The 56508-nt window shown below is 69.7% G+C and carries 55 protein-coding genes, 1 pseudogene and 1 riboswitch (2 of these 57 cut by a window edge); of the genes and pseudogenes, 19 read left to right on the top strand and 37 right to left on the bottom strand.

Translation table 11 applies throughout. The features are described 5' to 3' along the window. On the bottom strand, positions 1-639 hold the 5' portion of the coding sequence (locus tag LY40_RS12800) for an acyl-CoA desaturase (RefSeq protein WP_183781950.1). Its footprint begins 315 nt before the window's first position; 639 of the gene's 954 nt are visible here — the first part of the coding sequence; it begins with the start codon at positions 637-639; the stop codon falls past the left edge of the window. A 479-nt stretch (positions 640-1118) separates the two neighbouring features. On the opposite strand from LY40_RS12800, the gene LY40_RS12795 reads away from it, so the two are divergent. Beyond that, entirely contained in the window at positions 1119-1484 is a 366-nt protein-coding gene (locus LY40_RS12795; protein WP_183781948.1) for a hypothetical protein, read from the top strand. Beyond that, positions 1477-1908: a hypothetical protein gene (locus tag LY40_RS12790; protein ID WP_258936985.1), complete on the top strand. Its 432-nt coding sequence runs from the start codon at positions 1477-1479 to the stop codon at positions 1906-1908. Before LY40_RS12795 ends, LY40_RS12790 begins: the two co-directional genes overlap by 8 nt. Positions 1909-1981: 73 nt before the next feature. Here LY40_RS12790 and LY40_RS12785 read toward each other — a convergent pair whose 3' ends face one another. The 6 genes from LY40_RS12785 to LY40_RS12760 all read right to left on the bottom strand — a co-directional run bounded on the left by LY40_RS12785 (position 1982) and on the right by LY40_RS12760 (position 5324). Then, entirely contained in the window at positions 1982-2188 is a 207-nt protein-coding gene (locus LY40_RS12785) for a hypothetical protein (protein ID WP_258936984.1), read from the bottom strand. Positions 2189-2282: 94 nt separating this feature from the next. Beyond that, positions 2283-2633 (bottom strand): hypothetical protein, encoded by a 351-nt coding sequence (locus LY40_RS12780; protein ID WP_183781942.1) that lies wholly within the window; start codon positions 2631-2633, stop codon positions 2283-2285. A 187-nt stretch (positions 2634-2820) separates the two neighbouring features. Continuing rightward, positions 2821-3726, bottom strand: coding sequence for a M56 family metallopeptidase (locus tag LY40_RS12775; RefSeq protein ID WP_183781939.1), 906 nt, complete (start codon positions 3724-3726; stop codon positions 2821-2823). Further along, positions 3723-4085 (bottom strand): BlaI/MecI/CopY family transcriptional regulator, encoded by a 363-nt coding sequence (locus LY40_RS12770; RefSeq protein WP_258936983.1) that lies wholly within the window; start codon positions 4083-4085, stop codon positions 3723-3725. Before LY40_RS12770 ends, LY40_RS12775 begins: the two co-directional genes overlap by 4 nt. A 121-nt stretch (positions 4086-4206) precedes the next feature. Continuing rightward, complete coding sequence (locus tag LY40_RS12765) at positions 4207-4794, bottom strand: HtaA domain-containing protein (protein ID WP_258936982.1); 588 nt, start codon at positions 4792-4794, stop codon at positions 4207-4209. A 278-nt stretch (positions 4795-5072) separates the two neighbouring features. Beyond that, a complete protein-coding gene (locus LY40_RS12760) occupies positions 5073-5324 on the bottom strand; it encodes a metallothionein (protein ID WP_183781934.1) in 252 nt (83 codons plus the stop codon). Between the two features lie 106 nt (positions 5325-5430). Here LY40_RS12760 and LY40_RS12755 point away from each other — a divergent pair, with 106 nt between their 5' ends. Further along, positions 5431-6042: a DinB family protein gene (locus LY40_RS12755; RefSeq protein ID WP_258936981.1), complete on the top strand. Its 612-nt coding sequence runs from the start codon at positions 5431-5433 to the stop codon at positions 6040-6042. Between the two features lie 432 nt (positions 6043-6474). Here LY40_RS12755 and LY40_RS26385 read toward each other — a convergent pair whose 3' ends face one another. Further along, a complete protein-coding gene (locus LY40_RS26385) occupies positions 6475-7944 on the bottom strand; it encodes an NBR1-Ig-like domain-containing protein (RefSeq protein WP_258936980.1) in 1470 nt (489 codons plus the stop codon). Positions 7945-8255: 311 nt separating this feature from the next. On the opposite strand from LY40_RS26385, the gene LY40_RS12745 reads away from it, so the two are divergent. The 3 genes from LY40_RS12745 to LY40_RS12735 all read left to right on the top strand — a co-directional run bounded on the left by LY40_RS12745 (position 8256) and on the right by LY40_RS12735 (position 11057). After that, the gene (locus LY40_RS12745) at positions 8256-9140 is read left to right on the top strand and encodes a peptidoglycan-binding domain-containing protein (RefSeq protein ID WP_258936979.1); all 885 of its coding nucleotides are present in this window, start codon (positions 8256-8258) and stop codon (positions 9138-9140) included. 179 nt (positions 9141-9319) lie between these two features. Continuing rightward, positions 9320-10183, top strand: a complete 864-nt coding sequence (locus tag LY40_RS12740) for a M23 family metallopeptidase (protein ID WP_307876799.1) — start codon at positions 9320-9322, stop codon at positions 10181-10183. A gap of 28 nt (positions 10184-10211) precedes the next feature. Then, positions 10212-11057: a peptidoglycan-binding domain-containing protein gene (locus LY40_RS12735; RefSeq protein WP_183781925.1), complete on the top strand. Its 846-nt coding sequence runs from the start codon at positions 10212-10214 to the stop codon at positions 11055-11057. Between the two features lie 337 nt (positions 11058-11394). On the opposite strand, the gene LY40_RS12730 is transcribed toward LY40_RS12735, so the two are convergent. The 5 genes from LY40_RS12730 to LY40_RS12710 all read right to left on the bottom strand — a co-directional run bounded on the left by LY40_RS12730 (position 11395) and on the right by LY40_RS12710 (position 15844). Further along, complete coding sequence (locus tag LY40_RS12730) at positions 11395-13779, bottom strand: ATP-binding cassette domain-containing protein (protein WP_258936978.1); 2385 nt, start codon at positions 13777-13779, stop codon at positions 11395-11397. Between the two features lie 44 nt (positions 13780-13823). Next, on the bottom strand, positions 13824-14270 hold the full coding sequence (locus LY40_RS12725) for a nitroreductase family deazaflavin-dependent oxidoreductase (RefSeq protein ID WP_258936977.1): 447 nt from the start codon (positions 14268-14270) through the stop codon (positions 13824-13826). A 7-nt stretch (positions 14271-14277) separates the two neighbouring features. Next, entirely contained in the window at positions 14278-14697 is a 420-nt protein-coding gene (locus LY40_RS12720; protein WP_258936976.1) for a VOC family protein, read from the bottom strand. A gap of 9 nt (positions 14698-14706) precedes the next feature. Further along, a complete protein-coding gene (locus tag LY40_RS12715; protein ID WP_258936975.1) occupies positions 14707-15144 on the bottom strand; it encodes a helix-turn-helix transcriptional regulator in 438 nt (145 codons plus the stop codon). A 196-nt stretch (positions 15145-15340) separates the two neighbouring features. Then, positions 15341-15844: a cytidine/deoxycytidylate deaminase family protein gene (locus tag LY40_RS12710; protein ID WP_258936974.1), complete on the bottom strand. Its 504-nt coding sequence runs from the start codon at positions 15842-15844 to the stop codon at positions 15341-15343. 274 nt (positions 15845-16118) lie between these two features. On the opposite strand from LY40_RS12710, the gene LY40_RS12705 reads away from it, so the two are divergent. Beyond that, positions 16119-16538: a YciI family protein gene (locus LY40_RS12705; RefSeq protein ID WP_183781906.1), complete on the top strand. Its 420-nt coding sequence runs from the start codon at positions 16119-16121 to the stop codon at positions 16536-16538. Next, positions 16535-17767, top strand: coding sequence for an RNA polymerase sigma factor (locus LY40_RS12700; RefSeq protein ID WP_183781903.1), 1233 nt, complete (start codon positions 16535-16537; stop codon positions 17765-17767). The genes LY40_RS12705 and LY40_RS12700 overlap by 4 nt, the downstream gene beginning before the upstream one ends. A gap of 245 nt (positions 17768-18012) precedes the next feature. Here LY40_RS12700 and LY40_RS12695 read toward each other — a convergent pair whose 3' ends face one another. Continuing rightward, positions 18013-18612, bottom strand: coding sequence for a hypothetical protein (locus tag LY40_RS12695; protein ID WP_258936973.1), 600 nt, complete (start codon positions 18610-18612; stop codon positions 18013-18015). Positions 18613-19591: 979 nt separating this feature from the next. Then, a complete protein-coding gene (locus LY40_RS12690; protein WP_183781897.1) occupies positions 19592-20767 on the bottom strand; it encodes a low temperature requirement protein A in 1176 nt (391 codons plus the stop codon). A 207-nt stretch (positions 20768-20974) separates the two neighbouring features. Here LY40_RS12690 and LY40_RS12685 point away from each other — a divergent pair, with 207 nt between their 5' ends. Continuing rightward, on the top strand, positions 20975-22039 hold the full coding sequence (locus tag LY40_RS12685) for a thermonuclease family protein (protein WP_258936972.1): 1065 nt from the start codon (positions 20975-20977) through the stop codon (positions 22037-22039). A 249-nt stretch (positions 22040-22288) separates the two neighbouring features. On the opposite strand, the gene xylB is transcribed toward LY40_RS12685, so the two are convergent. From xylB to LY40_RS12655, 6 genes are all read right to left on the bottom strand, one after another. Then, the gene (gene xylB, locus LY40_RS12680) at positions 22289-23689 is read right to left on the bottom strand and encodes a xylulokinase (RefSeq protein ID WP_258936971.1); all 1401 of its coding nucleotides are present in this window, start codon (positions 23687-23689) and stop codon (positions 22289-22291) included. A gap of 89 nt (positions 23690-23778) precedes the next feature. Continuing rightward, complete coding sequence (locus LY40_RS12675) at positions 23779-24855, bottom strand: ABC transporter ATP-binding protein (RefSeq protein WP_183781888.1); 1077 nt, start codon at positions 24853-24855, stop codon at positions 23779-23781. 11 nt (positions 24856-24866) lie between these two features. Further along, positions 24867-25691: a carbohydrate ABC transporter permease gene (locus tag LY40_RS12670; protein ID WP_183781885.1), complete on the bottom strand. Its 825-nt coding sequence runs from the start codon at positions 25689-25691 to the stop codon at positions 24867-24869. 1 nt (position 25692) lies between these two features. Continuing rightward, positions 25693-26625 (bottom strand): carbohydrate ABC transporter permease, encoded by a 933-nt coding sequence (locus LY40_RS12665; RefSeq protein ID WP_258936970.1) that lies wholly within the window; start codon positions 26623-26625, stop codon positions 25693-25695. 31 nt (positions 26626-26656) lie between these two features. Further along, complete coding sequence (locus tag LY40_RS12660; RefSeq protein WP_258936969.1) at positions 26657-28027, bottom strand: ABC transporter substrate-binding protein; 1371 nt, start codon at positions 28025-28027, stop codon at positions 26657-26659. Continuing rightward, entirely contained in the window at positions 28020-29024 is a 1005-nt protein-coding gene (locus LY40_RS12655; protein WP_183781877.1) for a zinc-dependent alcohol dehydrogenase family protein, read from the bottom strand. Before LY40_RS12655 ends, LY40_RS12660 begins: the two co-directional genes overlap by 8 nt. A gap of 251 nt (positions 29025-29275) precedes the next feature. On the opposite strand from LY40_RS12655, the gene LY40_RS12650 reads away from it, so the two are divergent. Continuing rightward, on the top strand, positions 29276-30250 hold the full coding sequence (locus tag LY40_RS12650; protein WP_258936968.1) for a sugar-binding transcriptional regulator: 975 nt from the start codon (positions 29276-29278) through the stop codon (positions 30248-30250). Positions 30251-30310: 60 nt separating this feature from the next. Here the strand turns inward: LY40_RS12650 and LY40_RS12645 are convergent, their stop codons facing one another. Further along, positions 30311-31333 (bottom strand): hypothetical protein, encoded by a 1023-nt coding sequence (locus LY40_RS12645; protein WP_258936967.1) that lies wholly within the window; start codon positions 31331-31333, stop codon positions 30311-30313. A 214-nt stretch (positions 31334-31547) separates the two neighbouring features. Here LY40_RS12645 and LY40_RS12640 point away from each other — a divergent pair, with 214 nt between their 5' ends. Then, positions 31548-32105 carry a pyridoxamine 5'-phosphate oxidase family protein gene (locus LY40_RS12640; protein WP_258936966.1) on the top strand — a complete coding sequence of 186 codons (558 nt, stop codon included), beginning with the start codon at positions 31548-31550 and terminating at the stop codon, positions 32103-32105. 212 nt (positions 32106-32317) lie between these two features. After that, positions 32318-32704: a hypothetical protein gene (locus LY40_RS12635; protein WP_183781864.1), complete on the top strand. Its 387-nt coding sequence runs from the start codon at positions 32318-32320 to the stop codon at positions 32702-32704. A gap of 401 nt (positions 32705-33105) precedes the next feature. Here the strand turns inward: LY40_RS12635 and LY40_RS12630 are convergent, their stop codons facing one another. The 5 genes from LY40_RS12630 to LY40_RS12610 all read right to left on the bottom strand — a co-directional run bounded on the left by LY40_RS12630 (position 33106) and on the right by LY40_RS12610 (position 36542). Then, positions 33106-33411, bottom strand: coding sequence for a DUF1416 domain-containing protein (locus tag LY40_RS12630; protein ID WP_183781861.1), 306 nt, complete (start codon positions 33409-33411; stop codon positions 33106-33108). Between the two features lies 1 nt (position 33412). Then, positions 33413-34258, bottom strand: a complete 846-nt coding sequence (locus LY40_RS12625) for a sulfurtransferase (protein WP_183781858.1) — start codon at positions 34256-34258, stop codon at positions 33413-33415. A 115-nt stretch (positions 34259-34373) separates the two neighbouring features. Beyond that, positions 34374-34811 (bottom strand): DUF4395 domain-containing protein, encoded by a 438-nt coding sequence (locus LY40_RS12620; protein WP_183781855.1) that lies wholly within the window; start codon positions 34809-34811, stop codon positions 34374-34376. Positions 34812-35032: 221 nt separating this feature from the next. Continuing rightward, complete coding sequence (locus LY40_RS12615; RefSeq protein WP_258936965.1) at positions 35033-35584, bottom strand: thioredoxin family protein; 552 nt, start codon at positions 35582-35584, stop codon at positions 35033-35035. Between the two features lie 52 nt (positions 35585-35636). Next, the gene (locus LY40_RS12610) at positions 35637-36542 is read right to left on the bottom strand and encodes an LmeA family phospholipid-binding protein (RefSeq protein ID WP_258936964.1); all 906 of its coding nucleotides are present in this window, start codon (positions 36540-36542) and stop codon (positions 35637-35639) included. A gap of 341 nt (positions 36543-36883) precedes the next feature. On the opposite strand from LY40_RS12610, the gene LY40_RS12605 reads away from it, so the two are divergent. The 5 genes from LY40_RS12605 to LY40_RS12585 all read left to right on the top strand — a co-directional run bounded on the left by LY40_RS12605 (position 36884) and on the right by LY40_RS12585 (position 41958). Continuing rightward, positions 36884-37654 (top strand): winged helix-turn-helix transcriptional regulator, encoded by a 771-nt coding sequence (locus tag LY40_RS12605; protein WP_258936963.1) that lies wholly within the window; start codon positions 36884-36886, stop codon positions 37652-37654. Between the two features lie 130 nt (positions 37655-37784). Then, positions 37785-38699: a mycothiol synthase gene (gene mshD / locus LY40_RS12600; protein ID WP_258936962.1), complete on the top strand. Its 915-nt coding sequence runs from the start codon at positions 37785-37787 to the stop codon at positions 38697-38699. A 60-nt stretch (positions 38700-38759) separates the two neighbouring features. Continuing rightward, positions 38760-38929: riboswitch (cobalamin riboswitch) on the top strand. A 77-nt stretch (positions 38930-39006) separates the two neighbouring features. Next, entirely contained in the window at positions 39007-40050 is a 1044-nt protein-coding gene (locus LY40_RS12595; protein ID WP_258936961.1) for an ABC transporter substrate-binding protein, read from the top strand. Positions 40051-40124: 74 nt separating this feature from the next. Then, positions 40125-41120 carry a FecCD family ABC transporter permease gene (locus LY40_RS12590; RefSeq protein WP_221213156.1) on the top strand — a complete coding sequence of 332 codons (996 nt, stop codon included), beginning with the start codon at positions 40125-40127 and terminating at the stop codon, positions 41118-41120. A 55-nt stretch (positions 41121-41175) separates the two neighbouring features. Beyond that, entirely contained in the window at positions 41176-41958 is a 783-nt protein-coding gene (locus LY40_RS12585; protein WP_183781838.1) for an ABC transporter ATP-binding protein, read from the top strand. A gap of 78 nt (positions 41959-42036) precedes the next feature. Here the strand turns inward: LY40_RS12585 and LY40_RS12580 are convergent, their stop codons facing one another. Further along, positions 42037-42852 (bottom strand): SDR family NAD(P)-dependent oxidoreductase, encoded by an 816-nt coding sequence (locus tag LY40_RS12580; RefSeq protein WP_258936960.1) that lies wholly within the window; start codon positions 42850-42852, stop codon positions 42037-42039. A gap of 122 nt (positions 42853-42974) precedes the next feature. Here LY40_RS12580 and LY40_RS12575 point away from each other — a divergent pair, with 122 nt between their 5' ends. Continuing rightward, positions 42975-43565 carry a TetR/AcrR family transcriptional regulator gene (locus LY40_RS12575; RefSeq protein WP_183781832.1) on the top strand — a complete coding sequence of 197 codons (591 nt, stop codon included), beginning with the start codon at positions 42975-42977 and terminating at the stop codon, positions 43563-43565. Between the two features lie 257 nt (positions 43566-43822). Here LY40_RS12575 and pstB read toward each other — a convergent pair whose 3' ends face one another. From pstB to dusB, 9 genes are all read right to left on the bottom strand, one after another. After that, positions 43823-44602 (bottom strand): phosphate ABC transporter ATP-binding protein PstB, encoded by a 780-nt coding sequence (pstB, locus tag LY40_RS12570; protein ID WP_183781829.1) that lies wholly within the window; start codon positions 44600-44602, stop codon positions 43823-43825. A gap of 26 nt (positions 44603-44628) precedes the next feature. Beyond that, positions 44629-45714, bottom strand: a complete 1086-nt coding sequence (gene pstA, locus LY40_RS12565; protein ID WP_183781826.1) for a phosphate ABC transporter permease PstA — start codon at positions 45712-45714, stop codon at positions 44629-44631. Continuing rightward, on the bottom strand, positions 45714-46664 hold the full coding sequence (gene pstC / locus LY40_RS12560; protein ID WP_258936959.1) for a phosphate ABC transporter permease subunit PstC: 951 nt from the start codon (positions 46662-46664) through the stop codon (positions 45714-45716). The genes pstA and pstC overlap by 1 nt, the downstream gene beginning before the upstream one ends. Before the next feature lie 181 nt (positions 46665-46845). Continuing rightward, positions 46846-47934 (bottom strand): phosphate ABC transporter substrate-binding protein PstS, encoded by a 1089-nt coding sequence (gene pstS / locus LY40_RS12555; RefSeq protein WP_258936958.1) that lies wholly within the window; start codon positions 47932-47934, stop codon positions 46846-46848. 249 nt (positions 47935-48183) lie between these two features. After that, a complete protein-coding gene (gene phoU / locus LY40_RS12550; protein WP_183781819.1) occupies positions 48184-48846 on the bottom strand; it encodes a phosphate signaling complex protein PhoU in 663 nt (220 codons plus the stop codon). A 130-nt stretch (positions 48847-48976) separates the two neighbouring features. Then, positions 48977-50509 carry an LCP family protein gene (locus LY40_RS12545; protein ID WP_258936957.1) on the bottom strand — a complete coding sequence of 511 codons (1533 nt, stop codon included), beginning with the start codon at positions 50507-50509 and terminating at the stop codon, positions 48977-48979. 2500 nt (positions 50510-53009) lie between these two features. Beyond that, positions 53010-53726 carry a GGDEF domain-containing protein gene (locus LY40_RS12540; RefSeq protein WP_258936956.1) on the bottom strand — a complete coding sequence of 239 codons (717 nt, stop codon included), beginning with the start codon at positions 53724-53726 and terminating at the stop codon, positions 53010-53012. A gap of 172 nt (positions 53727-53898) precedes the next feature. After that, positions 53899-54543 (bottom strand): winged helix-turn-helix transcriptional regulator, encoded by a 645-nt coding sequence (locus LY40_RS12535; RefSeq protein ID WP_183781810.1) that lies wholly within the window; start codon positions 54541-54543, stop codon positions 53899-53901. Between the two features lie 418 nt (positions 54544-54961). Then, complete coding sequence (gene dusB / locus LY40_RS12530; protein ID WP_258936955.1) at positions 54962-56101, bottom strand: tRNA dihydrouridine synthase DusB; 1140 nt, start codon at positions 56099-56101, stop codon at positions 54962-54964. Positions 56102-56249: 148 nt separating this feature from the next. Between dusB and LY40_RS12525 the strand changes: the two are divergent. Next, positions 56250-56508 (top strand): annotated as a pseudogene (locus LY40_RS12525) (winged helix-turn-helix transcriptional regulator); it runs 66 nt beyond the window's last position.

Genomic DNA, 56508 nt, shown 5'->3' with positions numbered 1-56508 from the left:
GGCGGTCACACCGCCCCACACCGACCAGGTGATGAGCCCGCCGAGCAGCGCGGGCAACAGGAAGCTCGCGAGCACCCACACCGGGAAGAGCCGGTCGACCGTGCGAATGTCCCGGTCGCCTGCGAGATCGGGCGCGAACCGTTCGACGTTCGTGACCTCGCGGTCGAACAGCCACCCCATGTGCGCGTGCCAGAAGCCCTTCGCCAGGGCGGCCGGCGACGTGCCGTACCGCCACGGGGAATGCGGATCACCCGCGCGGTCGGAGAACGCGTGGTGCCTGCGGTGGTCCGCCACCCACGTCGTGACCTGCCCTTGCGCCGACATGCTTCCCGCGATCGCCATCGCGATGCGCAGCGGCCTCGCGGCCTTGTAGGAGCCGTGGGTGAACAACCGGTGGTATCCCGCCGTCACGCCGAGCCCGCTGATGACGAAGAACGCCGCACCGATCGCGATGTCGATCCAGCTCAGGCCCCATCCCCAGGCGAAGGGCACGGCCGCGGCGATCGCCACCAGCGGCGCGATGACGAACACCTTCACGGTGACGTGTTCGGGCAGGGACGTGCGACCGGATGTGATCGGCTTCGGCCGGCGCGCACCGGCCGCTTCGTGGGTTTCCGCATCGGTGGAAACGGGGGACATCGACACCTCGTGTTGGTTGTTGCTGTATTGGCAGTGGTGGTCACCCGCGCGGACTCGGTCGCCTGCACGAGCGGAACCTGCGAACGCGCCGGAACCCGACCGAACGTCGGTCCGGTGGCCGGCTCCGCACACGGCTGTGCCCGGAGCCGCGGTTCGCGGCAGAAGATGTACGTAGGACTGGACGGATTCGATGAGCGAGCCGACCCCCACTCGGCTGCGATGACAGGCCCGCGCTCGCGGGCGATGCGCCGGGCTGGGGGCTCCGATCTATCGGGGGCGTGGCTGACGGGTGCCCGGCCGTCTGCCATCCGACGCTACCGGAGGAATCCGCCCGTGACCATGACGGCGAATCCGGATCACGGTGCCACGGCCGGGCGATGCGGCGCCGACGTCCCGGGAGGGCGGCGCCGACCCGGCCACGGGGCCGCCGCCCGCACCGGGGTCGTAGACTACGAGCGGTAGTAACCGTGGGAGGTCCGGTGATCACTGGCTATGCGATCGCGGTGTCCGCCTGCGCGGCGGGCGTCGCGATATGGGCGTTCGTCCTCGTGGTGCTGCACCGCGAACCCGAGAAGCCGCTGCTCATGGGTGTCGGCGCACTCGAAGCGCTGCTCGCTGTCCAGGTCGTGATCTCGGTCGTCATGCTGATCGGCGGCGGCGAACCGGGCAGCCTGCTCACGTTCCTGGCCTACCTGGTCGGTTCGCTGCTCGTGTTGCCGCTGGGCACCGTGTGGGCGCTCGCCGAGCGCACGCGTTCCAGCACCGCGATTCTCGGCGTCCTGTGCCTGACCGTCCCGGTCCTGCTGCTACGCATGGTCGAGGTGTGGGGCGGGGCCAGTGCCTGAACAGCCCGCGACCCCACAGCGCACGCCCGCCGACCGGCCGGCGACAGCGAGCGGGCCCGGCCGTGTCCTGATCGTCGTGTACGCGATCTTCGCCGTGGCCGCGACGTCCCGCGCCGGTGTGCAGATCGCCACCCGATTCGACGAGGCCCCGGTGCCGTATTCCCTGTCGGCGTTCGCGGCGGTGGTCTACCTGCTCGCGACGTTCGCGCTCGCCCGCACCGGAACCATGTGGTGGCGCGTGGCCCTCGCCTCGTGCTCGGTCGAGATGACGGGCGTGCTGGTCGTCGGCACGCTGAGCGTGTTCGACAGCGCCGCCTTCCCGGACGCCACGGTGTGGTCGAACTTCGGCATGGGCTACCTGTTCATACCGCTGGTGCTACCAGTGATCGGCCTGCTCTGGTTGCGTCGGACCCGCCCGGCCTGACACTGCGTCGCGAAGCCTGCCCGGCTCGCTCCGCGCTCCGGTACCGAGCGAGCCGCGGGCGGGCCGCTGTGGATCAGACCTCGGGGTCGCCGGTCTCGTCGTCCTTGCCGGACTTCCCGGTCGCCGACACCGCGGTGGCCATTCCCATGCCGAGCGCCACCCCGATACCCACGCCCACGCCGACGTTGTCGAACACGGTCAGGCCGAGTGCGATCCCCATCGCCATGCCGACCGGCAACCACGTCCCGACCGACTTGCCGTCGAACGCCTTGTCACTCATGCGGCGACAGCTCCGCTCCGGCGTGGGGACGCGGGTCGGCGCTCGGGCCTGTGGTCACGGGACATACCGGAACCCTAGCGACGCGACCGGTGGCTCACGCCCACATCGCGGCGATCGCGACGTTGAGCAGAGTCGCAGCGGTGAGGCCGTAGAAGACGTTCTTTCCGACGTCGGGGCGGCGCCACGTGATGTGAGCCAGCACGAGCACCACCACGGCGACGCCCAGCTTGACGCCGATCTTCATGTGGTTGGCCTCGCCGCCGACGAGGCCCGCCGACGCGATACCCGCGAGCGCCAGCCCCGTGACGACCTGGGCACTCGCGCCCCACAGCATGATCTTGCCACCCGGTTCGGGGGAGCCGACCCACCGCACGACGATGCCGCTGACGAGATAGGCCATGCCGAGCAGGTGCGTCACGACGAGAAGGTTGTAGACGATGTCCATGCACGGAATCTACTACATGTCGTAGTGAACCGGCCGCGGGTACGGGGGAACAGCGGTGAGCGAGTACGAAGATGCCGGAGTGCGTGCGCGAGAAGTACGAACGGAAGATTCGGGACTTCCCGCCCGCCGGCCCGACCACCGCCCCTCAAGGACACGCTCACGCGTGTTCAGGGGCGCTGAACGCGGCCTACAGCGGGACGGCGAACAGCGAAAGCGACGTCACGAGCGCCGCCACGGCGACCGCACACGCCAGCGGCCACGCCAGCGGCAGCCTGCCCTCGTCCGGATTGCGGAGCCTGCGAATGCGGGCCGACACCGGCGCGTCGGCCACCGCGAGCGCACCCGCGGGCGTACCTCCGCCGTTGCCGTTCGCTCGGAACCGCTCCAGCGCGCTCGCCAGGGGCTCGCGACCACGCGAACGCGCCGCACGGTCGTCGGCGCACATCTCGACGAGCAGCTCGATCGTCGAACACACCCTGCTCAGCAACCCGTTCCCTGGCAGCAGCCGGCGCAGCGCCTGGAACGGAGCAACAACCAGGTGATGACGCTCGCGCGCGTGCGCACGCTCGTGCGCGAGCACCGCGTCGAGTTCGTCATCGGTGAGCAGCCGCCGTGCGCCCGCGCTGACGACGATGTGCGGGGTCCGGCCGGGCAGGCAGTACGCCACGACGACGGGGTGGTCGACGACGAGTGCGTCCCTGCCCTGCTCCTCGGATTCCTGCGTCGCGACGAGCTGCAGCAGCAGCCGGTGCCGCGCCCGCGCGCGAGCCGTGCTGCGCAGGCACAACAACTGGTTGACGATCAGCCAGCCGCCGACGGCGAGGCCGAGCCCGACCGCACCGAGATGCCAGAGGTCGAGCTCCTGGAACCGCCACGGCAGGTCGACGAGCGCGGGCAGCAGTCCCCGCCCGAACGGTTCGAGGCCGAACGAGAGCAGTGCACCGACGACCGAGACGATCAGTGCCAGCGAGCTGAGCTGCCACAGCACCAGCGCGGCCCGTGGGTGCGAGTGGGTCCAACGTCCGCGCAGCAGCCAGAGCGACACGAGCACGGCCGCTGTGCCCGCTGCGACGTGATGCGCGGCGAGGCTCATGGCGATTCGCCCTGTTCCAGGGCCTTCCGCAGCGCGTCGGCCTCGTCGTTGGTCACCGACTGGGCGAAGCGCACCAGCGCGGAATCACGGTCGCCGGTCATCTCCAGCGCCTCCAGCATCAGTTCCGCGACGTACTCCTCGCGGCTCGCCGCGGGTGCGTACAGCCACGCCCTGCCCGATCGCTTCCTGCGCACGACTCCCTTCGCCGCCAGCCGGGTCAGCACGGTCATGACGGTGGTGTACGCCAGGCCGCGGTCGGCCAGTTCCTCGTGGACGGCACGCACAGTGGCGGGTTCGGCCCGCGCCCAGAGCACCTCCATCACCGCGCGCTCCAGTTCACCCAGCTTCGCCACGTCCACCCTTTCTCCGTGCGTCCACCGGAAATTCAACCACGACCGGCTCAGCTGCGGGGCGGGCTTGTGACCCGTTCGGCGCGGAGACGATCGGTGGGCAGACATGTCGATGCTGGTCACGGGTGGTTCATTCCACGGGAACGGCGAAGGTGACGGGGTCGAGCGGCTGGCCTGCCGGATATTGCTCGTTGAACAGCTCGACGCCCTGTTCGGTGAGCCTCGCGGGCACGTCCGACCACATCCGCAGGCCCTCTCCGGTGACGGACTCGGCGGGTTCGAGCGTGGCGAGCGGCATGCGCATCGAGGTGTCGGGCCAGTGCTCGACGTCGACGACCGTGAGCACCGCCCCGGCGGAGGTGAACTCGACCCACGGGTCCTTCAACATCACGAACAGCAGCCCGGCGTGGCCGACGAGCCGCACGTCGCCCCGGAACCGGAGTACGTCGTCCCCGGTCGACGCCGCTGCGGCGGAACCGGCGGGCTGCGGAGCCGGCGCGTCCGGCCGCGCTGCGGCAGACCCCACCGACGCACCGCCCGGGGACGCGGGATCACCGACCGCCGCCGCAGCGGGTTCGGCGGGTTCGAAGTGGAAGAAGCTGCCGTCGACGACGGAGCCGCCGTCCTTGGCGCCGCAGCCGCCGTCCCGGAGCCGGGACACGTAGGCCACGAAGCTGCGTTTCAGACCCCAGGTCAACCCCGGCTGCGGAACACCCACGCGACCTCCTCGTCACTCCGGTTCGCGAACCCGGGCCACTCCGCCGGCGTCACCCGAGGGTGACCGGGGCAGCGCGCTTCCCGGGACGTTCACGAATCGGGCGCGACGGTACGTGATCCCACCGCCGGGTGACCAGCATTCGCCAGCACCTTCCCGCGGTGTGGGCGGTCGGGGTGCGGCAGCGCGCTCGTCCGCCCTCCGGACGGCAGCGCCGGCCGGAGGGCACGGCACCGACGGCGACCCACCGCCGGCGTTGTCCGCGCGGCTCTGGGAACCGCTCACGCGGTGCCGACGGCGTCCTGCAGTTCCGCACCTGCCCCGGTCGCCGTGCGTGCGCAGTGGGCGCAGCAGAAGAACCGGCCGTCGACCGACGCTCCGTGGCCGATCACCCGGCAGCCGCAGTGTTCGCACACGGGCGCGAGGCGGTGGATCGCGCACTCGAACGAGTCGAAGACGTGCACGCCGCCACCCTGGGTTCGGATCTCGAAGGCCAGCTCGTAGTCGTTGCCGCAAACCTCGCAGGCGGCCATGATCGCTCCTTCCGTCGCCGGTCCGTACGGGCACGCATAGGCGTTCCCGCATACGTCGCGCGAAAACCCTTCGCCGCCTCGTCCGGGCGCATCTACGCTCTGCCCGGTGAACGACCGGCGCGTGGGCGGCGAGCCCGAGACGCAGACCGAAACGCTGCTGCGGTACCTGCAGCAGGCACGCGAGACGCTGTTGTGGAAACTCGACGGACTCGGCGAGTACGACGTCCGCCGACCGCTCACCCCGACCGGAACGAACCTGCTCGGCCTGGTCAAACACGCCGCCGGCGTCGAATTCGGCTACTTCGGCGAACCGGTCGGCCGCAGCCCGCAGGGAGCGCCCGCGTGGCTCGACGGGCTGGATGACGACCCGCTCGTCGACATGTGGGCACGGTCCGACGAATCACGCGAGGACGTCGTCGCCCTGTACCGCGCGGCGTGGGCCAACACCGACGCCGTACTCACCGGGTCGGATCTCGGCACCCGGGGACACGTTCCCCACTGGCCCGAGGACCGCAATCCGGTGACGCTGCACCAGCTCGCCGTGCACGTCATCGCCGACACCCAGCGGCACGCCGGCCACGCCGACATCCTCCGGGAGCAGCTCGACGGCGCCGTCGGCTACACCGTGGCGACATCGAACCTGCCGCACACCGACGAGGCCGCCTGGCGCGAACACGTGGCGACGCTCGAAGCGGCAGCGGCGCAGTTCCGCCGGTGACGCGAGCCCACCTGCACGCGGCTGCTCCGCGCGGTGAAGGACATCCTCGACGAGTACATGGCGGCGCCGGCCAGCGGCAGCTACCTCGCACTCACCCACATCACGTACCCGCGCCCCGAGAACGACCCGCAGGGCCGCGCGGCCGAATCCGCGACCGCATCCGGTCCCTCGGTATGGACTCCTGCTACCGGCGCAACTACGACCACGTGCTGTCCTATTTCGACGGCCTGGCGATGGCTCCGCCGGGACTGGTCCGAACCGTCGAGTGACGGCCGTTCGGACCGCCGCAGCTGACCGAACTCGACGACGTCACGTTCGGCGGAGTGGCCCGCACGCCGTGACTGCCCGGTCGGCGGACACGGCACCGGGAACGGTGGCGGGCGGGCGGCTTTTCGACCATCCGCACCCGCCGCGCTCCGGCGGCACCCGTGGCTACTCGGCCGGTCCGTCGGCGCCCGTGCGGACGTGCACGAGGAAGTAGGCCGGGCGGTACTCGGGCAACAGCTGCCGGCCGGTGTGATCGACCATCTTCCAGCGCACCTTGCAGGTCGTCTGCTCCTTCGCCGCCGTCGCGGTCACCGGAACCTTCACCCGCTCACCGGGCGGCGTGTCCGCGATACGCACCCGCTGCGGGGCCTGGCAGTGGCCCGGACCCGTTTCGTTGTCCATCCGCTGCAGGTAGCGGCCCTTCCAGTGGACCGTGCCCGCGTTCTCCAGTTCGAACGTCCGCGTGAACTTCTGCTGCGGTGCGACCACGGCACCATCCGGGATGCCGAGATCGCGGGCCAGTTTGCTGGCGTCGCCCTTGTGCACCGGCTCGGTGAGCGCATCGGACTCGGCCGCACTGCCGGCCTCGCCGCCCGTGGCATGCTGCCCACCGGCCTGCTGCCCACCAGCCTCGGCACGACCGTCGTCGCCGCCGAACGTCCACAGTCCGGCCGCGACCGCGGCCACCACGAGCACCACCAACGGCACCGCGAGCCAGCGACGGGAGCGTCCACGTCCCGCCGATGACCCCGCATCCGCACCGTCGCTCGAAGCCACAGCTCCACCTCGCGAAGCCACAGCTCCGGAGGTCTCGCTCCGGCGTTGCCGGGGCACCGTGCCCATGTCTCGGGTCTCGTCCGCCTGCCCTGCTGTGTCCGCCTGCCCTGCTGTGTCCGCCTGCCCTGCTGTGTCCGCGTGGTCTGCTGTGTCCGCCTGGTCTGCGGCGACCGCATCGGTGCCTTCGGCGTCCGGGGCTGGGCGATCCGGGACCGCACCGAGCGCTGTGGCCCCGGAAGCTGCACTGTCGGGAACTGCGACCTCGGAAACCGCACCGTCGGGATCCGCGACCTCGGGAGCCGCACCGTCCAGAGCTGCGACCTCCGAGGCCGGATCGTCGGACGTCGATGCCCCTGAGGTCGCGGCGCCCGAAATCGCGGCGTCGCTGTCCGCGGGGGCGCTGCCGGTGGGGGCACGGCCGGTGGGGGCGCCGCCCTCCGCGGCCTGACTGTCCACGGCGCGGGAAGGCGCATCCTCCGCCGCAAGGCCGTTGCCGGAACCGCCAGTCTCATCACTGAGGACCGCGCCACCGGGGCCGCGATCGTTGTCAGAACCGCCGGTACCGACTCCGTTGGCCGGTCCGGGAAGCTCACCCGACAGCACGGCCTTGGTGCGCCGGTACCGCGCACACCACTCCGCCTCGTCGCCGCCGCAGGCACGCACGAACTCGCGGACCGTCTCCCACGGCTGCAACCGGCGTCCCGTCACGGTCAGGTGGAGCGTCGCGTGCGACACCGCGCCCGACAACTCGGCCATCTTCCGGAAGGACGGATTGCCCGCCTGCTGTCTGAGTCGTCTCAGCTCCGCCATGAACTCTTCGAGTGCAGGCGGCCGCTGCTCACCTTCGGCGTCGGACACGGCCTCGGTCCTCCTTCTCGAGCGTCTGCGACTGTGACGCCGGCTACGCCGCAGCGGTTGCCGATCCGTCAAAAATGCCCCCACGAACTTCACCCCGGCAACAGGAGGCGTCACAGAAGGTGGTGGCGACCCGGCCGTGACCCACCCGCTGTCATACAGCTCTGACCTGCATGTTCAACGTGCATCGACCGGGTGTCGGGACTGTCAACCGGTGTCATACGGCGTCAGAAGGATTGCCCAACACATTCCGGACACCTCGCCCATTCGCCACTGTTCCTGCCAGCAACACACCACGGCTGGAAGAGGAAGCGATGAAAGCGAAGCGCCCCGTGTCGATGGCGGTGACCGGGCTCGCCGCAGCGGCGGTACTGGTGGGCCTGCCGATGTGCGCGGCCGCCGGTAACTCCGCTCCCACAGGTGGGGCCGGAGCCGCGGTCGGAGCCGCGGAGCTGCCGAAGGTGAACATGGCGGCGGTCCTGAAGGCCGCGCAGATCGACCCGCAGCGCCCGGACCAGACCCTCACCGACGGAGCAGCCAAGCACGTCAGAAAGGTCGAACGGGAGCTAGCCGAGCGCGGCGTTCTCGAACAGAAGTACGTCGACGGCCACTACGGCACGGCCACCCTCGAGGCCTACTCCGCGTTCCAGCGTTCACTCGGCTACGACGGGCTCGCCGCCAACGGCATCCCCGGACACCGTTCCCTCACCGCGCTCGGTGACCGCGCCTTCGACGTGACGCACATCGTGCAGCCCGGCAAGCGCGTGACGTACGACGGCGCGACGTTCAACAAGCGCACCAAGGACATGCTGCTCGAATCGCAGCGGCTGACCGGCGTGACGTTCGACGTCGAGCAGGGTTCGTACAACCCGGGCGGTGACCCGACGTCGGCGGGCACGCACGACGGCGGCGGTGCGGTCGACCTGTACGTCGACGGGATGAGCCCGAAGAAGCGCACCGAGGTCGTACGCGCCATGCGCAAGGTCGGGTTCGCCGCCTGGTACCGCTCGCCCGAGCAGGGCGACTGGGGCCCGCACATCCACGCCGTCGCGCTGGCCGACCCCGATCTGTCCGAACCAGCCCGCGCGCAGACCGGTGACTACTACCTCGGCAAGAACGGCCTCGCCAACGACCTGCCCGACGACGGGCCGAAGGTCAAACCGATCCGCACCTGGGAGGGATACCAACGGACGCATTGATCACGCCTGACACCCCGGCGGCAGCCGCGCGGGGAGTGCGCATCGATTTCGATTTCTGACCACGGGAACCGTCGCCGGCCGCAGCGAGGTCTCAGACCCCAGGAGTTCCGCACCTGCTCGCGTGGCGGTCCCGTCGTCTCCGACTCACATCTCGGCAATCTTCGCCTTCGAGGAGAATCATGAAGTTCCGCAAGATCTCGGCGGCCATCGGCGCCGTCGCCGTCGCGGCGAGCGCGGCGCTGGTGTCGGTCGGTGCCGGCCAGGCGGCCGCGGCCCCCGCGTTCAAGATGCCGTTCAAGTGCGGCTACACCGCGACCGCGGCCACTTGGAAGGGCCACAGCCCCGAGAACTCCGTCGACTTCCAGGGCTCCGGCATCTGGAAGACACCGGTCGTCTCGTCCGCGCCCGGCACCGTCTCGCGCGTCGCCAACGAGGGCAACACCAGCTACGGCAAGTGGATCGAGATCGACCACGGCGGCGGCTGGAAGACCCGGTACGCGCACCTGTACTCGCAGGGCGTCAGCGTGGGCCAGAAGGTCAACGCAGGCAGCCAGATCGGCCGCGTCGGCAACACGGGCGGTTCGTCCGGTCCACACCTGCACTTCGAGCAGCGCCTCAACGGCGTGGCCAAGCGCGTCGTCATGGACGGCAAGAACGTCCCCTACTTCACCAAGACGAACTTCACCAGCAAGAACTGCGGCGGTGGCGGCGGGGGCAACCCGTACTCGCCCGGTGAAGTGTGCGGCAGCGGCTTCAAGGTGATCAACGAGAAGGGCCTGAGCGGCAACGGTCGCGTCTACCTGATGTACAACTCCGGCTCGGGCAAGAACTGCGTCACGACGATCAAGAACACCAAGATCGGCAAGGCGAGTTCGGCGTCGACGTTCCTCGAGGTCCAGGGCAACAGCCGTAAGACCGACAAGGGCAACTTCAGCTACTACGCGGGCCCGGTGAAGGCGCAGGCCGCGGACAAGTGCGTCAAGTGGGGCGGCTCGGTCGGCGACAAGTCGTTCACCAGCAAGTTCGGCCACTGCGGCTCCTGATCCCCGGATTCGACGCAAAGGACATCTCATGCGCAAGATCGCAGCGACGGCGTTGCTGACGGCCGTGGCCGCAGCGGGACTCGCACCCGCCACGGCCACCGCGAGCGACCCGAGCACCGCGGGCCCGGCGGCGAAGGCCGGTTCGGTCAACATGGAGAAGGTCGTCAAGGCCGCCATGTGGGATCCGTACAAGCCGAACACGTCGATCGTCCCCGGTGCGGGCAAGTCGGTGACGAAGGTCGAGAAGGCGCTGGCCGCGAAGGGAATGCTGGCCGACAAATACGTCGACGGGCACTTCGGCACGAGCACGGTCTCGGCGTACGCCAAGTACCAGCGTTCGCTCGGCTACTCCGGGCTGGCCGCGAGCGGCCTGCCGGGTAAGGGTTCGCTGACGAAGCTGGGACGCAGCGCCGGATTCGACGTCACGCGGAAGATCGGCGTGGGCGGCAAGGTCCGGCTCGGCTCGGGCGACGTACTGAACCGGCGCACGCTCGACATGTACGAAGAGGCGGAGAAGATCTCCGGCATCGACCTGACCGTCACGCAGGGCTCGTACACCGGGTCGAACCCGGGCTCGGCCGGCACGCACGACGGTGGCGGCGCGGTCGACATCTCGGTGCGCGGCATCAACGCCCACAAGGCCGTCAAGGCGCTGCGCCAGGTCGGGTTCGCCGCCTGGCACCGCACCGCCGACCAAGGCGACTGGGCGCCGCACATCCACGCGATCGCCATCAGTGACACCGATGTGTCACCGGCCGCGCAGAAGCAGGTCGGCGACTACTTCCGCGGCAAGAACGGCCTGGCCTCGGGCGCTCCGGACGACGGCCCGAAGGTCAAGAAGGTCACGTGGGAGGAATACCGGCGCAGTAACTGATCGCCCCCGCGGGCCGACAGATCCCGGTGAGAACCGTTCGGCACGCGGGATCGTTCCTCCGCCGCACGGGCGGGTGGCACGAGCCTCCGGAGCTCCCTCCCGCTCGCGCGGTGGTTCAACCACCGGTCCCACCCGGGCTACTGGGGGTATGCACAGACGACAGACCCGCTCCGTATCGGGCGCCCGTCCGTGCATACATGGCCCGGCCTGGAGGCCGGTTAAAAACCGCCCCGGTTCGTCATCCCCCGAAGGACGAACCGGGGCGGTTCTGTGTGCGGTGGCCGGGCGCCGGACGGTCGCAACACGGCCCCCGGGACACGCAACACGGCGTGGGTGGTCAGCCGACGTAGTCCGCGAGGTGCCGCCCCGTCAAGGTCGAGCTTGAGGCGACGAGGTCGGCGGGCGTGCCCTCGTAGACGATGCGCCCACCGTCGTGGCCGGCGCCGGGGCCGAGGTCGATGATCCAGTCGGCGTGGGCCATCACGGCCTGGTGGTGCTCGATGACCACGACCGACTTGCCGGAGTCGACGAGCCGGTCCAGCAACGCGAGCAGCTGGTCGACGTCGGCGAGGTGCAGCCCGGTGGTCGGCTCGTCCAGCACGTACACGCCCGCGGACTCGGTCATGCGCGTGGCGAGCTTGAGCCGTTGCCGTTCGCCGCCGGACAGCGTGGTCAGCGGCTGGCCGAGGGTCAGATAGCCGAGGCCGACATCGTCGAGCCGCTTCAGGATCTTGTGGGCCGCGGGGATCCGTGCTTCCGAAGGACCGGCCTCGCCGCCGGAGAAGAACTCCTCGGCGTGCGCCACCGACATCGCGAGCACCTCGCTGATGTCCTTGCCGCCGAGCGTGTACTCCAGCACCTCCGCCTGGAATCGCTTGCCCTCGCACACCTCGCACGGCGTCGGCACTCCAGCCATGATCGCCAGGTCGAGGTAGATGACGCCCGCGCCGTTGCAGTTGGGGCACGCGCCGTCGGAGTTCGCGCTGAACAGCCCCGGTTTCACGCCGCCTGCCTTGGCGAACGCCTTGCGGATCGGGTCGAGCGCGCCCGTGTACGTCGCCGGGTTCGATCGGCGCGAACCCTTGATCGCGGACTGGTCGACGATCGCGACGTCGTCGCGTCCTGCCAGGGATCCGTGGATCAGTGAGCTCTTGCCGGAGCCCGCGACGCCCGTGACCACGGTCAGCACGCCGAGCGGGATGTCGACGTCGACGCCGGTCAGGTTGTGCAGGTCGGCCCCGCGGATCTCCAGTGCCCCGTCGCCGGTCCGCACCGACGGTTTCAGCGCCGCCCTGTCGTCGAGGTGTTTGCCGGTGAGCGTGTCGCTGCCGCGCAGCCCCTCGAGGGTGCCTTCGAAGCACACCGTGCCGCCGTCGGTGCCGGCGCCGGGGCCGAGGTCGACGACGTGGTCGGCGATCGCGATCGTCTCCGGCTTGTGCTCGACGACCAGCACCGTGTTGCCCTTGTCACGCAGCCGCAGCAGCAGGTTGTTCATGCGCGCGATGTCGTGGGGGTGCAGGCCGATCGTGGGTTCGTCGAAGACGTAGGTGACGTCGGTCAGCGACGAGCCGAGGTGGCGGATGAGTTTGGTGCGCTGCGCTTCGCCACCGGACAGCGTGCCCGAGGGCCGGTCCAGCGACAGATAGCCGAGGCCGATCTCGACGAACGAGTCCAGTGTGGACTGCAACATCTCCAGCAGCGGCCGCACTTGGGGCACACTGATGCCGCGCACCCATTCGGCGAGGTCGCTGATCTGCATCGCGCACGCGTCGGCGATGTTCACGCCGTCGATCTTCGACGAGCGCGCCGTCTCGTTCAGTCGGGTGCCGTCGCATTCGGGACAGGCCGTGAAGGTGATGGCCTTGTCGACGAATGCGCGGATGTGCGGCTGCATCGCCTCGCGGTCCTTCGACAGCATCGACTTCTGCAGCTTCGGGATGATGCCCTCGTAGGTGAGGTTGATCCCGTCGACCTTGATCTTGGTGGGCTCCTTGTACAGCAGATCGTCCAATTCGGACTTGCTGAACTCGCGAAGCGGCTTGTCCGGGTCGAAGAATCCGCAGCCGATGTAGATGCGGCCGTACCACCCTTCGGCGCCCCACCCTGGAATCGTGAACGGTCCCTCACGCAGCGACTTGCTGTCGTCGTACATGGCGGACAGGTCGAAGTCGGTGACGCGCCCGGTGCCCTCGCACTCCGAGCACATGCCGCCGAGCACGCTGAAGCTACGCCGCTCCTTCACCGTCTTGCCGCCACGTTCCATCGTGACCGCGCCCGCGCCGCTGATCGACGCCACGTTGAACGAGAACGCCTTCGGCGACCCGATGTGCGGCTCGCCCAGCTTGCTGAACAGGATCCGCAACATCGCGCCGGTGTCGGTCGCCGTGCCCACGGTCGACCGCGGGTCTGCGGCCATGCGCTCCTGGTCGACGATGATCGCCGTGGTCAGCCCGTCGAGCACGTCGACGTCGGGTCGCGCCAGTGTCGGCATGAAGCCCTGCACGAAGGTGCTGTAGGTCTCGTTGATGAGGCGCTGCGACTCCGCGGCGATCGTCGCGAACACGAGCGAGCTCTTGCCCGAACCGGACACGCCGGTGAAAACCGTCAGCCGCCGCTTCGGCAGTTCGATGCTGATGTCGGCGAGGTTGTTCTCCCGCGCTCCCTGCACGCGGATCAGATCGTGACTGTCGGCGGCCGGCACCGCCGGCGTGTCCGTGCTCATCGGTTCTCCCATGGCTTCGATTCGTCTCGGGCGATCGGACGCGGTCAGCGGCGCGCCAGCCGCACGACGGGGTACTGCCTGCTGTGCTTGCGCTGGTACTTCGCGATGCGGGGCTGTTCGGCGACGATGCGCTGCCACGCCCGCTCACGCTCGGCACCGTCGAGGGTCTGCGGGGTCACGCCGACGGGGTCCTGCCCGTGCCACTCGGCGGTCGCCCGGTCCGGGCGGGCCATCAGGTTGACGTACCAGTCAGGGTGCCGTTCACCGCCGCCCGAGGCGATGATCAGCCAGGCATCGGAGTCGTCGTCGGCGAACCAGGTCAGCGGGGTCTCCCGCGGCTCGCCACTGCGCTTGCCCACGGTGTGAAGGATCAACAGGTCCATCCCCATCGAGCGGCCGCCCTTGCGGCGAATGCGTTTCGCCGTGGAGGCGTTGGCGCGGTGCTGGATCCACCGCGACAGCGCGTTCGGGCCCGCGGTCTTCGTGGTCATCGCCTGTTCACCCCACCTGCTGGATGCGGATCATGTTGCCCGCCGGATCGCGCAGCGCGCAGTCGCGGATGCCGTACGGCTGGTCGATCGGCTCCTGGACGACCTCCACGTCGCCCTGCTGGACCTTGGCGAACGCGGCGTCGACGTCCGGTGTGGACAGGTTGATCATGGCGTAGGTGCCTTTGGCCATCATCTCCTCGATGAGGGTGCGCTCGGCGTCGGTGAGGCCCGGGGTCGCCTCGGGCGGGTACAGGACGATGGACGTCTCCGGCTGGCCCGGTGGGCCGACGGTGATCCAGTGCATGTCGCCGTACTCGACGTGGTTGCGAACCTCGAAGCCGAGGACGTCGCGGTAGAAGGCGAGTGACGTGTCCGGGTCGGCCAGCGGAAGCATGGCCTGGGCGATGGTGAGATCTGGGCTGGTCATGGCTTCACGTTAGGACCTGCGCGGCGTGGGCGCTTCTCGATTCCTGATCGGTCTCGTGACCTGTTTCGCCACACACGCGGGCATGCCGTCGGTCGCGCCCGCCTCCTCCGCGCGGTACCGGCTCGGCGACATGCCGACGAGCTCGCGGAACCGCGTACTGAACGTGCCGAGCGAGGAGCAGCCGACCTCGAAGCAGGCCTCCGTGACGCTCAGATCCCCGCGGCGCAGCAGGGTCATGGCGCGTTCGATCCGCCGGGTCATCAGGTACGAGTACGGCGATTCGCCGTAGGCCTCGCGGAACCGCCTGCTGAGGTGGCCGGCCGACATGTGCACACCGCGCGCAAGCGCCTCGACGTCGAGCGGCTGCGCGTACTCCCTGTCGATCCGGTCGCGCACCGTGCGCAACAGCGCGAGTTCGCGCAGGCGGGCCGCGTCAGTCGTGCTCACACCCGCAAGCCTGCCATGCCCCGGCGACATTCCGGGAACGCAGCGAATGCCCCCAAGGGCGCCTTCGGGGCATTCCACACAGCCACGCGCCAGCGTGCCGTTGAAAGGTGGTGGCCGGGCCGGCCGGCGGGAGCCTCGAATCTTCCCCGCGCGACTGTCTCCCTTGCGGCCAGTTGGGTGGCGGCACTACCAGCGGTCAGCGCCACGGGACGTCGTCGAAGACGGCGGCCCAGTAGTACGGCAGCGCCTCGCCGAGCGTGATCCACGCCGGATCGCCGCGATCGCCACCCTCGCCGCGATCACCACCGTCGCCGTGGTCATCACCGTCGCCGCGATCACCACCGGGTTGCGGTACCGCGAGGCGGACGTCGGGCCCGTGCCAGGCGAGCCGCTCCCGGCACACCCCGCAGGGACTGAGGACGACGAACCGGCCCGGCGCCTCCCTGGCCAGGCACACCGACGCGACGATCGTCCTGCCGAGCCGGAACGCCGCCGCGAACGGCTCGGTCTCGTGGCAGATCTCCACGCTGGGAGTGACGACGTCCGGAGCGGTGCCGGTGACGATCACGCCGTCGTCGAGGAGCATGGCGGCCGCCCCGCGTTCGACGTCGCCGGGAAAGCGGGCCTCGATCAGCTCACGGCAGGCCGACACCGTCGCGGCCAGGCCTTCCGGGGTTGCGATGGCCGGAGTCGGGCTCATCCGCCGGACCCTACGTCAGGGCATTCGGCGCCGGGCATCGTGACCGACGCGGGGCGTCGCGACGTCGGTGTCACCCACCGCCACACGGGACCCGACCCGGCGATACCACCGGCAACCTCGCTGACCTGCGGAAAGGCGAGCCCCGCCCGCGGTGCGGCCGAGCGGGCGAAAACTCCAGGAGAAAATTTCCCCGGGCTTGTCGATTTCCGTGAGCGCCCGCTCGACCTAGGTGGGAAGCTCCACCAAGGGAGCTTCACCGGCGAAGGAGCAAACAATGAAGTTCATGCTGATCATGCGGGCCACCGACGAGACCCTCGCGGCCTACGAGAACGTCGATTTCAACGAAGTGATCGAGGTGATGGGCCGCTTCAACGAGGAGATGGTCAACGCCGGGGTCATGGTCGGTGGCGAGGGCCTCGACCCCCAGGACCCGGGCGTGGTCGTCGACTACTCCGGCGAGACCCCGGTCGTCACCGACGGCCCGTACGGCGAGACCAAGGAGCTGTTCAACGGCTTCTGGATGCTCGAGGTCGCCTCCAAGGAAGAGGCCGTCGAATGGGCCAAGCGTGCCCCGCTGCAGGGACCCGGCAGCAAGATGGAGATCCGCCGCGTGACCGAGGTCGACGAGTTCCCGCAGGACAACGAGTGGATCCAGAAGGAGAAGGGCTGGCGGGAACAGCTCGGCACGGCGTGAGCGCAGCAGCCGAGACCGTCGCGGCCCGGCGCAGGGTCGAGGCGTTGTGGCGGATCGAGTCGGCGCGGATCGTCGGTGCGCTCGCGCGCTACACCGGCGATCTCGCGCTGGCCGAGGACGTGGCGCAGGAAGCCCTCGCCGAGGCACTGGTGAACTGGCCTCGCGAGGGCGTCCCGCGTGACCCGGTGGCATGGCTGCTGACGACGGGCAGGCGGCGGGCGATCGACGTGTTCCGCAGACGGTCGGCACTGGACGAACGCCTGCCGCAGCTGGACTCCGGATCCACCCCGGAACGGCCCGACGACACCGACGACGACGTCCTCACGTTGATGTTCACCGCGTGCCATCCCGTGCTCTCACGGGAGGCGCAGGTCGCGCTGACGCTGCGCGTCGTCGGCGGCCTGACGAGCGACGAGATCGCGCGGGCGTTCCTCGTCTCGACGGCCACCGTGCAGGCGCGCATCACCCGCGCGAAGAAGTCCCTCGGCGCGGCCGGCGCGGGGTTCGAAGCGCCGCGGGACGACGAACTCGGAGCACGGCTCGCGTCGGTGCTGAGCGTGGTCTACCTGATCTTCACCGAGGGATCGTCGGCGAGTTCGGGCAATGCGCTGATCCGGTTCGACCTGGCAGGCGAAGCACGGCGGCTGGCAAGGGTGCTGGCCCGGTTGATGCCGGGCGAGAACGAGACCCACGGACTGCTGGCGCTGCTGGAACTCACGTCGGCACGGTTCCCCGCGCGGACCGGCTCCGACGGCGAACCCGTACTGCTCGAGGACCAGGACCGGCGGTTGTGGGACCGCTCGGCGATCCGGAGGGGAAGGGCGGCGTTGCGGTCCGCCGAGCGGATCGGACGCGGGCTCGGCTATTACGGCCTGCAGGCGGCGATCGCCGAATGCCACGCGGTCGCCCGGACGGTGGCGGAAACCGACTGGGAACGGATCGTCGCGCTGTACGAGGGGTTGGGAACGCTGGCGCCCTCACCCGTCGTGGAACTGAACCGCGCGGTGGCGGTGTCGATGGCCAGCGGCCCCGGCGAGGCGCTGCCGCTGGTGGACGCCGTCACCGGTGATCTCCCGGATTCCCACCAGGTGGCGGGTGTGCGCGGTGAACTGTTGCGCCGCCTCGGCCGCACCGCCGAGGCACGCGCCGAGCTGGAACGCGCCGTGTCGCTGTGCGGCAACGACCGCGAACGCACCGTCCTGACCCGCAAGCTCGCCGCCCTCGACTGAACGATGCGCATGTCCTGCGCCCGCCCGTCGCCCGGCCACCGTCCTCATCGACACGCTGCAGCGCGGCTGCACCCTCGCGCGTGTCCTGCACTCAGCCACGCGTGTCCTGCACTCAGCCACCGCGTGTTCTGCACTCCGGCGCGCGTGTTGCGGTTTCCGGGACCGTGTTGTGGTTTCCCGTCGCCCGGTCGCCACCCTCGACCGCGCGATGCGGCGCGACGAGCCCTCGCGGGTTTCCGCAGGAGTCAGAACGGCGCGTGTTCGACGCGTTCGTTGACGTCGCCGATGTGCTGCGAGCCCACGTATCTGCCCGGAAGGTAGCGCTGCAGTGCCTCGTGGGCCCGTAGCGCCGATTCGGACCGCCCGCCGACCCGCACCTGGTACACGTGACCGTCGCGGGCGAGGCGGTGGGCCTCCGCCAGCCCTGCGGGCGTCGCGTGCGGATCGAGGTGCAGTTCGAGTGCGGTCAGCACGGCACCTTCGCGGCGCTGGCCTCGCCGGGAGTACACGAGCTGGGCCGTACGCAGCTCGGCCGATCGCACGTCGGTCCAGTCCACGCGCAGCCGTTCCCCCTGCCCACCCGAGTACTCCACGCCCGTCGGAGTCAACGCCAGCCTCGCCGGTTTGAGTGCACGCCGCAGCCTGCGCATCGACGGCAAACCACCCAGGAACGTCAGCAGGCCGAGGAGTATCGGGATGAGCCGCAGCATCGTCGAGTCGTCGGTGGGCCACAGTCCGGCACCGACGAAGACACCGCCGAACACGACCGCCGCCAGTGTCCACGCCGTGGCGCGTCGGATCTCCTCACCGGGTGGTCTCGTGTCGATCAGCCAGCCGTCCTGCACCCGATCAGGGTAACGACGGTGACCGTGACATCGGCCGGGCCACATCGCGTGGCTCACCTGTCCGGCGGCCGGCAGTTCCGACGCGATACGGAAACGGGCACGTCGGCACCGTGTCGTCGGGGGCGGAGTGTCGTCGGGGGCGGAGTGTCGGAGGCGCTCCTCCTTCGCCCTGCCCTGCTGACGCGGTGAAACCGTCGTGATCAGCACCGGACGGGAACGGTCCACACGGGACTGATCGCGACGGCCGGCCGATCCGGGGCTTCGCACCACAGCGACCGCCCGGTACCTCATCCGCAGAACACCGGCCGACCGGAGATTTGTCGATAAGCCGGTAGGCTGACAACCTCGGTACGTTTACCGCGGGCGCCGCCGGGGTACGGCACCGGCCGCGCAAAGATCGGAAAGACTCTCGCCTGAGAATCGCGCGGACTCGGCCCCGTATTACAGCTTTGACCTGCGACTTTTTCCACATTTGTGAGCTGGCATCGACCGAGCGGAACGTGGCACATTCGTGGGTGCGTTGGGCCACGTCCCCCAGCGCCGAGGGACTCACCCGGCAACCGATAACTCGCGAGTGCGGCAGCGTTGTGCGCCGACGGATGAGCCTCCTCGCCAAATGGGACGGCGAGCGCGGTACAGAAAGGAGGTGTCAAAGGATGCGAGTGATCTACACCGCGATTCGTCGCTACGTCGCCGAGCTGAACCGGATGCAGGACGTCGGCCGTGGCCTCTCCACGTACAGGGGAGAGAGGGCCGGCCGCTGACCATCACCGGTAGTCCCAGTTGGTTGTTTCCGGTCCGGCGTTCACACGCCGCGGTCGAACACCGGACCGTCCTAGTCTTTTCGGGTTGAAAGATCGGCATGCCCACAGGGGCATGCCGATCTTCTCGTTTCGGAACTCTTCCCACCGCGTGTGCGGCACCGCGGACGCAAGCGACGACCCCGGCCCGCCCACGCGAGCCGAGGCCACGCGCGACGTCAGTGGACGGCCTCTCGTTTCGTACGCAGCTGGGTGGTGACGGCGAGCGTGGTCATCACGGCGATCACGGCGAGCCCGACGGCGATCGGCGGAACGGAATGTCCGAGGACCAGCCCGAGAATGCCGACCACGACGAGGACCGTCGCAGCCAGATACCGCTCCCGGGCCACCGCTCCGGTGCGCGAACGCAGGAACAGGATGTTGCCCGCCAGATAGATGAGCGGCCCGCCGACCGTGGTCAGCACCAGCGCCGGGTCGGTGTGTTCGTGCGTGATCCGCAGTTCGATGGACACCGCGACGACGATGGCACCCGCGACCATCAGCGCGTGGGCGTATGCGAAGGCCGACCGCAACGCGCTGGTGCTCGCGTCGCCCTGGCTGGCCTGCGTGTCGTGGCCCGCGAGCGCGAAGTACGCCCACCACATGACGAACAGCCCGATGAACCCGAACAGCGACGCCAGCACGGCACGCGTCGTGATCGGGTCCATGCCGTACAGCGTGTTGCCCATGATCAGGATCGACTCGCCGAGCGCGATGATGAACACGAGCCGATTGCGTTCGGCCAGATGCGCGGCGTCGGTCGGCCAGGTGTGCATGGGTGCCGAACCGAGGCCGGGGAAACGGAACTCGAACCGCGGCCCCGAGACGTCGATCAGCAGCGCGACGGCCCAGACGATCAGCCTCGGCACCGGGTCGAGGAACGCGCCCACGAGGAACAGCACCCCGGCAGACGCGCTCCACGCGAGCAGGTTCGTGTAGTTCTTCGCGAGGATGTGACCCCGCATCGCCACGGCCATGAATGTAGGCCTGATGACCTGCGCGGCGACATAACATCCCGCGAACAGCAGACCGTCCTCGGCGAACGCATGTGGGAGGGCCAGCGCCATGCCGAGCGCGGCGAGCATCAACACCCCGTTGAGCACACGCACGAGACCGCTGCGCGGGTCGAGCCAGTTCATCGCCCATGCGGAGTAGTTCCACGCCCACCACACGGCGCCGAACAGCACTGCGACCTCGGCGAATCCGAACCACGTGAGGTGGTCGAGCAGCGTGTGTGAGACCTGGATGATCGTGAACACGTACACCAGGTCGAAGAACAACTCGATCGGAGCGACCTCCGACCGTTCCCGCCCTTCCGGCCGCAACAGCTTCGGCGGTGTCGCCTGCGACGTCACGGGGAACCCTCCAGATGGCCGACTCTGATCACGGACGCTCGGATTGTAGGCGTCGTTACTCCACTAGGCCGTTCGGATGGTCCTCGCGTCCCTGAAGCTCGTGAGCCGAACGACCGGGTGGCAGCGACTCGCCTCGGAATGTGGTCGGACCCCGACTCGGTGCACAGGCACGTGTGGGAGCCGATGTGACATGCCGAGGTGGTTCGAGTGGAAGTGCTGTTCGTACTCTTCATAGTGGCGTCGTTCGTGGTCGCGATCATGGCCCTGTTCCGGCGCAGCCCGGTCCGCCGGTGGTACGCCTCTCGACAGCATCCGGGCCGGGCCGTGGTCGTGACACTCGTGATGTGGCTGATCGCGGTCGTGGCCCTGGTACCGAAAGGACCAGCCGTGGACACGGCCACGACGGCCGACGCGCCGTCGACCTCGGCCACTCCCTCCCCGCGTCCGCCGGCCAGCACCCCGGGCACGACTCCGGCCGAGTCCCCACCCACGACCACACCGAGCGCCGACACGACCGCGCCCACGACGCGGCAAGCCTCCACTCCGGACGGCGTGCCACGCGATGCGCAACGGGTTCGAGTGGAACGCGTCGTCGACGGCGACACTCTCGAAGCCGCCGCCGTCTCGTCGGGCACGGTACTGTCCGGCACGGCTCAGGTCGACGTTCGCCTGCTGGAGATCGACGCCCCCGAGACGAAGCACCCTTCCGAACCCGAGCAGTGTTATGGGCGCGAAGCCACCGAGAAGCTGCTCGAGCTCGCGCCTCCGGACAGCACGGTCTGGGTACAGCGCGATGAGGAGCTCCGCGACCGGCACGGCCGGTACCTGCTGTACGTCTGGAACGACACCGGCGTCTTCGTCAACCGGGCGATGGTGACCGAGGGCTTCGCACAGCCGGACCTGTACAAACCCAACGACAAGCACTGGGAAACGATCAGCGCCGCAGGCGGCCAGGCACGATCGGTGGCAGCCGGATTGTGGTCGGCGTGCGAGTCGTTCGGCGCACCGGAGAGCACGCCGCCGGCGTCGACGTCGGTGCCGACTCAGGAGCCGGCACCGGAGCCGTGGACCGAGCCGGAACCGCCGCAGGAACCCGAGCAACCCGGTACCGGCCCCGCCTCGGAACCGGCACCTGAACCGGACGGCGTCGTCAGCTACCCGTACCCGCCCGACAAGGACTGCGGCGAGATCGAGGAGAGCAACTTCCAGGTCCAGGAGGGTGATCCGCACAGGTTCGACGACGACGGCGACGGCATCGGCTGCGAAGGCTGACGACCGCCGGCGGCGACCGGCCGAGCCGCCGTCACCGTCACCCGGCAGCGCACGTCACCCGGCAGCGCACGTCAACGGACTCGGCGAGTGAGCGCGACCGCCACGGCACGAGTAAGGGCGATGGACGGGCACAGCCGTGCGCCGGCGCGGTGTCGGAGGTGCGGGTCCGAACGCAGAACACGCGGGTCCGAGCGCAGAACACGCGGGTCTGGGTGCAGGACACGCGGTGCCGAATGCAGAACACGCGGGTCAGGGGTGCAGGTGCCGCCTCGCCGTTCGGTGGGCTTCCACCACACCTGCGCCCGCGTCGAGGTCGGCGGGGGAGGGTGTGAGGGTCGTGCCGTCGTCGTGGGCGCGCCAGCTCGGCGGTTCGGCCCCGCCCCGCAGCGCCCACGCAGCCTGCCGCGCCGCGCCGACGGCGACGTGCTCCATCTCCGGCGGGACGACGACGCCCACACCGAACACCCCGGGCGCGATCGCCCGCACGGCTGCCGACCGCGACGCGCCACCCGTGAGCAGCACTCGCCGCACCGTCACGCCGTGTTCGCGTAGCGCGTCGAGGCCTGCGGCGAGTCCGCACAGCATCCCTTCGACGGCGGCGCGCGCCACGTTGGCCGGCGTCATGTTGGCCCGCCGCAGGCCGACGAGCGAGCCCGTCGCGTCGGGCAGGTTGGGCGTCCGCTCCCCGTCCAGGTAGGGCAGCAGCGTCAGCCCGTCGGCGCCGGGCGAGGCCGACAGGGCCAGCTTGTCGAGGCCTTCGAGGTCGGTGCCGAGCATCGCCGCGGTGGAAGTGAGTACGCGCGCGGCGTTGAGCGTGCAGGCCAGCGGCAGGTACCGGCCGGTGGCGTCGGCGAACCCGGCGACCACGCCGGAACCGTCGGCGACCGGTTTCTCGGACACACCGAACACCGTTCCGCTCGTGCCGAGTGACACGGCCACGTCCCCGTCGGCGAGTTCGAGTGCAAGGCCCGCGGCCATGTTGTCGCCCGTACCCGCGGCGACGAGCACACCGTCGGCGGCGCGTCCGGCCGCCTCGGCCGGTCCCAGCACCGCCGGCAGCCCTACCTCCCTGCCGAACGCCTTGACCAGCAGGTCCTTGCGGTACGCGCCGTCGACCGCAGAGTAGTAACCGGTGCCGGAAGCGTCCCCGCGGTCGGTCGTCGGCTCGCCGCGCCGGTCGAGCAGCCGCCAGGTCAGCCAGTCGTGCGGCAGCAGCACCCGCGCGACGCGCTTCGCCGCGGCCGGCTCGTGCTCGGCCAGCCACCGCAGCTTGGTCACCGTGAAGCTGGCCAGCGGCACGGAGCCGACGGCGTCCGCCCACGCTTGGCCACCGCCGAGTTCCGCCACGAGGTCGTCGGCGGCACCGGCGGAGCGGACGTCGTTCCACAGCAGCGCGTCACGCACCACGTCGCCGTCGTCGTCGACGGTCACCATGCCGTGCTGCTGGCCCGCGACCGCGATCGCCGCGACGTCGTCGAGCAGACCGTCACCCGCGGTGCGCAGTGCCGACCACCATTCGGCGGGGTCGACCTCCGTGGCGTCCGGGTGCGCGGCCTGCCCGGTCCGCACCACCCGTCCACTCGCTGCCTCGCACACGACGACCTTGGTGGACTGTGTCGACGAATCCACCCCGGCTACAAGCTCGTTCACTGTGTCAGGCGCCCCTTTGCTCCTGCTCCCGGCGCGGCCCGCCGGACGGTCCGATCCGTGGCCCGGCGGCCGTCACCGCCCGGAGCCGTTCATTCCGCGCCGATGCGCAGACCGGACTCCGGGTCGAAGACGTGTACCTCACCAGTGTCCCGCAACGCCACCCGCACCGCCTCACCGAGCCTCGGCGGGGTGCGGCCGTCCGCGCGGACGACGACCTTGTCGGCACGGCCGGCGAGGGTGCCGTGCACGTAGGCGTCGGCGCCGAGCTCCTCGACCAGCTCCACCCGGAGGTCGAAACCGTCCTCGGCCTCGCCGACGAGGGACAGCGATTCCGGCCGGATCCCGACCGTGACCTCGCCCGGCTCGACGCGCACCGGCAGCTGCACCTTCAACTCGCCGAGCTTCACCCCGTCGCCGTCGACCGGCAACGTCAACTGGTTCATGGCAGGCGAGCCGATGAACCCGGCGACGAACACGTTCCGCGGCGTGTCGTACAGCTCGCGAGGGGACGCGCACTGTTGCAGCACACCGTCGCGCAGCACCGCCACCCGGTCGCCCATCGTCATGGCCTCGACCTGGTCGTGGGTCACGTAGATCGTCGTGGTGCCGAGCCGTCGCTGCAGGGCGGCGATGTTGGCGCGCGTCTCCACGCGGAGTTTGGCGTCCAGATTGGACAGCGGTTCGTCCATCAGGAACACGCTCGGCTCCCGGACGATGGCCCTGCCCATCGCCACCCGTTGCCGCTGGCCGCCGGAAAGGGCCTTCGGTTTGCGATCGAGATACTTCGTCAGGTCGAGCAACTCGGCGGCCTCCTCGACCTTCGCATTGACCTCCGACTTGGCCATGCCGCGCAGTTTCAGCGAGAACGCCATGTTCTCCCGCACGCTCATGTGCGGGTACAGCGCATACGACTGGAACACCATCGCGATGTCGCGGTCCTTCGGCGGAAGGTGCGTGACGTCGCGGTCGCCGATCGAGATCGACCCCTCGTCGACGTCCTCCAGCCCGGCGGCCATGCGCAGCGCCGTCGACTTGCCGGAACCGGAAGGGCCGACGAGTACGAGGAACTCGCCGTCGCCGATGCACAGATCCAGACCGTCGACGGCCCGCACGGAGTGCGCACCCGGGTAGACGCGGGATGCACCGGCATATGCCACTTGCGCCATCGATGACTCCTTTACTTGACCGCGCCCATGGAGAGGCCGCGTACCAGGTGGTTCTGTGCGATCCAGCCGACGATCATCACCGGCAGCGAGGCGAGCAGCGCCGCGGCGGACAACTGCGCCCAGAACAGGCCCTCGCTGGTGATGAACCCGACCAGGAACACCGGCACCGTGCCGGCCTGAGCGGCCGTCAGGTTGACCGCGTAGAAGAACTCGGTCCACGAGAAGATCACGCAGATCAGCGCCGTCGCCGCGATTCCCGGTGCCACGACGGGAAGAATCACCCGGTACAGCACCGTGGGCAGCTTCGCGCCGTCCACCCTGGCCGCCTCGATCATCTCCGTCGGCACCTCGAGGAAGAACGAGCGCATCATCCACACCGCGAGCGGCAGGTTCATACCCGCGTACAGCACGATCAGCGCCCACACGTTGTCGAGCAGTCCGAGGTTCTGCGAGATGATGTACAGCGGGATGATCGCCGCGACGATCGGCAGCATCTTCGTCGACAGGAAGAAACCGAGCGCGTTCGACGTCTGTTTGACCGGCGCGAGCGACAGCGCGTACGCCGCGGGAACGCCGAGCAGCAGCACGAGCGCGGTGGACAGCACCGTCACGAACGCCGAGTTCGCCAGGTAGGGCAGGAATCCCCGGTCGAGGATCGTCGTGAACTGTTCGAGTGTCGGCGTGAACGCGAACGTCGGCGGATCGGTGGCGGCGTCGACCTCGTGTTTGAACGAGGTGACGACCATCCAGATCACGGGGAACACGAACAACAGCGCGACGAGCCAGGTGAACCCGGTCAACGCGCCCCGGCCGAGCCGGTTCGTTCTCGCAGTCATGTCACTTCACCCCACGCGAGACGTCGAAGGCCCGGAACATGAGCCGCAGCGCGAAGGTCGCCACGATCAGCGTCATCGCCACGACGACCACGCCCATGGCCGAGGACTGGCCGACGTCGAATCCCTCGAACGCCCGCTGGTAGATGTAGTACGGCAGGTTGGTGCTGGCCGTGCCGGGGCCGCCCTGGGTCATCAGGTAGATCGCGTCGAAGCTGTTGACGATGTAGATCGCGCCCAGCAGCACCGCGAGCTGCAGGTACCGCGACAGCTGGGGCAGCGTGATGGACACGAACGTCCGCCAGCGGCCCGCGCCGTCGACCTGCGCAGCCTCCAGCACCTCGCGCGACTGCGCCTGCAGGCCCGCCAGGATCAGCAGCATCATGAACGGCGTCCACTGCCACACGATCTGCGCCATCACCGCGGCCAGCGGATAGTCCGACAGCCATTCCACCTCGATGCCGAAGGCCCAGTTGAGCAGGCCGTAGCTCGGGTCGAACATCGTCGTCTTCCACAGCAGCGCACCGGCCGCGGGCAGGATGAGGAACGGCGTGATCAGCAGTGTCCGCACGATGCCGCGGCCGAGGAACTTGCGGTCCAGCAGCAGCGCCAGCCCCAGTCCGAGCAGCATCGCCACGAACACGCACACGACGGTCAGCGTCACCGTGTTGCCGAGTGCCTGCAGGAACACCGAGTCGGTGAACACGTCGACGTAGTTGTCGAACCCGACGAAGTGCTGCGATCCGGGGCGGACCATGTTCCACGACTGGAACGAGTAGAACACCGTGACCAGGAAGGGAACCTGCGTCACCGCGATCGTGAACAGCAGCGCGGGCAGCAGCGGAGCGCGGCGTTTCCACGCGGCGGACCGCTCGCGGGTCCTGGTTCGCGTGGCAGGCGGCTCCGACGACTGGGGCGCCTCGACGAGGGTGATCATCGCTCACCTCCCGCCACGGTGTGTTTCGGTGTCATTCTCCGCTCTCCTGATACGACTTGCCGACCGTCACCGCGTACTCGTGTGCCTGCTGAAGGGCTTCCTCCGGGGTCTTCTGCCCTGCGATCGCGGCCGATAGCTGCTGCGACACCCGCGTGCCGAGGTCCTGGAACTCGGGGATGCTCAGGAACTGGATCCCCTCGTACGGCACGGGTTTCGTCATCGTGTGCTGCTGGTCGGCCACGCTGATGGCGTCTAACGTGGGCTGTGCGTAGGCTTCCGCGGCCTTCCGGTACTGCGGGATGTCGTACGTGGAGTTCCGGGATCCGGTGGGCACGCGGTTCCACCCGAACTCGTCGCCGACGGTCTGCACGAACTCCTTGCCGGTCATCCAGCGGAGGAACTCCCACGCCGTGTCCTTGTTCTCCGTGACCTTCGGAATGGCGAGCGACCACGTGTACAGCCAGCCACCCGCCTCGGTTTGCTGCCGCGGCGCGGGCGCGTATCCCGACTCGCCGACGACCTCGCTGCTCTGCGGGTCCTCGTTGGTGCCGGCCATGACGGTCGCGTCGTACCACATGGCGGCCTGGCCACGGCCGTATCGGTTGCCGCACTCCTGGAACCCCGCCGAGGAGGCGCCGACCTCGCCGTGGTTGCGCACCAGGTCGATGTAGAAGTTCCATGCCTCGCGGAACTCCGGCGAGTCGAGCTTCGCGTTCCAGTTCTCGTCGTACCAGCGGCCGCCGAAGGTGTTCACGACCGTGTTGAACGGCGCGAGGCTCTCGCCCCACCCGGGCTTGCCGCGCAGGCAGATGCCCGCGATGCCGTGCTCCGGGTCGTGCAGGCGCTTCGCGAAACCGCGAATCTGCTCCCATGTCGGGTTGGCGGGCATCTCCAGCCCCGCCTTCGCGAACAGATCCTCGCGATAGGCGACGAAGGACGATTCGCCGTAGAACGGGACGGCGTACATGTCGCCCTGATGCGAGAGTGCTTCCCGGATGCTCGGGATGAAGTCGCCGGTGTCGTAGCTCGGGTCGGCGTCGATGCGCGGCTGCAGGTTCTCCAGCCAGCCGTTCTCGGCCCACTGCGGCGTCTCGTAGTTGCTGATCATCACGGCGTCGAACTCGCCGCCCTCGTTGGCGACCGACGCGGTGATCTTCGCGCGTGCCTGGTTCTCCGGCAGCTGCACGAACTTCAGCTGCACACCGGGGTGCTCAGCCTCGAAGCGGTGCGAGAGCGCGACGGCGTCCTCCATCTGCGGGTTCGACACGATCGCGATGACCAACGTCTCGCCGCCTGCGCCGAGCGCGCCCGCGCCCGCGCACCCTGCTGCGGGCAGCACGGCGGTCAGCAGAATCCCCAACCGTGCGAGGAATCCGCGTCGCCGTGGCCTCGGCCTACGCATCGGCCGCCCCCGGCAGCACCTGTGTCTTCAGCCCCTGACCGCTGCGCATGAGCTGCAGCGCGTCGCCGAACTGCTCCAGCGGCAGGCTCTCGGTGAGTAGCGAGGACGTGTCGATCGCCCCGGTGGCCACGAGGTTCAGCGCCGCGCCGTAGCTGTGCAGCACCGCCATCGAGCCCACGATGGTGATCTCGTCGTTGTAGATGCGGAACGGCGACAGCGACACGCGCGCCTCCTCGGGTGCGACCCCGAACACGAGGAGACGGCCGCCGCGGCGCAGCGAGTCGAACGCGGCCTCGATCGCGGGGACGGCACCGGTGCAGTCCACCGCGGCGTCGAACTTCTCGTCGCCGAGTTCGGAGACGTCCGCGACCGCGACCTCGGCACCGAGTTCGCGCGGCCTGCCGAGCCGTTCGGTGTTGCGGTCGACCATCGTGACGGCCGCACCCGCTCGTTGCAGCAGCTGCTGCATGATCAGGCCCATCGTGCCCGCCCCCAGCACGAGGAACCGTTCGCCTGCCTCGACGCCGATGCGCCGCACGCCGTGGACCGCGCACGACACCGGTTCGACGAGCGCGCCCTCCTGGTACGTCATCCCCTCGGGCATGCGGTAGCAGGTGGCGGCGGGCACGGCGACGTACTCGGCGAAGGCGCCGTCGACGGTGTCGCCGGTGGCGCCCCAGTTGGCGCACAGGTTGCCGTGGCCCGCGCGACACGGACCGCAGTGGCCGCAGAACAGCGACGGGTCGACGGCCACGCGGTCGCCGACGGAGAACCCGCCGGGCGCATTGGCTCCGACCTCGACGATCCGGCCTGCGAATTCGTGACCGGGGACGATGGGGTACGGCGTCGGCGGGAAATGCCCGTCGGCGATGTGCAGGTCGGTACCGCAGATGCCGCACGCGCCCACGGCCACGACGACGTCGTGGTCGGCCGGCTTGGGGTCTGGGACGTCGCCGACGCGTACCGAGCCCGGCGTATCGATGATCGCGGCCCGCATGAGGCGCCACCCTCCTGATGCTCACTCGGGCAGTGCCGGCCCGGTTCCTCCGGCCTCCACGACCTGTCCGATGTCACCTCGGTGGCATCCGCTGCGACGTCGGAGCGGCCGATCAGGGTCAACCCGAGCCGAATAGGCGCTCACTTGAGCGCCGCTGCTCACTGCCTGAACGTTGACTGACAGCTGCATTGAATGCTTCGGCTCGATGTGAAGTCAACGTTTCCAGGCGAAGTTCGTGCTAAGTTGCTCATATGAGCAGGACAGGGCGCCGTGAGGGACCTGGACCGGCCGAATTGTTGCTCGCCACGTCGATCGGCAGGCGGTTCTACGTCCAGGGCACATCGAAGCTGGAAATCGCCGAGGAGTTCGGCATCAGCCGGTTCAAGGTGGCGAGAATCCTGGACCAGGCACGCGACAGCGGGCTGATCAGGGTCGAGTTCGACGTGCCTGCGCCGCTCGAGCCGACGTTGTCCGACGAGGTGGCGGCCGCGTACGGGCTGCGGCGTGCCCTGGTGCTCGAACGAGCGCAGCGCACCGAGATCGAGTTGCGCAAGCACCTCGGTGCGATGGCCGCCGACCTGCTGACCGAGCTGATCACGGAGGACGACGTGCTGGGCGTCGTCTGGGCCCGGACCGTCAACGCGATGACCGACTCCCTGCGCGGACTCGCACGCTGTCCCGTGGTGCAGCTGTGCGGCGTCTCGTCACGGATCGACACCCGGGAGCACTCGGCGGACCGCTCCGTCGAAACGGTCCGCCGGATCGCGGCGGTGTCCGGCGGCGAGGCATTCCCCATCTTCGGCCCACTGGTGCTGCCCGATCACCGCACCGCGCAGACACTGCGGCAACAGCCCGGCATCGCCGAGGCGTTCGAGCGGTTCGCCAGGATCACCACGGCGGTCGTCAGCATCGGCGCGTGGCGGAGCGGGCAATCCACCGTCTACAGCGTGCTCGGGCAACAACAGCGCGAGGAGCTGGCCCGCAAGGGCGCCGTCGCCGAGGTCGCCGCGCGGCTCTTCGACGCCGACGGCAACGAACTCGCCGGTCACCCCGGCCACCACGTGCTGGCGGTCGGCGTCCCCGAACTGAAACGCGTCCCCGAGGTCATCGCCCTGGGCGGCGGGGCAGGCAAGGCCGACGCCATCGCCGCGGTGCTGCGGTCGGGCATGGTCAACACCCTCGTCACCGACGCGGGCGCCGCACAGCGGCTCCTCGCGCAGGCATGAGGCCGCCGGCCCGGCCCCTCGCCCGGCCCCGACCAGGCCGCGGCGCGCCGAACGCGGGCCTCAGAAGTCGATCGCGTCGGCGACGTCGGCTTCGTGGAGGTGTTCGATGTCGTTGCGCGGGCCCGGGTCGGTGAACTTCGACGAGCCCGATTCGTACAGCACGTAGAGCCGGCCGCCGTGGTCGGTCACGCCTTCGGACATGCTCGGAGCGCGGTAGCACTTCGCGGACGGGTCGATGTCGGTGGCGCCCTCGTCGACGGTGTAGATGTTGCTGCGGTTCGTCCGGCCGTAGGAGGTGCTGTAGATGAACGTGCCATCGGCCACCGTCATGCCCTGCGTCTTCTTCGGCACCTCGTACTCGGTGCCCTGCGTCAGGGTGCCGTCCGCGGCGACCGAGTAGTCGTGCATGTAGCCGCGGCCGGTCTCGTTGAACTTGCCGGAGTACAGCGTGTCGCCGCCGGAGCCGAGGAACGACGCCGCGGGCACCTCCTGCGACGTGCCGGTCTGCGCCAGATTCGGAATGCCCGCCTCGGTCATCGCAGTCCGCAGCTCTCCCAGGTCGTACTTGCGGATGCGGTCGGACCCGTTCCCCGGAACGAACGCCCAGCCGCCCACCACCGCGATGCCGCCGACGTGCGCCTCGGCGATGTCGACCGACCCGATGTGGTCACCGCTACCGGCCTCGATGCCGTAGATACGCGAGTGCTCACCGCTCTTGTACGCCGTGACCAGCAGCAGGTCTCCACCACTGCCGTCCCAGTCCTCCCAGTAACCGAGCCCCTGTGGCGTGAAGCCCTCGTCGAGGTACGGCACCGCCGCCCCGCGGCTGTAGCGATCGTCGTAGATCTGCGACGCCGATTCGCCGGGATAGAACGGGTCGGTGCCCATGGCCGTCTCGCATTCGATCGCGGCGGCACCGAGGTCGGAGCGGACGACTTCCGCGGGCCCGCCGGCGTCGTTGGCGGGCACGGGTGGTGCGGCCAGCGCGGACGCCGGGGCCATCACCAGTCCGGTGACGAGTGCTGCCCCAGACAGCGCCGACAGTGTCCGGTTCCGCGAGGTGCTGTTCCGCGAGCTCGTCATCGTCCCTCCAAGCGGGAATCGGCCCCCTGCCGACGTTAACGCCTTCGCGGCGGTTCACCGACGGATTCGATACTTACGGAGGACCCGCACCCGACCCCGGCGACGCTGCGTACACGGGCGCCGCATGGTGGTCCGTGCCGTGACATCCGGCGGTAAATTGTGATAATCAATACCCGTGTCTGCGTCGACGGCGGAGGCGCGACAGGAGGGACGGGTGGTCGCAGTGCACGATGACGAGACAGGCCGTGGAGGTCGCGACGGCGCAGCACCGCCGCCGGTGGGGACCCGCGACATCGAGGACCTCCGCGGTGCCCGGCTGACCGCCGACGCCCGCGCCGAACTGCTCGGCACGCAGACCGAGTGCACCTTCGTGTTCACCGCCGACGACGGCGCACCCGCCGCCGTCGTACTCAGCTTCGCCTACGACGACGGGCGCTTCTGGTTCACGAGCGTCGACGGCCGCGCCCAGGTGCGGGGCGTCGACCGTGACCCACGCGCGTGCGTGGTCGTGTCGAACGCGGGCACCGACCTGCCGGGGCGGCGGATGCTGTCGGTGCGGGGCGAGGTCACTGTGCACCGCGATCCCGCCGCGGTCGCCGAGCTGCTGCCGACACTCGCCCGCCGACTCGCTCCCACGGGCACCGACCGGTTCCTGCAGTTGTTGTCCAGCCCGCGGCGGGTCGTCCTGGAACTGACGCCTGCCGACGTGGTCGCCAGCCACGATTCGCGCCACATGGCGGGCGACGGCCGCGGCGGCGCCGCACAGGGGTGACCTGGCCGGCCGACATCCGGCTTCGGCGTGGCGGCTTCGGTATGGCGGCTCGACGCGCTCGGCGCAACGGACTCAGCTCAGCGGACCCGGCGCAGCGGTCCGCCTCCGTAAACCCCACCGCCGACGTCCTGCGATGGCAACCTCCTGCGGCCACCCGCGTCGCGGGGCCCGATGGAGGTGTCGGACCGGTCTTCGAGTGCAGCACGTGGAGCATGCCCGCGCCGCAGGCGCTCCTCGGTGTCGGCTCCGTGGCGCTGCCGTATGCGGCCGTGCGCCGATACTCCGGACCCGTCGCCGATCTCGTCGCGGACGCGCACTCGCGCACACCCCAGATCGCCGCACCGATGTTCCGCTTCAACAACCCTGACGCACTGCTGATGTCCCTGTTCGACGGCGCGCACTTCCTGGGTGCGCGACGTCGAGAAAGGACAGTCATGGTCGCTTCGGCTCGCCGGTTCCGCGATCAGGCTCCGGATTTCTCGACGGAGATGCTGCAGGCGTTCTTCGTGTCGCCCGCGTTCGCGCCGATGAATCTGGTCAGCGCTCCGGTGTCGCTGCCGAAACGGTTGCTGCAACTGCTCGGGCGCAGGTGTCCGTGACCGTGCCTCCGGGGCAACTTGTCCACAGCTCCGCCCGTTATCCACAACCTTGGGGACAACACGGCCCAGAAATCTGCAACAGGAGTGCAGAGCACGCGAGAGCGCCGCCGCGTGTCAGTGCGCCATTGGGGGGCGGTCGCGGGCGACGGGCGGGCACAGGACACGCATGGCTGAGCGCCGGAACGCGGACTTGAGTGCAGGACATGCGGTGCTGAGTGCAGGACACGCGGTGCTGAGTGCAGGACATGCGCATGGAAGAGCCCCGCGGACCGGCCGGTCCGCGGGGCTCTTCCTCGTCTTCAGGGCTGCCCACACCCGTAGAGTTTTCCCTGGTGGGACTGTGCCCGGTTCGGGCGGTGCCCGGTTCGGGCGGCGCCCGGTGGGGCTGTGCCCGGTTCGGCTCAGGCGACCGCGATCGTCACCTGGTGCAGGCCGGGGCCCGCGGCGTCGACAGTGGCCTCGCCGTTGCCGCTGCGGTGCAGCGCGCGCACCTTCCACTCGCCCGGCGCGGCGTAGAACCGGAAGTCGCCCTCGGGGGAGGCCTGCACCTCACCCGCGAACTCGCCGTCGGCGTTGAGCAGCCGCACGTAGGCGCCGCCGAGCGCACCCTCGCCGCCGGTCACCTTGCCCGCGACAACGACCTGGTCACCGGTGTCCTCACCGGTGACGACCGCCGTCTGCTCGGGAGCTCCGCATCCGTCCGTCATGTCACTTTCCTCCGTTCGAACCGGTCTCGACCGGCACGCCGACCAGCGAGCCGTACTCGGTCCACGAACCGTCGTAGTTCTTGACGTCCTTCAGGCCCATCAGCTCGTGCAGCGCGAACCACGTGTGGCTGGAGCGCTCGCCGATGCGGCAGTAGGCGATCGTCGCCTTGGAGGTGTCCAGGCCCGCCTCCTCGTAGAGCTCCTTGAGCTCATCGGCGGTCTTGAAGGTGCCGTCCTCGTTGGCAGTCTGCGCCCACGGCACGTTCAGCGCCGACGGGATGTGCCCCGCACGCTGCGCCGACTCCTGCGGCAGGTGCGCCGGGGCGAGCAGCTTGCCGGAGAACTCGTCGGGCGAACGCACGTCGACGAGGTTCTTGGTGCTGATCGCGTCGACGACCTCGTCGCGGAAGGCGCGCAGCGACAGGTCCTGGTCGGACGCCTTGTAGTCCGTGGCGGGCCGGTCCGGAACCTCCTTGACCAGGTCGCGGCCGTCGAGCTCCCACTTCTTGCGGCCGCCGTCGAGCAGCTTGACCTTGTCGTGGCCGTAGAGCTTGAAGTACCAGTAGGCGTACGCGGCGAACCAGTTGTTGTTGCCGCCGTACAGGATCACGAGGTCGTCGTTGCTGATTCCCTTGGCCGACAGCAGCTTCTCGAAGCCCGCCTTGTCGACGAAGTCGCGGCGCACCTGGTCCTGCAGTTCGGTCTTCCAGTCGATCCGGACGGCGCCCGGGATGTGACCGCCTTCGTACGCGGTCGTGTCTTCATCGACCTCGGCGAACACGACACCCGGGGTGTTCAGGTTCTCCTCGGCCCACTGCGTAGTGACCAGGACGTCTTCACGGCTCATGGAGCGGAACTCACTTTCTGTTACTCGTGTTCGGATGCGAATGCGACTGTCGGTGTTGCTGATGTCGGTGTTGCTGCCCGCGGTGTGGCGGACCGGGCGGTGCGGCGGGCACCTGTCACGAGGCACTCCCCGCACGCGGCGAGAGGCGCTGCAGCAGCAGGTACATCTCGCAACCGAGGCAGAAGCCGAACGCAGCGTTGAGGAATGCCGCGAACAGGGCCAGCGCCGTGGCGACGATGCCGACCGCGGTCACGCCAAAGGCATACCCGATGGTTCCCACCAGCGCGAACGCGAACCCCACCGCCTGGGCGAACCGCAGCGGCGCCGCGTCCTCACGCTCGCCGGTCGGCTGCAGTCGCGGCGCGACCAGCAGCCGGTACAGCACCGAGTACGGCGCAGGCCTGAGCCCGACGAACGCGCCGATCGCGAAGACCACCGTCTGCGCAGCCAGCAGTGGCCACCAGTCGGTTGCGAGCACCACCACCAGCACGACCGTGGTGACGATCGCGGCGAACCGGGGACCACGCGGGTCGACCGCTGGCTGGGTGGACATGACACCTCCTGGACTGGCTGCCTCCTGCGGCGGAGTCAGCGACTCGAGCTGCGCGCGCACTGCCGACTCGGTGCGTGAGCCGACGTACACAGGCTGCTACGCACGCGGCAGAAGTCAACCGCGCGCCGCTGGGTGAGTTCGACACCCAGCGCGAGGAGGTGAGAATCCGGCCTGTCCACGGCGGCAAGCCTACTCAGGCTTCCCAGGAGCGGGAACCGTGTTCATTCTGTGGGACGGCCGCCTTCGGGGCGCTCCGCGATGGGCCGTCGGGCACCCGACAGTCGCGGTTCCAGTGCAGCGAGCAGTTCCTCCTGCTTCGGCACACCGGACACACGCAGTAATTCCACACCCGATCGGGCGTAGGCGATCGTGGTCGGCGTGCGCAGCACGCCCAGGTCGCGGGCGATGCCGGGCTTGTCGGTGACGTCGAGGTCGACGTGGCGCAGGCCGTCGGTGCGTTCCGCGACGTGCGTGAGCAGTGCCCGCGCCTGCCTGCACGGGGCGCAGAAGGTCGTCGAGAGCTGCACCAGCGTCACGTCCGCGGGCTCGCCGGTGAGCGCGTCCCGCACATCGGCGGGCAGCCCGGCCAGCGCGGCTCCGTCGGCCGACACTCCGTCCGGCGCGACTCCGTCCTGCGCGCGCCCGCCCGGGGCGGCGGACGTCACGGTCCCGCCGTCGCCGGAGGTGCGGATCCGCCCATTGCGGGAACGCACGACCAGGCCGACGACGACCGCGGCGACGATCGTCACGCCGGCGACGATCAATCCCGTCATCCGTTCCTCCCGTCGTACCCACTACCGGCCGCAGCGCCGCCGGAGAGACCCGTCAGCGGGAAGCGTCCCCGCCGGTGAACCTGACATCCTTCGCCTCGCCGCGCACGGTGATGCCGTCCGGCGATGCCGCCACGGCGGTGGGCGTCACGGTGAACGGCAGGTCGCCGGTGTTGATGTCGGCCTCGAAGCTCGGCAGCAACTGCTGCTGCACCGCCTGGGGAACAACGGTCGTTTCCTGGTCATTCCCGAACTGCAACCGGTGCGGCGTGATCTTCACGTTGGAGCCGTCGAGCTCGATGATCGCGAACGCGAAGATCTCCTGCTCGACACCCGCGACCCGCACCTTGCCCGACAGTCGGATCCCCGCGGAGCCGTCGTCGTTGTCGTCACCGTTCTGCCCGTTCGCGGCGTCACCGTCGGAGCCTTCCCCTTCGCCGGACCCGTCGGCGGGGGCGTTGTCGGCGTCGCCACCGGTGTTCGCGCTGTCGTCGGGGTCGGTGGCCTGCTCACCGGAACCCTCGCCGTTGCGCACGTAGGACTCGCTGGACGCGGCGATCTGCAGGTCCTCGATGTTGTCCAGCGGGCTGACCCGGTTGATGTCGCTGGCCTTGAGCGTGACCTCGCCCTCGACCCGGTCGATCGTGACGTTGTCGACGTTGCCCTGCGTCAGGTCCGACAGCGGGGCGTCGACGTCGTACAGCTCGGCCTTGATGTCCACGTCGCGCAGCACGTCCTGGACCGGCACCGACTTCGCCTCGACGGTGATGTGGCCGTACTCGCCGGAGATCGCCTGCGTGAGGAACGGGAACCCGCCGATGCCCACCTCGGGATCGCTGTCGAGGCCCAGCTGCTGGCGAGCCTTCTGCGACACCGTGTGCTCGGCGAAGGCCGCACCGGCGAAATCGACACCGACCAGCACGGCCACCACCACGAGCACGACCGTCACGATCCTGCGCACGCGGCGCCCCGAACGTGGCGAGGACGGCTTCGATGGGGTGGACACGGTGTCACTCACAAGCGGCTCTCAATCGGCGTCTGGCTGGTTGTGTCGGACACTGGAAACGGCAGCGGCCGACACCTCCGGCATACACAATGTGATCGGGGCGGACAGCGAAATCGTAAGCACGACACTGTGTGATGACTGTTCCACGTGGTGATGACCGTCCCACGTGCTGCTCGTTCCACGATTTGTGATGCCCGTTTCACGATTGCAGACACCCGCGGGGCGTCGGCGCTATTGTCACTGACAACCAGCCCGAGCCCGACCCGAGGCGCTCAAAACACTGTGAGGCGGTGGCCATGAGCCTGGACCTGCTGGTATTGACTGCGGAATCCGACGCCACCTCGGTGCTGCCCGCCCTCGACCTGCTTCCGCACACCGTACGCGTGCGCGCACCCGAGGTCACCGCATTGCTGGACGCAGGTCACCGCGACGTGATCCTGCTGGACGCACGCTCGGATCTCGCATCGGCCAAGAGCCTGAGCCGCCTGCTCAAGGGCGCAGGCGACGAGGAGGCGACGACACCGGTCATCGCGGTCGTCGGCGAGGGCGGCCTCGTCGCCGTCAACTCGGAGTGGCGCACCGACGACATCCTGCTGCCGACCGCGGGTCCCGCCGAGGTCGACGCCCGCCTGCGCCTGGCCACGACGCGCGACGGTGGTGCCCCTCAGGTCGACGCCGAACTGCGCGTGGGCGACCTGGTGATCGACGAGGCCACCTACACCGCCCGGCTGCGCAAGCGCACCCTCGAACTCACCTACAAGGAGTTCGAGCTGCTCAAGTACCTCGCCCAGCACGCGGGCCGCGTGTTCACGCGTGCCCAGCTGCTGCAGGAGGTGTGGGGGTACGACTTCTTCGGCGGTACCCGCACCGTGGACGTCCACGTGCGGCGACTGCGCGCGAAGCTCGGCCCCGAGCACGAGCAGATGATCGGCACCGTGCGCAACGTCGGCTACAAGTTCGAGCGTCCCGCCAAGTCAACGGGTCCGGTAAAAGGGGGTAACCCCGGCGGGGGGCACTCCACAGGGCCCATGGCAGGACCCGCCCCCGCCGAGTACTCCGGACGCTGACGGCCCCGGCGTCCACGATCCCGGCTTCCACGGCCCGGCGAGCGACGCGGCAGGCTCCGGCGACGCGCCGCGGTCCCACGGGCCGGACGATCGGGGCACGGGCAGCGCCCGCCCGGCTAGCCTGTCGGACATGCTGGAGCTGCACTGGGCCGAGAACCTGGACGACGAACGCACCGCCGCGGTGCGCACGCTGCTGACGGCGGCGCGCGGCGTCGACGGCAAACCCGAGGTCGACCCGGACGGTCCGCTGCCCGGCGAATTCTCCGGCGGCCGATATCTACTGGGCACCGTGGCCGGTGACCTCGTCGGCGTCGCCCACGTCGACGTGTCGGGCGACGCCTTCGGCAGACAGGTCGCCGAGCTCGTCGTACACCCCGAGCACCGCCGCCGCGGCCACGGCGCCGCACTGACCGAGGCGCTGCTGGCGGAGTACCCGCGGAACCTCCGGGTGTGGGCGCACGGCGACCAGCCCGGCGCCGCCAGGCTCGCCCAACACCACAGCCTGCTGCGCAGCCGCGAACTGCTGATCATGCACGTCGACACGGCGGGCGCCGACTGGCCCGAACCGACCCCTCCGGAGGGAGTCACCCTCCGCACGTTCCGGCCGGGCTCCGACGAGCAGGCCGTCATCGACGTCAACGCCCGCGCGTTCGACTGGCACCCGGAGCAGGGCGCGCTGACGGTCGACGACCTGGCCGCGACCGAGCGTGAGGACTGGTTCGACGCCGACGGGTTCTTCCTCGCCGAACGGGCGGGCACCGTGATCGGCTTCCACTGGACGAAGGTCCACCCGCCGAACCCGGCGAAGTTCGGCGGCAAGGCGGCCGGCGAGGTGTACGTCGTCGGCGTCGACCCGGACACGCAGGGCGGCGGTCTCGGTCGCGCACTGACCGTCGCGGGCCTGCACCACCTGGCCGAACGTGGTCTGAGCCAGGTGATCCTCTACGTCGAGGGCGACAACGCGCCCGCGGTGGCGGTCTACCGCAGGCTGGGGTTCACACCGTACGAAGTGGACGTTCAGTACGCGACTGCCGACCCGGGGTGAGGGTGCGCACGTGACGGCCTGCCCCGCGCCACCCGGTGGTAGCGTCGCGAGAGGCCAGCCGCACTCACGGGTGACGTGAGTCAGGGAATCCGGTGCGAATCCGGAGCTGACGCGCAGCGGTGAGGGTGACGGCCGGAACACACGCCACTGCAGCCTGGCACGCGCCTCAACGGCCCGTGCGGGCGGCGGGAAGGCGTTCCGGCCGGACGACCCCGAGTCCGAAGACCTGCTGGCCCCGGCTCCGGCGAGCCGGTAACCGGTCCGACTGCGGGCTCCGCGCATGGGCCCTCGACATCAAGGGAACGCTGTGCCGATCTTCCCGCGACGATCACGCCCCGCCCGCACCTCCGCGGCGCTGCTGCTGTCGACCTGCCTCACCGTGGGCCTCGCAGCCTGCGGCGGACCCGCGGGCGGGCGAGAGCAGGCCGCGCCCGGCTTCCCGCGCACGATCGACAACTGCGGACGCACCACCGAGGTGCACGAACCGCCGCAGCGCGTCGTATCCCTCAACCAGGCGAGCACCGAGATCCTGCTCTCCCTCGGCCTCGAGGACCGCATCGTCGGCACCTCGATGTGGACCGATCCGGTACTGCCCGAGTTGAAACAGGCCGCCGACGGCATTCCCCGGCTGGCCGACAACATGCCGTCGTTCGAATCGGTGCTCGACGCCGAGCCCGACTTCGTCAGCGGATCGTTCGCCGCGACGCTCGGCAAGGGCGGCGTCGCCACGCGCGACCAGTTCGAAGAGCTGGGAGTGCCGACGTACCTCTCGCCGACCGACTGCGCCGCGAAGGACAACAGCGGCTCCGGCGACGGCAGCCGGTCGAAACCGCTCACCATGGACGTGCTGTACGGCGAGATCCGCGACCTGGCGCGGATCTTCGACGTCGAGCAGCGCGGGCAGCAGCTGATCGACGGGCTGCAGCGACGGCTCGACGGCCTCGACGTCGACGCGTCCGGAACGTCGGTGCTGTACTGGTTCGCCAACTCCGACTCGCCGTACCTCGCCGGATGCTGCGGTGCACCGGGCATCATGACCCGTGCAGTCGGCGCCGACAACGCGTTCGACGACACCCACGCCGAGTGGCCGCAGTCGGGCTGGGAGAACGTCGCCGAACGCGACCCCGACGTCATCGTGCTCGGCGATCTGACCCGGCGCGAGCAGACCGCGGAATCGGCCGAGTCCAAAATCGACTTCCTCGAATCCCACCCGGTCACGCAGGACATGACCGCGGTCAAGCGGAAACGCTACGTGCGGCTCCCCGGCCAGGCGCTGAACCCGACGATCCGCACCGTCGACGGCGCCGCGAAACTCGCGACCAAGCTCCGTGAGTTCGGACTGGCACGGTGATCACCGTGACGACGGGTCGCGTGACCTCCGCTCCGGCGGCGAAAGCCCCGCCGAGGGAGCGGTCGCGACTGCCGCTGCTGCTTCTCGGCGGCTGCCTCGTGCTGTTCGCCTCGATCGGAGTGGCCGTCACGATCGGACCGGCCGACATCGGCGTCAGCGACGTCTGGGCGACACTGCTGTCCCGCGTCGGACTCGCCGAGCCGACCCTGTCGGTGCTGCGCGACGGCATCATCTGGGACCTGCGCCTGCCGCGCACGTTGCTGGCCGCCGTGTGCGGCGCCGGCCTCGCGGTGTGCGGTGTCGTGATGCAGTCGCTGCTGCGCAACCCGCTCGCCGACCCGTTCGTGCTCGGGGTGTCGTCGGGCGCATCGACGGGTGCGGTGCTCGTCGTCGTGCTCGGCGTGAGCGGTGGCGTGCTGTCCATGTCCGGCGGGGCGTTCCTCGGCGCGGTGGCCTCGTTCGCGCTGGTGTTGACCCTCAGCCACACCCTCGGCGGCACGACGGACCGCGTTGTGCTCTCCGGCGTGGCGGTGATGCAGCTGCTGTCGGCACTGACGTCGTTCATCGTGCTGACCTCCGCCGACGCCGAGACCACCCGCGGCGTGCTGTTCTGGCTCCTCGGGTCGCTGGCGAACGCGGGCTGGTCCGAGGTGCTGACCTGCGCCGTGGTGCTCGCCGGAACGCTCCTGGTGTGCGGCGGGTACGCGCGGTCGCTGGACGCGTTCGCGTTCGGTGAGGACGCGGCGTCCACGCTGGGCGTCGCGGTCGGGCGCACCCGCGTGGTGCTGATGTCGGTGACGGCGTTGCTCACGGCCGTGCTCGTCAGCTCCGTCGGGGCGATCGGGTTCGTCGGCCTCGTGCTGCCCCATGCCGCGCGGCTGGTCACCGGCCCCGGGCACGCACGGCTGCTGCCGGTGAGCGCGCTGGCGGGGGCGGTGCTGCTGGTGTGGGTCGATACCGTCGCGAGGACCGTGCTGGAACCGCAGGAGGTGCCGGTCGGGGTCGTCACGGCGCTGATCGGCGTACCGGCGTTCGTGCTGATCCTCTACCGCTCGCGAGGTGCGCAATGACGGACCGGCGATACGCGGCGACGACTCGGGCCGCGACGGGTTCCCGGGGAGCGCGATGACGGATCACCCTGTCGACGTGGGCCTCGCCGCGGAGCGGGTGTCGCGGTCGCTCGGCGGCGGGCTCGTGCTCGACGGCGTGAGCGTCGCCCCGGCCGACGGTTCGACGGTGGGCATCCTCGGGCCGAACGGGTCGGGCAAATCGACGTTGCTGCGGGTGCTGGCCGGAGTGCTGAAACCGTCGGCTGGTCTGGTCACTGTGGACGGTCGCGAGTTGACCGACGTGCCCAGAAGGACGCTGGCGCAACGGGTCGCCGTCGTCGAACAGCATTCCGACACGCAGATCCCGCTCACGGTGCGCGACGTCGTCGGACTCGGGCGGGTGCCACATCGGCGCGCGTGGCTCGCGGCGTCGTCCGACGACGATGCGGCCGTCCACGAGGCGCTGGAACAGACCGGCATGACGGCGAAGGCCGCGCAACGGTGGCAGACCCTCTCCGGCGGCGAACGCCAGCGGGTGCAGATCGCCCGCGCACTCGCCCAGCGCCCGCGGGAACTGCTCCTCGACGAGCCGACCAACCACCTCGACGTGCAGCACCAGTTCGAACTCCTCGACCTGCTCGCCTCGCTGCCCGTGACGTCCGTGATCGCCCTGCACGACCTGAACCTCGCCGCGATGTACTGCGACGAGATCGTCCTACTCGATCACGGCGTCGTCGTCGCGACGGGCAACCCCGCGGACGTGCTGACCGAGGAACTGATCCTGCAGGTCTACAACGTCAAGGCCGAGGTCACGAGCAGCCCCGAAGGCCACCCCCACGTACGTTTCCTCCGCACCTGACGCAGGCGGCACCCGCCGTGTTGCGTTCCCCAGGGCCCGTGTTGCGTTCGTGCGCGCATCTGCACGCCGGACTCCCTGTCAATCACCCTGCCTGCTCAACGCCTCCCACTTCGCGAACTCGGCAGTCCTCGCGCGGAACATGTCCATCGACATGTCGTAGGCCGCACCTCCGAGGATGATGCGCCGCGGCGGCTCGTCGAGGTCGACGATCTTCAGCAGCACCTCGGCCGCCCGCGCCGGATCGAAATCCTCGGCCTCGCCGAACATCGCGTCGAGGCGTTCACGCAGCGGCGCGTACGCCGGATTCGGGGCGGTCGTCGTCAGCCCGCGGCCGAACAGGTCGGTGTCGTATCCGCCGGGATGCACGGTCGTGACGGAGATCCCGAACGGTTCGACCTCCATGGCGAGCGCGCCGCTGATCGTCTCGAGCGCAGCCTTACCCGCGCCGTAGAGACCCGTCGACGCGAACCCGCCGCCGGCCCCCGGCATCGTCGCGATCTGCAGGATGTGACCGGAGCCCTGCTCCCGCAACAGTGGGACGACCGCTTGGCACACCCACAACGCCCCGAACAGGTTCGTGTCGAAATGCTCTCGCACCTGCTGCTCGGTGACCTCCTCGACCATTCCGAGCAGCGCGCCGCCCGCGTTGTTGACGACCACGTCGATGCCGTCGAACTCGTCGAAGGCTTTGCGCACACCGGTCAGGACCGCCGCCCGGTCGGACACGTCGAGTGAGAACGTCGCCAACGCGCCGTCAGCTCGGGCGACGAGCTCGGCCAACGGAGTGACGTCGCGAGCCACGCCCACCACTCGATCTCCCGCCGCCAACGCCGCCTCCGCGAACGCCCGGCCGAGTCCGCGGGACGCACCGGTGATGAACCAATTTCGGGACATGCCTACCTCCGATGACGAGACAAGACGAGACGAGACGGTCCGTCTCGTTATGGCACCCAGAGTCCGCCCTCCGGCCATTCGCTGTCAAGACGGACCGTCTCGTTTCGCCGTACGATGTCGCCATGGCACCGGAGTCGGGACCCCGTCGCAGTGAACGTTCTCGTCAGGCGATCCTCGCCGCGACCAGGGAACTCATCGCCGAAGTCGGGTACGGAAAGTTGTCGATCGAGGGGATCGCGGCGCGAGCGGGAGTCGGCAAGCAAACGATCTACCGCTGGTGGCCGTCGAAGGGGGCGGTGGTGTTCGACTCACTGCTCGCCCTGAGTCAGGACAGCGCCGGCGACATCGAACTGCCCGACACCGGCGACATCCGAACGGACCTCAAATCGCTCCTACGGGCGACGGTCGAGGAGTTCGCCGACGACGACTTCCAAGCGCCCATTCGCGCACTGCACACCGAGATCATGAACGATCCGCAGCTCGCGACGGCCTACCGGGAGCAGATGGACGCACCCGTTCGCGCGGCGAAACTGCGGCGACTGCGGAGCGCGCAGCAGGCAGGCCAGCTCGCCGGGGACGCCGACCTCGACCTGCTGCTCGACATGCTCTACGCACCGCTCACTCAACGTTGGCTGCTCCGGTCCGGTGGTCTCGACGCCACCTTCGCCGACGCGCTCGTCGACGCGACGCTCCGAGCTTTCGCCCCTGCCTAACAGCGCCCGGCACCGCAGCCCGGCCCCATGGACACAGCTGCGCGCAACTCGTCGATGAGGGGTGCGACCGGACGACGGTGGGCGCAACACACGAGCCCCGGGACCCGCAACACGGGCCCCGGAAAGCGCAACACGGCCCCTGGAACCCGCAACACGGCGTCCTGAGTACAGGACATGCACCGAGGCGCGGTCTCGCAGAAGTGCGTGCTCGACTGTTTACGGCGGGCGGCGGGAAGCCGGGCAGCCGGGGCGGCGGCTCAGCCGAAGCGACCCGAGATGTAGTCCTCGGTGGCCTTCTGCGACGGCGTCGAGAAGATCCTCGTCGTCTCGTCGATCTCCACGAGCTCACCGGGCTTGCCGACGCCCTGCAGGTTGAAGAACCCGGTGGTGTCGGACACGCGCGCGGCCTGCTGCATGTTGTGCGTGACGATGACGATCGTGTAGTTCGCCTTGAGCTCCAGCATCAGGTCCTCGATGGCCTGCGTGGAGATGGGGTCGAGCGCCGAGCACGGCTCGTCCATCAACAGCACCTCGGGCTGCACGGCGATGGCTCGCGCGATGCACAGCCGCTGCTGCTGCCCACCCGACAGCCCGGAACCCGGCTTGTGCAGGCGGTCCTTGACCTCTTCCCACAGGTTGGCCGACTTCAGCGACCGCTCCACGAGATCGTCCATGTCGGACTTCTTCAGCCGCTTGTTGTTCAGCTTGAGGCCCGCAGCCACGTTGTCGTAGATGGACATCGTGGGGAACGGATTCGCGCGCTGGAACACCATGCCGATCTGCCGACGCACGTTCACCGGGTCGACGTTGGGCCCGTACAGGTCGTCGTCGTCCATGACGACCGAGCCCTCGACGCGCGCGTTCGGCACGAGCTCGTGCATCCGGTTGAGCGTGCGCAGGAACGTCGACTTGCCGCAGCCCGACGGCCCGATCAGCGCCGTGACCGACCGCGGCTGGATCGTCATCGACACGCCCTGCACCGCGAGGAACTTGTCGTAGTAGATGTCGAGGTCCTTGACCTCGATGCGCTTAGCCACAGTTACTTCCTACTCTTTCCGGGCCGTCAGCGGGTCTTCGGGGCGAACAGCTTGGAGATGACTCGGGCGACGAGGTTCAGCAGCATCACGATGATCATCAGCACCAGCGCCGCACCCCACGCACGGTCGAACGACGCCTCCGCGAACAGACCGGGGCTCTGATACTCGTAGTACGAGAACACCGACAGGGTCGTCATACGTCCGTCGGTCGGATCGAAGTTGTCGCCGTCGGTGAGGCCCGCGGTCACCAGCAGTGGCGCGGTTTCACCGATCACGCGGGCGATCGCGAGCGTGACGCCCGTGGCGATACCAGCCAGTGCCGTCGGCAGTACGACCTTCAGGATCGTCCGCCACTTGGGCACCGCCAACGCGTACGAGGCCTCGCGCAGCTCGTTCGGTACGAGCTTGAGCATCTCCTCGGTGGAACGCACGACGGTCGGGATCATCAGCACGCTGAGCGCGACGGCACCCGCCAAGCCCATCCGCACGCCGGGTCCGAACATCATCACGAACAGCGCGTAGGCGAACAGACCGGCGACGATCGACGGGATACCGGTCATGACGTCGACGAAGAACGTGATGGCCTTGGCGAGCTTGCCGCGGCCGTACTCGACGAGGTAGATCGCGGTGAGCATGCCGATCGGCACCGAGATCAGCGTGGCGAGCCCCGTGATGATCAGCGTGCCCATCATCGCGTGGTAGATGCCGCCGCCTTCGCCGGTGACGCCGAGCATCGAGTTCGTGAAGAACTCGGCGTCGAACCGCGCCGCACCCCGCGACACCACGGTGACGATCACCGAGACGAGTGGCAGCAACGCCAGCAGGAACGCGCCGGAGACGAGCGCCGTGACGAACCGGTCGGTGGCCTTGCGCGGCCCTTCGACAGCGCGCGACCAGGTGTAGACGATCACCACGTAGGAGGCCGCGGCGAGCAGTGCGCACGGCACGACGGCCCAGCCGGCCAGCAGCCACAGCAGCAGGCCCGCCACCGCGGCCGCGACGAGCGTGCCCGGCGCGGCGCCACGCGGCAGCTGACCGGCCGTGAGCGACACCCCGCCGAGCGGCGTGTGCAGATCCGGGTCCCGTTCGGGAGTCGTGAGCGAGGTGGACATCAGTTGGCTCCGTCGAAGTCTTTGCGCCGGTTGATCACCGCGCGGGCGATCATGTTCACGACCAGCGTGATGGCGAACAGCACGAGACCGGACGCGATCAGCGTGTGCATACCGACGCCGGTCGCCTCGGGGAACTGCAGCGCGATGTTCGCGGCGATGGTCGGCGGGTTCTCACTGCTGATCAGGTTGAACGTGATGCCACCCGCGGACGCCGACAGCACCATCGCGACGGCCATCGTCTCGCCGAGCGCGCGGCCGAGGCCGAGCATCGAGGCGCCGATGATGCTGGAGCGGCCGAACGGCAGCGCGGCCATGCGGATCATCTCCCACCGGGTGGCGCCGATGGCGAGCGCGGCCTCCTGGTGCAGCTGCGGGGTCTGCGTGAACGCCTCGCGCACGACGGCGGTGATGATCGGCAGGACCATCACGGCGAGCACGATGATCGCCACCAGCATGGTGCGGCCCGTCGACGACGGCGGACCCGCGAAGAACGGGATCCAGCCGAGATGCTGGGACAGCCACGACGCCGGGTCGACCGTGACGGGCGCGAGCACGTTCATGCCCCAGAGGCCGAAGATGATGCTCGGCACCGCGGCGAGCAGGTCGATGATGTAGCCAAGGGCCTTCGCGATGCTGCGCGGTGCGTAATACGTGATGAACAGGGCGATCGCCACCGCGAGCGGAACGGCGATGACCAGCGCGAGCACCGCCGAGATCAGCGTGCCGAACAGCAGCGGCCAGATGTAGACGACGAGTCCCTGGCCACCGGGGATGTCCTCGGCGGGCGCCGTGAGCGCCGGCCAGGCCTCCGTCACCAGGAAGACCGCGACACCCGCGAGCGCCACGAGGATCAGCACACCGGACCCGGTCGAAACACCGGCGAAGATGCGATCGCCCGGGCGTCGCGGCACCCGGTTCTTCCGGGGCGGGGCCTCGGTACTGGAAGCCACGTTCTATTCCTTCCGTTCTTGCGTTCGGCCGCCGCGGTGGGCCACAAACCGGCTCACGAACAAGTCTCCTGACACGCGTGTGTCCGGGTGGTCACCTCATCGTCGAGGAGACCACCCGGACCGTGCGGGGACACCACTCGGGGTCGCCCGTTGTCGCGTTCGCGACTATTGCCGACGGGTGTCAGCTGCCGGAGTTCGCCGAGCCGATGGACTCGACGGCCGGCTGCACCTTCGAGCGCAGGTCGTCGGAGATCGGCGCGGAACCCGCCTGCTCCTCGGCTGCCTTCTGGCCCTCGGCGCTGATCATGTAGTTCAGGTAGTCCTTGACCATGGTGGCCTTGTCAGCATTGTCGTAGTTGCTGCAGGCCAGGACGTAGGAGACCAGCACGATCGGGTAAGTGCCCGACTCCTTGGTGTCGCGGGCCAGGTCGAAGGCGAAGCTGTTCTCGCCGCGGCCCTCGACCCGCTCGGAGACGTCGAGCACGGCGGCCGCGGCCTCCGGCGAGTACTTGACGAACTCGTCACCGACACCGACCTCGACGGTCGTCAGGTCGCCGGCCTGGCTGGCGTCGGCGTAACCGATGGTGCCGTTGCCGTTCTTGACGGCCTGGACGACACCGGAGGTGCCCTGCGCGGCCTCGCCACCCGACACCGGCCACTCGTCGCTGACCTCGTGCGGCCACTGCTCGGGCGCTGCTTCCTTGAGGTACTCGACGAAGTTCTCGGTGGTGCCGGAGCCGTCGGCACGGTTCACCGGGACGATCCTGGTGTCCGGCAGGTCGACGCCCTCGTTGGAGGCCGCGATCTCCGGGTCGTTCCACTTGGTGATCTTCTGGTTGAAGATCTTGGCGATCGTTTCCGGCTTCAGCTTGATGCTGTCGACACCCTCGATGTTGGTGATCAGCGCGACCGGGGAGACGTAGGCGGGAACCTCGACGAAGCCACCCTCACCGCAACGCTCCTGCGCGGCCTTGACCTCCTTGTCGTCGAGGTAGGCGTCGGAGCCTGCGAAGTCCACACCGCCGTTGGTGAACTGCTCCCGACCACCGCTCGAGCCGACCGGGTCGTAGTTGATCATTCCGTCGTTGCTCTCCAGGAAGCCGGTACGCCACGCGCTCTGCGCCGCCTCCTGGGAACTGGCACCCGCACCGTTGATGGTGGGGCCGCTCGCCGCCCCTTCCTCGTTGGCGGAGCCGCAGGCGACCAGACCGAACGCGAGCGCGGCCGTCGTCGGCAGAACAAAGGCGCGGCCCAGGGTGGAACGCTTCACAGTTGACCTCTTCCGGGGTTCTGGTGCGGCAGAGCTCCTGCCGCCGCTCGGGGTTTGTGCCGCGTCGAACGCTATGGGCGGGACATGACACCGCTTCATGAAGCGAATGAACGAAAGGTGAACGAGGCGTGTTGTCCCGACGACGTCACAGCGACATCACCAAGGGGTGACTGACTGTTGTCGGCAATACATGCGCAGGTCATACGGCACGTGTCCAACGTGTAGCCCGAGCGGATTAGGGCCAGTCGATCAGACGTCGCTGGCACTGTGATTTGGCATACGCCCCGTGACGACGAACAGCATCCGGCGCGCCACGGAGACCGCGTGGTCGGCGTAACGCTCGTAGAACCGGCTCAGCAACGTGAGATCCACAGCGGGGGACACACCGTGCTGCCAGTCCCGGTCCATGATCACGGTGAAGAGGTTGCGGTGAATCTCGTCCACCTCGTCGTCGTCGTCCTCGAGGCTCTTGGCGGCCTCCGCGTCGTCGCCCCGCACGACCCGCTCGAGCTTGCGGGCCAGGCGGACGTCCACGTCGCCGAGCCGCTCGAACGCGGGCCGCACGTCGGGCGGCAGCACCGGTTCCGGGTGCCTGCGCCTGGCGGCCTTCGCGACGTGCAGCGCCAGGTCACCCATCCGCTCAATGCTCTCCGCCGCGTGCAGCGACGCGACGACGATGCGCAGGTCCGTCGCGACCGGGGCCTGCAGCGCGAGCAGGCCGTAGGCCTTCTCCTCGGCCGCCGACCGGGCGTCGTCCACCTTCACGTCGTCGCTGATGACCTGCTCGGCGGTTTCGAGGTCCTGGTGCAGCAGCGATCGCGTCGCGAGCTCCATCGCTTCGGCCACCAGCTGGACCATGTCACCCAGTTGAGCACGGAGATTGTCGAGTTCGAGGTTGTAGGCGTCCCGCATACGGCTGACTCTACGGCCCGCGATGGCCTAACGCCGAATCCAGATCTGAACCGTCGGTGAACGCGGACCGACAGCTCGGTGAGAACTCCCGGGCGGCTCGATGCCGCCCGCGCACCGCCGCGCCGGCGGGTCAGGGGGCCGAGGCGCTGGCCGGTTGCTCCGCGGCCTGCTGCTCGTCGGGCTCGGGCTGACCACCCGACGAACCGTCACCCGAGGGCGGCCCATCGGCCGACGCCTCGTCGCCCGGCAGCGGCGTGTTGTCGATGATGGCGTCGAACAGCGCCTGCGAGTCCCCTTCGAGCAGCACTTCGTTGCCGCGTTCGTTGGCCTCGCCGACAGTGGGCACGGTCAGGAACTCGACCTTGCCCGCGTCGAAGCCGCGCATCGACTGCGCCAGCGTCAGCATCTGATCGACGCCGATGCCCTCGCCGAACGTCGACCGCGTGAACGCGTCGATGAACCTGCTCAGCTTGCCGGTGTTGAACAGCACGTCGCTCGAGAGCGTGGTGTCGAGCAGCGACGAGAGGAACTTCTGCTGCCGCTCCATGCGGCCGTAGTCCGAGAACGTCGGATCGCTGTACACCTTCCGCGCGCGGACGTAGTTGAGCGCCTGGTCGCCCTTGAGCTTCACGTTCCCGGTCTCCGTGACGACCTTGCCGAGCGTCTCGTCGACGATCGGCTTGTCGATCTGCACGTTGACACCGCCGACGGCGTCGACCATGCCTTTGAAGCCGTGGAAGTCGATGCCGACGAAGTGGTTGATCTTCATCCCGGTGAGTTCCTGGACCACCTTCGTCACGCACTTCGGCCCGCCGACCGAGAACGCCGTGTTGATCTTGACCTGATCGGCGGCGGGCATCACCTCGCCGTACCGTCCGGAGTCCGAGTCCCACCGCTCGCATGCAGGCCGGGAGATCTCCAGGTCACGGGGGAATGACACGACGACAGCACGACTGCGGTCCTCCGGCACGTGCGCCACCATCAGCGTGTCCGACCGAGCTCCGCCGACGTCGGCGGCCGTGCCGACGTCCTCCTCGGCCTCCGCACCCTCACGGGTGTCCGAGCCGAGGACGATGAAGTTCTCGTCACCGATCTGACCGGGCATGATGTGCGCCGAGTTCTCGTCGAGCGCGGCGATCTGGTTGAACTTCGAGTCGAACCACGTCTTCGCACCCCACGCCGCACCCGTGGCGAGGAAGACCAGCGCCGCGGCGACGATCGCCAGCGTTTTGCTCGCCAGGCGCGCACGGTCGTTCTTGCGCTTCTTCTTCTCCTGCAGCCGGGTGCGCGAGGGCGTGTCCTCGTCGCCGTGTCCGGCTTCGGCGTGTCCGGTGTCGGATTGCTCGGGGTCGGATTGCTCGGGGTCGGATTGCTCGGGGTCGGCCCCGTCCAGCTCGGCGCGGTCGGCACCCGCTCCGGCCTCGCCGCCTGACTCGCGGTCTCGGGACACCGCGGATCCGCGTCCGCCGATCTTCGAGGTGACGACCGCCTGGAGCTTCGTGCGCGTGTGCTCGATCCGCGCCGCGAGTCGTTCCTTGCGCGCGCGGCGCTCGCTCTCCTCGGCCTCGAGCTCGTCGTGCGCTGCGGAGAACCGGGCGAGCGTGTTGTCGATCTTGCGTTTGTACTGCGTCTGCTCGTCGACCGGCTCCATCTGGTCGGTCATCGAGAGCCGGTCTTCCTCGCCTTCCCTGCGGGGCGCGAGCGGCCTGCGCGGACGCGGCGGGGCGGGAGCGGCCCGGCCGGGCTCGTCGGCGGGTCCGGCCGGCTCCGGCTCGCCGGGCTCCGGATCACCGGGTGCGGGTCCGGTGAGCGGCGGTGCGGCGGGCGGCGGTGCGGCGGGCGGCGGTGCGGCGGGCGGCGGTGCGGCGGGCGGCGGGGTCGCCGGCTTGCGCGGACGCGGCGGATCCGGCCGATCACCTCTACGAAGCCCACGGCCTGGGCCGGGCCGAGGAACAGCTCCGACGCCGTCGGACGCCCCGGTGCTGTGCGCTGCGGCTGCGCCGTGCGCTGCGGCTGCGCTTTGTGGCATGGCTGCGCTGTGCGCTGCGGCTGCGCTGTGAGACGTGGCGGAGCGGGAGGCCGTGGCAGCACGGGAGGCTGCGGGCTCACTGCGCTCGCCGTCGTCGCGCTTCCCACCTCCGATATCGGCGCTCAGACCGCCGTCGAGCACGGACGCGACGGCCCCGAACACGGTCGGCGGTTCGGGCTCCGGAGCCGGACGCCGCTGTGCCTGTGCCTGTGCCTGTGCCTGTGCCTGTGCCTCCGAACGAGGTGTCTCCGGACGAGGTGTCTCCGGACGGCGTGACGACTCGGGCCGCGGTGCCTCCGGACGCGGTGCCTCCGGACGGAGCGACTCGGGCCGTGGCGGCTCAGGGCGGGGATCGGGGCGGCGCACGCCCGCACCGCCGGCAGGCATGCCTTGAGGAGGGCCGGTGGGACGCGGTCCGCCATCGGGGTGCGGTTCGGTGTGGTGACGAGGCCGCGCGGGCGGCGGCCCCGGCCTGCGCTGCGGCCCATGGGCCGGCTCGTCGATCTCCCTGCGCCCGGGCGCGGGACCGGCCGCCTCCGGCGGCACGGGAGCTCCGGGCGTTCCAGGCGCTCCAGACACTCCGGGCGTTCCGGGCGCCCTGGGCCCATCGGGACCCCGGGCATCTCTAGGACTCCGGGGCTCACCAAGACTCCGGGGCTCGCCGGAGCCGCCGGGCGAGGCCGAGACGCCGGGCTTGCCGGGAACACCCGGTGAGGCCGCGGCGGGCGGCGCGACGGCCGGCCGGCTCCGGTCCAGGGGCTGGTCCGGGGGCCGGTGCTGCGTGCCGGACCTGTCGGGTACGTCGTGCGGCGCCGGAGCGTCGGCGGGCACGGGAGCGGGCCGCCCCGGCGCGGCGGGCGGGTGAGCGGGCGGGACCGGCCGCGGGTTCGGGCCGGAGTGTTGGGGCGTGCGCTGCCCGGACGGGTTCGGGGGACGCTGACCTGCCGGAGGGGGACCGTCCGGGGCCACCGGGCCGGGAGCCGCGACTCCGTCCTCACGGGGAGCGCGCGGGTCACGGGGCCGTTCCCGCGGCGACTGCGGCTCGGCGGGCTCGCCCCGCGGCCGCCGCGTCGCGGGTGCCGGACGGGGCGCGCGTGGTCGCGGTTCGTCCGGCTCCGGCGGACGAACCGGCTCCGGAGGAGGCATCGACGAACCGGGGGCGGACGGCCCGGGGGTGGAAGCCCCGGGCGGGGCAGGTGCGGGTGCCGACGGCCCGGGCGGAGCAGGCGACGACGGGGGCGACTGCGGGCGCCGTGGCGGCGAGTCGGCGAGTGAGGAGTGCCCCGGCACGGGCCGCGGCCGTTCGGACGATTCCGGCGGACCGGGATGTGCCGCCTGGCCGGGCTGTTCCGGCGGCCTCGTGTCCCGCCGCGGCGGTGCGGGCGGAAGCGGGGCCTCGGCGGCCCGCTCGGGCCGGGAGTCCGGGCGCGGGTCGGGTGCACCGCGATCGTCGGGGGCGCCGCGGCCGACCGGCGCACCGCGCCTGTCCGGCGCACCGCGCCTGTCCGGCGCACCGCGCCTGTCCGGCGCACCGCGCCCACCCTGAACACCGTGCCCGTTGCGAGGCGGCGAGAACCGCTCACCCGGTTCGGCGGACGCGAAGGGTTCGAAGGGTTCGGCAGGCGACCCTGGACGCGAAGGTCCGCGCTGACCTCCAGGAGGAGCCGCCGACGCCGCGGGCGGCCCCGGCATACGGTCGTGTTCAGGACCCTCCGGGTCGTCCGTGGCGTGCGAGAGCCTGCCTGCCTGGTGGTTGTAACCGGTCTTGGCCAGCAGTTCGGACACGCTCGTGCCGCCGTCCCCTTCGAGGGAACGCCGGCGCCTGCGTTCGGAGTCGGCGCGGTTCCGTTCTGCGCGGCGGCGCCATTCGGCGATCTGGTCGGCGGCGGCCTGGGCGTGGCGCGAGGCAGGCGAGCCGTGCTCGTCGGACACGCGCCCACTCCTTCCCCAGAAACACCTGGTCACATGCCGCTTTCGCGACATGTCCGCGACCGTGGCGTGATCGGCTCTCCGGCAGTGTGCGCTATCGTACGGACGTCCCTCTTTCGTGACGACACCAAGGCCCGAACTTTTTACACAGAGTTGCGGTGCATGACGTCTCCGATCCCGCAACCGGGAAGTAGCTGGAGCGGCTTCACGAATGCGGTCGAGCGGAATGCGTACTGAGGGTACGTGTCACGCGGGACGCATCACCGCGGTCCAGCGCCACCGAGTTGCGGCCCTCTCGTTTCGCCTGGTAGAGCAGCTCGTCCGCAATGCGTAGGCGGGTCTCGGCGTCGCCGTCGGCGGGTGAGACGCCCGCACTGATCGTGACCGTCAGCTCCGGCCTGACCGTGCGCCACGGGAACTGTTCGACCCGCATCCGCGCGCGCTCGACGATCGCCGCGACGGTTGGCTGCGACGTCACGGGCACCACCAACACGAACTCCTCACCGCCGTAGCGCGCACAGAATCCACCGGGAGGCAGCGACCGCCGGAGGATCCGCGCCACCTGCCGAAGCACCCGATCGCCCACCTCGTGCCCGAACCGGTCGTTGACACCCTTGAACTCGTCGAGGTCGACCAGCGCCACGGCGACGGGTTCGAGCCACGGCAGGGTGCGGTCGAGATAGCGGCGGTTGTACACGCCGGTGAGCGCGTCGGTCAGGCTCTCGTGGCGCAACTGCTCGACCTCGCGGCGGTACTGCTCGGGGATACGCGCCGCGACGGGCAGGTTCCGGGCGTGGCCGAGCGCCGCACGCAGGTGCTCGTACGCGCTGCGCCAGTCGCCCTGCTCGGCGAAGGCGTCGGCGAGCGATTCGTGGGCGTCGACCAGCGCGGCGGCGTCGTGGACGGGTTCGGCGGGTGTCACCGCGTCACCTCCAACAGCGTCGAACCCCATACAGGGATGTCGACAGGAGAGAGGCGCCGCTTGAGCCACCGGGACTCGCCGAACGCGAAAATCGCTCGACAGGACGAGCGGCGTCACTCGCCGCCACGGACGGAACCCGCCGCCGACCACGGAACGGACGAAACGGGCGCGATCAGATGCGGAACGACCGGGTGAACGCGGCCAGCAGCTCCTTCGGCCCGGTGATCGCCACGCTGCCGTCGGCGACCGCGTCGTCCGGCGCGAGCTCACCGGCGAGCAGTGCGCGGAACGCAGGGCCGGTTTCGATGACCAGGTCGGCACCGTCGGCCTCGCCGGTCCCCGCGACGAGTTCACCGCCGTCGACGCGGGCGTGCACGACGACGTCACCGAGACGGATCTCGTAGGTCGCGTCGGCCTCCTCCGCCGCCGCCTCGGGCAGGAACGCCGTCCGCAGCGCGATGACCAGCGAGTCCGACGTGATGATCTCGTCGGGGCCGGGTTCGCCGAGCGCACGTGCGCCCCACCGGCCGAACGCGAGCACGGCGTCTTCGAGGTCGGCGCCGTACTCGGTGAGGGCGTACTCGACGGAACCGTCGGGGCGCGGCCGCAGCCGGCGCTCGACGATCCCGGCGGTCTCGAGTTCCTTCAGCCGCGCCGAGAGAACGTTCGTAGGGATGCGCGGCAGGCCGCGTTTCAGGTCCGTGTAGCGCTTCGGCGCGACGAGCAGATCGCGCACGATCAGCAGCGCCCACCGTTCCCCGACCAGCTCAACGGCGCGAACGAGCCCGCAGAACTGTCCGTACTGCCGCTTTCCCATCCTGCGGAGTCTACCGCCTCATGCACTGACTGAACTCCACTTGTTTTTCCGCAGCGATTCAGCTGTCCCACGCGGCTCAGCGCCCCCGAGGGCACCTTCGGGGCATCGAACACAGCCACGCGCCAGCGTGCCCGTGTGGGTTGGTGGTCAGGCTGACGGGAGGGAGCGAGCCCGGAATCTTCCTCTCACGAGCGGACCCGACATCCCTGCGACCCCGATGGGGCGACGGCCCCACCTCCTGGGTTGAGGACTCCGACACCCCGGCGCCTCGACACTCCGGCATCCCGGGAGGTCGGCATCCCGAGAGGTCGACATCCCGGCATCCTGGCAGGTCTACGGACCGACTCCGGGAGCCGTACCTCGCGGTGCTGTCGGCGCGCTGTCAGTCGGAGCAGCACCCTCAGTCGGAGCGCTGTCGTCAGCCGCCGGAATGCATCATGTCGGCGCCCTCGGGCACGCACGGGTCGTCGGGGTCGTCGAGCCAGCCGTGCGGCAACGTGACCTTGCCGGGCGACCCCTGCCGCCCGCGCGGGCCGAGTGCGTCCGCGGGGAACGGCGCGTCGTGGTCCAGCTTGCCGATCAGATCGTCGAGCTGCTCCAGCGACGACACCGTGGCGAACGAACGCCGCAGCTCCGATCCGACCGGGAACCCCATGAAGTACCAGGCCATGTGCTTGCGGATGTCGCGCATGGCCTTGTCGTGGCCGTCGTGCTCGATCAGCAGCTCGGTGTGCCTGCGCAGGACACGCGCAACCTCGCCGAGGTTCGGCGGCTCCGGCGCCGGCCTGCCCTGGAACGCCGCCTCCAGCTCGCCGAACAGCCACGGCCTGCCGAGACATCCCCTGCCGACGACCACGCCGTCGCAGCCGGTCTCGTCGACCATGCGCATGGCGTCGCCCGCGGTGAAGATGTCGCCGTTGCCGAGGACCGGGATGCTGGTCACGGTTTCCTTGAGCCGCGCGATGTGCGACCAGTCGGCCTTGCCCGAGTAGCGCTGCGCGGCGGTGCGCGCGTGCAGCGACACCGCAACGGCTCCCTCGGCCTCGGCGATGCGGCCCGCGTCGAGGTAGGTGTGGTGGTCGTCGTCGATGCCGACGCGGAACTTCACCGTCACCGGCACACCGGCGGGCTCGGCGGCCTCCACCGAGGCGCGCACGATGTTGCCGAACAGCTTCCGCTTGTACGGCAGCGCCGAACCGCCGCCCTTCCGCGTCACCTTGGCCACGGGGCAGCCGTAGTTCTGATCGATATGGTCCGCGAGACCTTCGCCGACGATGATCTTGACGGCTTCGCGCATCGTCTCCGGGTCCACGCCGTAGAGCTGCATCGACCGCGGGTACTCGCGCTCGCCGAAGGTCATCATGTGCATCGTTCCGGGGTGACGCTCGACGACGGCGCGAGCGGTGATCATCTCGCACACGTACAGTCCTGCGCCGTACTCCTGGCACAGCTTCCGGAACGCGACGTTGGTGATGCCCGCCATCGGAGCGAGCACGACGGGAGGGTCGACCCGGTACGGGCCGACCTGCAACGCAGGCGTCGTCAAGGTGGCGGTCATGCCTCCAGGTTAGCCGTCACCACCTGCCACCCCGGCCGGCCGGTCGACGCTCCGGGTCGGCCTTCGCTCCAGATCGGCCGTCGCCGCCTGCGACGAGGGCAGCGGCGACCTCGGCCGATGTAGCCGACGCCACGCGTAACCGCCCGACCTGCAACGGGCGGGCACGGTCCGCAGCAGCGTCGAGCACGCGTGCCCGACCAACGAGGTACTCGACCACGTCGCGGGCAAATGGAGCGTCGGCGTGCTCGTCGCGGCGGCACAGGGACCGGTGCGGTTCACCGAACCTCGAACGTGACGGCCTGCTCGTGCGGACCGTCTATCCGACGGTGCCGCCGAAGGTCGAGTACACGCTCACCGATATGGCGCGCGAGCTGCACCACACACTCGCCGACCTGACGTCATGGGCA

Source organism: Prauserella salsuginis (genome assembly GCF_024648885.1).
GTDB classification, from domain to species: Bacteria; Actinomycetota; Actinomycetes; order Mycobacteriales; family Pseudonocardiaceae; genus Prauserella; species Prauserella salsuginis.
Note: the sequence above shows the minus strand (reverse complement) of the source record. Positions and strands in the feature narration are given on the sequence as shown.

Bases quoted from the DNA above. Each gene is read 5' to 3' on its own strand.
- LY40_RS12760 (WP_183781934.1), bottom strand. From the start codon at position 5,324: ATGGCCGCCTGCGAGGTTTGCGGCAACGACTACGAGCTGGCCTTCGAG.
- pstA (WP_183781826.1), bottom strand. From the start codon at position 45,714: ATGTCCACCTCGCTCACGACTCCCGAACGGGACCCGGATCTGCACACG.
- LY40_RS12675 (WP_183781888.1), bottom strand. From the start codon at position 24,855: ATGGCGCAAGTGGCATATGCCGGTGCATCCCGCGTCTACCCGGGTGCG.
- LY40_RS12665 (WP_258936970.1), bottom strand. From the start codon at position 26,625: ATGATCACCCTCGTCGAGGCGCCCCAGTCGTCGGAGCCGCCTGCCACG.
- LY40_RS12625 (WP_183781858.1), bottom strand. From the start codon at position 34,258: ATGAGCCGTGAAGACGTCCTGGTCACTACGCAGTGGGCCGAGGAGAAC.
- LY40_RS12605 (WP_258936963.1), top strand. From the start codon at position 36,884: ATGAGCCTGGACCTGCTGGTATTGACTGCGGAATCCGACGCCACCTCG.
- LY40_RS12725 (WP_258936977.1), bottom strand. From the start codon at position 14,270: ATGACCACGAAGACCGCGGGCCCGAACGCGCTGTCGCGGTGGATCCAG.
- LY40_RS12730 (WP_258936978.1), bottom strand. From the start codon at position 13,779: ATGAGCACGGACACGCCGGCGGTGCCGGCCGCCGACAGTCACGATCTG.
- phoU (WP_183781819.1), bottom strand. From the start codon at position 48,846: ATGCGGGACGCCTACAACCTCGAACTCGACAATCTCCGTGCTCAACTG.
- LY40_RS12735 (WP_183781925.1), top strand. From the start codon at position 10,212: ATGCGCAAGATCGCAGCGACGGCGTTGCTGACGGCCGTGGCCGCAGCG.
- LY40_RS12635 (WP_183781864.1), top strand. From the start codon at position 32,318: ATGCCCGCGCCGCAGGCGCTCCTCGGTGTCGGCTCCGTGGCGCTGCCG.
- LY40_RS12720 (WP_258936976.1), bottom strand. From the start codon at position 14,697: ATGACCAGCCCAGATCTCACCATCGCCCAGGCCATGCTTCCGCTGGCC.
- LY40_RS12545 (WP_258936957.1), bottom strand. From the start codon at position 50,509: ATGACCGACCAGATGGAGCCGGTCGACGAGCAGACGCAGTACAAACGC.
- LY40_RS12705 (WP_183781906.1), top strand. From the start codon at position 16,119: ATGAAGTTCATGCTGATCATGCGGGCCACCGACGAGACCCTCGCGGCC.
- LY40_RS12585 (WP_183781838.1), top strand. From the start codon at position 41,176: ATGACGGATCACCCTGTCGACGTGGGCCTCGCCGCGGAGCGGGTGTCG.
- LY40_RS12655 (WP_183781877.1), bottom strand. From the start codon at position 29,024: ATGCGGGCCGCGATCATCGATACGCCGGGCTCGGTACGCGTCGGCGAC.
- dusB (WP_258936955.1), bottom strand. From the start codon at position 56,101: ATGACCGCCACCTTGACGACGCCTGCGTTGCAGGTCGGCCCGTACCGG.
- LY40_RS12740 (WP_307876799.1), top strand. From the start codon at position 9,320: ATGAAGTTCCGCAAGATCTCGGCGGCCATCGGCGCCGTCGCCGTCGCG.
- LY40_RS12575 (WP_183781832.1), top strand. From the start codon at position 42,975: ATGGCACCGGAGTCGGGACCCCGTCGCAGTGAACGTTCTCGTCAGGCG.
- LY40_RS12785 (WP_258936984.1), bottom strand. From the start codon at position 2,188: ATGAGTGACAAGGCGTTCGACGGCAAGTCGGTCGGGACGTGGTTGCCG.
- LY40_RS12670 (WP_183781885.1), bottom strand. From the start codon at position 25,691: ATGACTGCGAGAACGAACCGGCTCGGCCGGGGCGCGTTGACCGGGTTC.
- LY40_RS12615 (WP_258936965.1), bottom strand. From the start codon at position 35,584: ATGACGGGATTGATCGTCGCCGGCGTGACGATCGTCGCCGCGGTCGTC.
- LY40_RS12650 (WP_258936968.1), top strand. From the start codon at position 29,276: ATGAGCAGGACAGGGCGCCGTGAGGGACCTGGACCGGCCGAATTGTTG.
- LY40_RS12580 (WP_258936960.1), bottom strand. From the start codon at position 42,852: ATGTCCCGAAATTGGTTCATCACCGGTGCGTCCCGCGGACTCGGCCGG.
- LY40_RS12660 (WP_258936969.1), bottom strand. From the start codon at position 28,027: ATGCGTAGGCCGAGGCCACGGCGACGCGGATTCCTCGCACGGTTGGGG.
- LY40_RS12645 (WP_258936967.1), bottom strand. From the start codon at position 31,333: ATGACGAGCTCGCGGAACAGCACCTCGCGGAACCGGACACTGTCGGCG.
- LY40_RS12535 (WP_183781810.1), bottom strand. From the start codon at position 54,543: ATGGGAAAGCGGCAGTACGGACAGTTCTGCGGGCTCGTTCGCGCCGTT.
- LY40_RS12630 (WP_183781861.1), bottom strand. From the start codon at position 33,411: ATGACGGACGGATGCGGAGCTCCCGAGCAGACGGCGGTCGTCACCGGT.
- LY40_RS12780 (WP_183781942.1), bottom strand. From the start codon at position 2,633: ATGGACATCGTCTACAACCTTCTCGTCGTGACGCACCTGCTCGGCATG.
- LY40_RS12775 (WP_183781939.1), bottom strand. From the start codon at position 3,726: ATGAGCCTCGCCGCGCATCACGTCGCAGCGGGCACAGCGGCCGTGCTC.
- LY40_RS12710 (WP_258936974.1), bottom strand. From the start codon at position 15,844: ATGAGCCCGACTCCGGCCATCGCAACCCCGGAAGGCCTGGCCGCGACG.
- LY40_RS12745 (WP_258936979.1), top strand. From the start codon at position 8,256: ATGAAAGCGAAGCGCCCCGTGTCGATGGCGGTGACCGGGCTCGCCGCA.
- mshD (WP_258936962.1), top strand. From the start codon at position 37,785: ATGCTGGAGCTGCACTGGGCCGAGAACCTGGACGACGAACGCACCGCC.
- LY40_RS12620 (WP_183781855.1), bottom strand. From the start codon at position 34,811: ATGTCCACCCAGCCAGCGGTCGACCCGCGTGGTCCCCGGTTCGCCGCG.